Genomic DNA, 57671 nt, shown 5'->3' on the forward strand with positions numbered 1-57671 from the left:
TCGGCGGGGGCTGCCAAAAACGTTTGCTGCGGCTATTGCAGTCATCCTGTTTTTGCTCATTATTACAGGAATATTATTCGGCGCTGGGGCGCTAATTGTGACGCAATTCCTGCACCTGCAGGATAACCTTCCACACTACACACGTACTCTCCAAGAGCAGTTTGTGTCTCTCACAACCTATTTGCAGACAAAGCTAGATGCGCTTCCACCAGATATGACGCTCCGTTTGAATGATTACTTCCAAGAGATAACGAACTTCGCTCAAGCAGCGCTCGAAGGATTGCTTCATTACATCATTGGGTTTATGGGTTCATTTACTACCTTTATAACAAACTTCGGTATTGCCATTATTCTTGCCTTTTTCCTCAGTTCAGAAATAGGCAATTGGCGTAAAATCGCCAGAGAGAAGACACCTAAAACGATAAAGGAAGCCTTCTCCTTCTTAAGAAACCATGTATTTAAAGCGATTGGTTCATATTTAAAAGCCCAATTAAAGCTTGTTACCATAACATTTGTTCTTGTATACATAGGATTGCTTATTCTTGGAACAGGAAATTCCTTCACTCTGGCACTCATCAGTGCAGTATTTGATATTCTGCCGCTTCTGGGCGTTCCCGTAATCTTTATACCGTGGATTATTTATCTCTTTTTCATCGGCAATGCGAGCCTGGCAGTCGGTTTAATACTCCTGCTAGCTGTTGTCATGGTAACCCGTCAGCTGCTTGAGCCTAAAATCACTGGGGAATCCATAGGTGTTTCTTCGGCTTACCTGATGCTGTCATTCATGATCATCTCCATCTCCATTTTCGGGATGGCCGGACTGATTTTATCTCCGATTCTCCTGATTTTGCTCAAAGAGCTTTTGCAGCAAGGATATCTTCAAAAATGGATCAGGCTGCCCAAAGAGGAGTTTGAAGTGTCACCTTTTACGATGGATAAACAGCCGGGTCAGCCTTCAGCGGATTCAGAATAAGCCAGAAAATCCATGACTTGACCAAATAGCTGAGTCGCTTGGTGCCGGCTTCTTGGGTTCATATTCTCAACAAGCACTGATACCGCATAACGGGGTTTTGATACAGGGCCGTATCCTATGAACCATTGATTGGTTCTCGGGCGGCCCTTCACTATGGTCTCTGCAGTTCCTGATTTCCCTGCCACTTGCCAAACGGTATGCTTAAGTGATCTGCCGGTCCCCTGCTGAACTACGTCCTCCATCCAGGCAAGGAGCTTTCGCGCGCTCTCCTTGGATATTCCTCCTTCGCTCGTTAAACCTCGTAAAGGATGAAAGCTCTTCAAAATTTGACCATTGGCATAAGAAACATGACGCACAATTCTTGGCCGGGTTACCTCTCCCTTATGAAGCAGCGTTACTACTAAATTTGCGGCTTGAAGAGGTGTAACTAAGGCATCCCGCTGTCCGATTGCAGTCTGTACCCTGAGCCCCGGATCCAATAAATCGGAAGAATCAGCGAATACCGTCCCGCTCTCTTCATGGTCAAATGGTCTGAGTAAAGGAAATCCTAAAACATTTTGTGCCTGCCAGCCGATGTTCCGGCCTAAGCCGAGCTGCAGCGCTGCAGCTTGAAGCTGCCTTGAAGTTAATCGCTCGGCCAGTTCAGCAAACACCACATTACAAGATTCAGCAAATCCTTGATGCAGATTAATCGAACCATGTCCTCCTTCCTTCCAGCATGACAAGCCATACTTTCCATAACTCCCATCGCAATAAAAGGACTCCTTACTGGAGGTTAAGCCCATATCAAGTGCAGCGGCTGCTGTTACAATTTTAAAAATAGAGCCGGGTACTGCACCTTTAAGCGCTTTATTTCCCCATTCGCCCTGTTCAGGGTGGATTTTCTCCGGATTGTAAAAGGGACGTGAGACCATGGCAAGCACATCACTGTTCTGTGCATCCAAAACTACAATAGCGCCTTCTTCCATATTGGCTTGCTCAGCGAGCTTCTCAATTCCTCTCTGAAGCTTTACATCCACCGTTGTTGTTATCTTCAATGGATAATATGGATTGGCTTCTGCCTTTACCATGGACTTCATATCATCATTCACTTGGTTCCTTCCATCCACAGGAAAATAAACCACAGTAGGCCCTGTGCCTTGGAGAAGCGCATCCAAAGTTCGTTCAAGTCCGCTCGTCCCCTTAACTCCCTCGTATTCCCGGAAGAACATATTCTCTTTTCGTTGTCCGGATATAAAACCAAGCCACTGCATCCCTGACTCTCTATATTCATATCTCTGTTCATAGGGAAGCACCTGAACTGCCGGATGGTTGATTTCCGTAATTGCTTCAATTTGTGCTGAATGGAGTGCAAGGGGGATGGATGTGCCTTTGGCATGCCATATCATTGGCTCTTTTAAATCAGACCATCTCTCTGCTAATTCAGTCTCCTCTATATCCAATATATGAGCAAGTTCCTGCAAAAAATCATCTGATATACCGTTCCTTCCTCCCTTGGGAGGAAACAGAACCGCCGTCCAGATCAGCTTCCCAGTCAGTGGTTGCCCGTTTCGATCCAGAAAATGCCCTCTTCCGCTATCTAAAATAATTCCGCGTTCGCGCTGTAACAACGAGGTTTCCAGCAATGTATGCCGACTTCCCGGAGGCTTTTGGTTTTTCATGACCAGTTGAATCCATGCTAATCGACAGACCAATATAAGGATCAGTGCAGCCAGTATTATCCACCCTATAAACATACGTTTTTGCCGGTTAGCCTGCATTGTGAAGCCTCCTTCTCACACTCTTTCTTATAAATTATTCCCTCCATTCTTTTCTACAATCGTGTTCATCTTATCTGTAAATAAAAAAAAGAGCCGTCCCGCAAGATAATAAATCTTTGGGGACGTCCCTTTTAGGATGCTTACAAAGTGAATCGAGAAAGCGTTGCTTTCAATTCATTGGATACATTTTCAAGCTTGCTCGACAAGTTAACAAGCTGACTGCTTACGTTTTGCTGTTCATTACTCAAGGAAGCAACCTCTTCCGATGTAGCAGAAGATTCCTCAGCTACTGCGCTAACGTTACCCATCGCTTCAGACAGGACATTTTGAGATTGATTCAACCCCTGAATCGAATGGGTAACCGAGTCAAGCTTTTGAATAAACTCACCCATCTCCTTCTGGACTGAATCAAAAATATCATTCGTTTCCTTCACCGATTCCATTTGAGCTTTGAACAACGGATTAGCATCGACCAAAACACGGACCGTTTCGTTCATTTCGGTCATAATACGGTCTGTAATCTGACTAACCATATCGATCGATTGACGGGATTGATCGGCCAATTGGCGAATTTCATCGGCAACTACCATAAATCCGCGTCCTGCTGCCCCTGCACGAGCAGCTTCAATTGTTGCATTCAAAGATAGAATATTTGTCTGTTTCGTAATATTCTGCAGTACATCCAGCACTTTTACTACGGAAGAAGTTGTTTCCTTTAATCCATCCACTTTTTTCATCATGGAACGAGTCATATCTTCCGTCTGATGCGTTTTGTCCAGCAGATCGCTCAGATACTTTGTACCCTGTTCGCTTGAGCTTTCAACATGGCGGGCTGATTTACCCATCTCATCATTTGCCTTAACGACGATCTGCATCTGTTTTGAAATATTTCCTGTAAGATCACTGCCACGCTCAGCTTCCATCGCCAGGCTGCTTGCTCCATTAGCAATTTCTTCAGTCGCCACAGCAATTTCTTTCGCAGATAAAGCCGTCTTCTTGGAAGCATCGCTTAACTCTGCTGCAGTGTTTAATACTTCCTGAGCCGTATTGTTCGTCTGCTGAACCAGCTCCGTAATTTGTCCCATCATTTCATTAAAGCTTACTGATAACTGACCGATTTCATCCTTGGAATGATGAGAAGTGCGCACATTCAGATTTCCCTTGGCTCCTTCTTTCATAAGCAGGTTCAGTTTTCCGAGCGGACGGGCGATCATTCGCACCATCCAGATACCGATCAAGATCGCCACCACCGAATCGGCAATCGCCGCCCACAAGGTGATCGTTAGAATGCCTCCCGCGTCCTTGGTCAGCTCCTCCGTCTGGATGGTGCCAACCAATCTCCAATCATTAATAGATTGTGTGTTGTATACCGCGAGTATGTCTTTTCCGCGCGCATCTTTAGCTGGAAAGCTTCGGGTCTTGCTATCCTCTGCCTCGCTCTTCATAAATGTCATGTCTGACTCTTTGCTAACCAAGGCTTCATTATTAGCAGCTACAATTGCTCCTTCCTTGGTGATCAACTGAAGCTGCCCATCCTGACCCAAATTTATATTTCGTAAATGTGTATTGATGACTGAAGCATTAAGCTCAAGCACAAAGGTATACGAGTCATTCAAATTGTTCATTGAACTCATCGTACGGCCAATCGTGAAATAGGTTGATGCTCCATCAGTTTGTGTCGGTACCCAGACTGGCTTACCGCCTTTTTTAATACTGCTTAACCATGACTGAGAGAGTATTGATTCTAGATCCATCGACGAGTTGCCTGCTAGAATGATCTTATTCTTCTTAGGCGGAAGTATGTAAATCGCTTTTATATTCCCATCCGCTGTAATATGGCCTGTTAGCTTGTCACGGAGATCTTTTTCTGTTGCAAATCGTTCATAATCGCCAAGATTCGATTGTGTATATTGAGTTAACAGCTTCTGCAATTCTTTATCGTAAAAAATCTGTCTGCCCATTGCCTCATACTTCTCCAAAATAATATCTATTTTCTCAGAAGTTTGAATAATGGTCTGCTGATTGGCATTGGCCGCAATATCCTTAATCGTGTCTTTTGCCTTGCTATACGACATTAATCCTAAAATAAGAACAAATGTTACCAAGGCTGTAAAAAAGATTAGAAATAACCGCATTCCTACCGACTTTGCCGGGTTAATCCCCATCCGCTTAACGGATTCGATCCATTCAGCCCCCTTAGATACGCCGCTGTGCTCCCTCTTTGCCTCAGAAGTGATAACCTTCTTTTCTTTATTCTTATGATCTTTCATTCTCTTCTCTTTCTTAGGCCTTCTATCTTTACTCTCACTCATCGCTGTTCACCCACCAAAATCATAATTTAAACCCCTTTTAATTTATTTCGGCATTTGTCTTTAATTTCCTTTGGCTTTTCCCAAAAAAATAATACGAATGACCTAGTTTCATTATCATAAAAAAAGGAACCCATCCCCTACCGAGGGACTGGATTCCTGTTCTTACAAGGATTATATACCTAATTTCAATGGGTGAAGATACTTGTTATTTCCGTTTACGCATCATATCAAAATGTTTTACAGGCTGCTCCACCTTCATTCGAATGAGCTGAAGAGGGTGACGAGCAGCATCCAGCTCGTTCCCTTCTTCGTCCGTAATTGTACCGACCTTTTGCTTAAAGAATGTACCATCCGGACCGAAGAATTCAATTTCCTGTCCGGGAACAAAATGATTCCGCTGCTGAATCAGCGCTGTCCCGGTAGCAGCATCATAATCCATAACCAAGCCGGCAAAGTCATATGGAACTGCCTTATCTTCCGGCTCATATATATGATCCTCTTGGTCGGGGGTATCATAAAAGAAGCCGGTGTTGAGAGGTCGATTGGCTGCCTTGTTAAGTTCTTCAATCCATTCTGGCTTAAGAACATAATTGTCAGGGTCAGCCATGTAGGAATCAATTGCCTGCCGATAAACATTGACCACCGTTGCGACGTAATGAATGGATTTCATCCGTCCTTCAATTTTAAAACTGTCAATGCCCACCTCAATCAAATCAGGAATATGCTCAAGCATACACAAATCTTTAGACCCCATCGTAAAAGCATTATCATCAGGCTGGAATAATGGAATCTGTGTTACTCCAGGCTTGAATGGCGCTGGTGCTTCCGTATCTCTCTGTTCTTCGGATACCCACATTCCTTCCCGTGCATCCTCAAACAAATCGTATTTCCAGCGGCAGGACTGACAGCAGCCGCCCCGGTTGGAGTCACGGTCTGTAAAGTGATTGGACAGCACACAACGTCCGGAAAATGAAGAACACATCGCGCCATGAATAAACGCTTCGATTTCAATATCTACATGATCTTTAATCTGTGCAATTTCTTCGAGACTCGTCTCACGGCCCAGTACAACCCGCGGCAGCCCTTCTTCCTTCCAGAACTTCACAGCCTGCCAATTCAGGGTCGATTGCTGTGTACTCAGATGAACTTCAAGTTCTGGAACAGCACGCTGAGCGACTTCGATAATCGCCGGGTCCGCTGCGATAATAGCCGCAATACCTGCGTCCCTCAGGCTTCGCAAATATTCTTCGATTCCCTCGATATCTTCATTATGAACATAGATATTTGTAGCAACAAACACCTTTGCACCATATTTTTTGGCGAATTCAACGCCTTCTTTCATCTCTTCAAAGCTGAAATTATCCGCGTTGGATCGAAGGCCATATTTTTGTCCGCCGATATAAACTGCATCTGCGCCATAATGAACTGCAAACTTTAATTTCTCCAGATTCCCTGCCGGTGCAAGCAGCTCCGGTTTATCCAAACGATAACGCTTGCCCTTATAAGTTGGCTGTACCATAGCTGCCATCTTCTATTCACTCCTTGTTATTTACCAACTGAACTTAAAAAGTTCATTTCATGAATTTTAATTTTTTAGTCTTAATATACTTGTTCTTTATAAAAGAACCCGAAGGAAAGCTCTCTTTCCGGATCTTGAAGTTTACGGATTTCATCCATCCACTCTTCGTGAAACACATAAGCATCCGGATCAGCAGCATACAGGTCAATTGCTTTGCGATAAGCACGGATGACTGCTCCGTTATACTGACGCGGCTTAAGCAGTGTTTCTACCTTAAAGGAATCTATACCTGCTTGCATTAACAGATGCAGATCTTCAATAATACAAATATCATCCGAGCTCATAATATGCGTACCGTTTATATCTTCGTAAATAGGATACTTTTCATCAGCACGCTCGGCTTCAATAAGAAAAAGCCCCCGATTCTTACCCAGGCTGCTGCCCTCAGGCACAGGCCGTCCCTGATGTTTCATATAGCTGTCAACCAGACGGCGTTTAGAATGATATATATTGGTCATACCATGAACCTGAACCTGTGCTTCTATCTCCAGATTCGGCTTCATCTCCGTAATTTCATCCATGTTCAGTTCCCGAGCCAGGATAACACGCGCTGCTCCCTTACGACCCCAGTAATTCGATGTAGAGTAGTTCGTTGATGTCATTTCGGCATTCCAATGAAGCTTAATCTTTGGAGCTAATGACTTTACGGCGTATAAGACAGAAGGGTCATTAAATTCTACTGCATCCACACCGATTTCGCCGAGCGCTTTTACATAATCCGTTAGCTCTTCAAGCAAATCATTCGTCATTAAATTGTTTAAGCTTACATAGATTTTACCGCCCACACCATGTAACAGATCAGCCGCTTGTCGGATCTGATCCAGCGTCATGTTTCCCGGCAGTCTCATACCAAAGCGGTCATCTCCAACGAGGATGGCATCTGCGCCAGCTTTCATATATGCTTGTACATCCTCCAGATTTCCAGCTGGTGCAAGAAGCTCAGGTTTATTACCCATTACATTTTCCCCCTAAATGCTACTATTTCGCCATTTTCTTGCTTTTCTCAATATTCTCCAAGTGCTCTTTATAGGTCTTAGCAAACAGGTGCTCCTGAGTACCATCTTTCTTGGTTACATAAAACAAATAATCGGATTTTTCAGGCTCAAGTGCAGCTTTTATTGAAGCAAGGCTCGGACTTGAGATCGGCCCTGGCGGGAGCCCCTTATTCCGGTATGTGTTATAAGGACTATCCACCTCTAGATCTTTATAGAGCAAACGCTCCTTAGGCTTGTCCAAAAGGTACTGAACCGTTGCATCGATTTCAAGCTTCATGTCCTTATCTAAGCGGTTGTAGATAACTCCAGCTACCAAGGCACGTTCCTTATCGACCACAACCTCACGCTCTACCAGCGAGGCAACCGTGAGCAGCTCGTGAAGCGTCAGACCCCGCTGTTCAAGGAGTTTTTCCCAATCAGGTATTTCTCCCAGTCTCTTCTCCATTTGACTTAGCATCACTTGGATCACATCTTGTTCAGTACTGTCCTTTGGAAGTTCGTATGTCGCCGGGAATAGATAACCCTCCAGATGATGTCTCAATTCCTGATCCTTCGGAATTTCATTAATGATGGCCGCATTCCAGCCTGTAGATTCGTCTGCCAGCTTTACAAATTGTTTAGCATCCAGACCGCTCTCACCGGAGATTGTTTCTGACATTTGAAGAATCGTATAACCTTCCGGTATCGTAAAACGCATCATTTCCTCCGGTTTAACTTCCCCATTATTCAGCATGGATATTAGCTGATCATAGGTTACTCCCGGTTTGGCTTCATAAGTGCCAGCCATAAATCGGCTGCCTTCATTCTTCACTTTTAAGTAGCCTTTAAATAACAGGGCATTCTTAATAAGTCCCTTTTCTTCAAGCGTATCTGCAATTTGAACCGTTCTCGTACCGGGTTCAATAGTAAACTCAACAGGCGTATCAGAGCTTGCAACAGGCTTCATTCCGTTCCAAGCATAAAATATTGCCCCGCCAGCGATGAGGAGCAGCACCAATACCGCTATGGCCAGTTTTTTCACAAATTCAACTCCTTCACAACCAAAAAGGACGGACTAATCCGCCCTTTCCAGTTCTTCATATAAACCCCTTGATGGATGGTTAGTATTCGTCCTCTTCCGGGAACGTAAGTTCATCGTAAAGCTCAGATATGTTCTCCCATTCATCATCATCGTCAATAGTCGCAAGCTCCAAGCTTCCATCTTCTGCTGTCACAATGCGAAGCACTTCATACTCTTCATGCTTTCGATCCGGCTGTACCAATATCGCATAGCCTTGACCATTGACTTCAAATTCACCCGCAATATCGTAAACCGTATGATTTCCCTTGTCATCCTGAAGCTCTACACTTTCACCGAAAGCTTCTCTCAATACCCGGGTCCAAACTACTTCCTCAGCAGTGAAATCAGTCATTTTCATTACTCCCGTCAAGCTCATCTACGAGTGTATTGAATGTTTCCTCAACAATATTCCACTCTTCATCATCTTCAATCATATACAGCTTCAAATCATCCCCATCTTCTTCAAAACGGAACGCATAGACCTCATCAGTCTCTTCATCCGCTGTTTCAACGGGTACGACCATCATGTATTTTGCATCTGAGCCGTCAACCTCAAATTTCATGATAACTTCAAATTCCTCTTCGTTGCCTTCATCATCAGGAATATAAATAATTTCCGGTTCTTCTTCCATACCAATGTGTTCATTTGTCATCTGTTATCACCCTCACCTTTACCTTTTAGAATCCAAGTAGTTTTGCAAAATCAAGCTTGCGGCCATTTTATCCACGACCTGCTTGCGCTTCTTTCGGCTGACATCGGCCTCCACCAGTGTCCGCTCAGCGGATACGGTAGACAGCCGTTCATCCCAAAGGTGAACGGGTAAGCACAGGGAGGCTCGCAATACCTCTGCGAATTCCATGCAGATTTCACCCCGGGGACCGATCGTGCCGTTCATATTCTTGGGCAGACCTACTACGATTTCACTAACCTCATGCTCTTTCACCAGGGCAGTGATCCGCTCCAATTCAATGCCCTCCCGGCGACGGTCGATAACTTCCAGCCCTTGAGCCGTCCATCCGAACACATCGCTTAGAGCAACACCAATTCTGCGATCCCCGTAATCTAATCCCATGATCTTCATCCTTGCACTCCTAACGGTGACTGGCTAGGTAGAACCGGACCAGTTCTTCAATCAATTCATCGCGTTCTTTCTTCCTGATCAAACTTCTGGCATTGTTGTGCCGAGGTATATAAGCTGGATCCCCTGACAACAGATAACCGACAATTTGATTGATCGGATTATACTCTTTCTCAACCAACGAGTCGTATACCGATAATATTATGTCCCGGGCGGAAGCCTCCTTCTCATCACCTTTTACATTGAACTTTACAGTCTTATCCATGGAGTCCATGTGACACCTCACTTCTTCGAAGAACATGATTTGAAACATGCTTCGTCGAATAAATATTTACCAGCTTGATCTTCCTATATCATAACATATTCCTTAACCTGTAAGGAAATTTTGAAGTGAAATATTTATAGGTATTACGTTTATCTTAAACATTTTGTGAAACAAGCTCTTCAGCTCGCTTAAGTGCCTCCTTGATTTTGGAAGCGTCTTTTCCGCCTGCCTGCGCCATATCCGGACGACCTCCGCCGCCTCCGCCGCAAACAGCCGCTACTTCCTTAACCAATTTTCCTGCATGAAGTCCCTTCTTCACGAGCCCCTGTGGCACAGCAACTACAAAATTGACTTTGTCATCGTTCACAGCGCCAAGTACAATTACAGCTTCAGGAAGCTTTCCTTTAAGTTCATCGGCTACTGTACGAAGAGCATCCATGTTTCCTGCCTGGACCTCAGCAGCCAAGAGCTGTATATTACCTGCCGTAACCACCTGGTCAGTGAGTTGACCGGCTTCAATCGCACTTAGCTTGCCTTGAAGAGATTCATTGACACGTGACAATTCCTTAATCTGTTGACCCAGTGCCTCAATCCGCTTTGGAACATCGTTCAGGTTGCTCTTAAGCAGTCCGGCAGACTGTCTGAGCAGATCAAGCTGACTTTCCATGAATTCATATGCAAACCGACCGGTTACAGCTTCAATCCGGCGCACACCTGATCCTATTCCGCTCTCGCTCAGCAGTTTAAAAATACCAATCTGAGACGTGTTCTCCACATGGCAGCCTCCGCAGAGCTCCAAGCTGTAATTCCCCACTTGAACAACTCTTACGATATCGCCGTATTTCTCGCCGAACAGTGCCATTGCACCCATCGCTTTAGCCTCATCAATCGATTTATTCTCAATTACAACAGCTGTCCCTTTCCAGATCTGTTCATTTACACGCTGTTCTATCTGAGACAGCTCTTCTGGCGAAATGCTTCCAAAATGAGAGAAGTCGAAACGTAAACGCTGCGGTTCAACAAGGGAACCTGCCTGATTAACATGCTCGCCAAGCACTTCCTTCAGTGCTTTATGAAGCAGGTGTGTTGCTGTATGATTTTTAATGGTGTCAAGACGCTTCTCACGGTCAACTTCAGCCTTCACCGTATCATCCACTTTCAATTCACCCGACTCCACCGTTACCTGGTGAACATGCTGACCATGAGGTGCTTTGAACAGCCCTTCAACTCTTGCGCGCAGACGGTCACTCTCAAGCACACCCTGGTCGCTTACTTGGCCGCCGCTTTCTGCATAAAAAGGCGTGGAATCTAAAATAACCTGGCATGCCTGTCCTTCACCAACATGATCAACAAATTGTCCGTCGACAACGATTGCAAGCACTTTGGATTGTTGAACGATGTCATTATATCCAACAAATTCACTTTTAACCGTGTAATCAGAGAGTACACCACCCTGTACCTTCATACTCTCTGTATCCTGACGAGCTGCGCGAGCACGATCACGCTGCTCTTTCATCGCAGCATCGAAGCCTTCACGGTCTACTGTGAGCCCATGCTCAGCAGCGTAGTCCTCAGTCAAGTCCAACGGGAAGCCGTACGTGTCATACAATTTAAATGCATCGCTGCCGCTGATTTGCGTTTTTCCCTGTTCTTTTGCATGAGTACTCATATCCTCAAGAATATTCAGTCCGTCTGAAAGTGTCTTATGGAACTGCTCTTCCTCTGTAGCGATCACTTTCTCAATAAATTCACGCTTCTCCACGACTTCCGGATAATATACACCCATAATATCGCCAACGGTTTTAGTCAGGGAGTACATGAATGGCTTATCCAGGCCAAGCACCTTGCCATAACGAACAGCACGGCGGAGCAAACGGCGAATAACATAACCGCGTCCTTCGTTTGAAGGCAGTACGCCGTCTCCTACAGCAAAAACAACCGTACGAATATGGTCAGCAATAACTTTCAGTGCAACATCATATTCCGGTTTTTCATTATATTTAACTTTTGCCAGTGCAGCCGTTTCCTGAATCAAAGGCTGGAAAAGGTCTGTATCGAAGTTAGAATCTACATTCTGAAGAATGGAAGCGAAGCGCTCCAGACCAGCCCCTGTATCGATGTTCTTATTCGGAAGCGGCGTATAGCTGCCGTCTTTGTTGTGATTGAATTGGGAGAATACAAGGTTCCATACTTCGAGATAACGTTCGTTCTCTCCACCCGGGTATAGTTCAGGATCAGATGGATCATTCCCGTAAGCTTCACCGCGGTCATAGAAAATTTCGGTGCACGGTCCGCAAGGGCCTTCGCCAATATCCCAAAAGTTATCCTCCAGCTTGATGATGCGGCTTTCTGGCAGACCGATTTTTTCATGCCACAGCTTGAAAGCCTCTTCGTCCTCAGGATACACGGTAACCGATAAACGTTCCGGATCGAATCCGATCCACTTCTTGTCCGTCAGGAATTCCCATGCCCATGTAATGACTTCCTCTTTGAAGTAATCACCGATGGAGAAATTACCAAGCATCTCGAAAAAAGTATGATGACGGCGTGTTTTCCCGACATTTTCAATATCGTTCGTACGAATACATTTCTGAGAATTCGCAAGGCGCGGATTATCAGGACTTACACGTCCATCGAAATAAGGCTTAAGCGGCGCCATTCCGGCATTAATCCACAGCAGCGACGGATCATTATGCGGCACAAGTGAAGCACTCGGTTCAATCTTATGTCCTTTTTCTGCAAAAAACTCCAACCACTTGGAGCGAATTTCACTAGCTTTCATTATTCCAGCCTCCATTTTCAATATCGTTCAGTTCCATAAAATATTAGTCCCGAACATAAAAAAGCCCCTGAAAATATATCAGGGACGATTGTCTCGCGGTACCACCCTGGTTATCGCTCATCATCTGGTCAGCATTCTGACCCATTAAGCGATCGCCTTGTATCGGTTTCATAACGGGGACCACCCGGTGAGTTTAGCTCACACTCGGAAATCAGCTTTTCAGCTAAGCGGCACTTTCAGGTTCTCACAGCCGTCCGGATGTATTTCCGGAAGGAACCTGTTCTCTGGAAAAGGAGCAATAGCTTACTTTATTTCCTCATCGTTTTCAATCGTATAAACTTTAATATTTTCAAGTATATCTATGCCTAAACTTTCTGTCAATGCATGTCAGAGTCAAGCAAATCAACCGCTTTTGCGCCTTACGTAATATGCGAAAAAATGCTGCAGGAGAACTTTCATGACGGCGAACACAGGGACAGCCAGAATTAGACCGATTGTACCCGCTATCTGCCCTCCGACCAGCAGGGCAAAAATAATAAGCAGCGGATGTAAATGAAGCTTTCTTCCGACCACCTGCGGAGATATAACATTGCTCTCCAGCAGCTGACAGATCAAATTCACAATGCCGACAAACAGGACCATTTTCCAGGAAATCGTTGTGGCCATCAGCAATGCAGGTGCCGCTCCCAGGAAGGGTCCCAAATAGGGAACAATATTAAATACGGCAACAATGCTTGCCAGCAATAATGCGTACGGCATACCAATCACAATATATCCAATGTAAGCAAAAACGCCGATGATGAGGCAGACCAGAAATTGCCCGCGAATATAATTGCCAAGCGCAGTATCGATTTCTTTAAGCAGGGTCACAATGGCTTTTCTTCGGCTCCGGGGAAGATACGATACGGCTGTCCGCTGGAACACCTCGAAATCTTTTAATATGTAAAAAATCAGAAAAGGCACGATAAACACATTAAATAACATGTTAATCATATTTCCGATATTATCCATAAAACCTGATATTCCGTTTGCCAGCCGTGTTTCCAGGTGATACAGCCAGCTGTTCATACCTGTTCGAACACCAGGGGGAAGTAATTTACTGTCCAGATTCGTCATCAGGCTTTGCGCATTCATCGTGAATTCAGGAAGGTGTTCATTCAGCTCTTCAAGCTGCCGCATCAGCATCGGAATCATATTAATCAATATGACGGCTAGACAGGTTAAGAATACAGCATAGATCAGAAGGACAGCAACGCTCCTCGGAACCTTGCGGTCTGACAGCATGCATACAACAGGGTTTAGCACATAGGATATGATCATGGCCACCAGAAAGGGGGCCAGAATCGCTTTTAAGAAGCGATAGATGTCCAGAAATAACGGCCGCAGAAGCCACATAAAGTAGGCGGCGATGAGGCCGAGAATGAGCCAGATCAAGAACCGAAACCATTTGTTTGCCGTCATCTGCTCCATGGGAAACTCCTCCTTTCGGACTGGCTTTCCCTGTAAGTATATGTACGAGCTCAATAAATTAAACTTCTATATTTGGAAACGATGAGCTTATTAGTGTGAAAAATACAAAAAAACTCGCATTCACACCCATTTTTGCCTGGATGGAAAACGCGAGCCTTCGTCTACTTCTGCATTTTACAAAATACTCACATGCATATGTATATATGCAAATATTATGTTGATGCGTGGATATGGGGGAAATCCGGCTGAAATTCTTCACCGAAAAACAAATCATCCAGAGAGCTAAGAGTACCGTCTTCCTCAACCTGGTAGACAGACATTTTCTCTCCGTTGACCGTCAATTCAATAAAGCATCCCCAGCAGTAAAACTGATGGGAGCCGATCTTCCCGATATCTTTGGAACTACAATTTGGACATTTCATCCTATCTTCACCCTATCCGTTCACAGAATTAATGGCTTTTTCTAAACGCTGTTCGCTCATCGGAGGGACCATAACAGCACTTTCTCCGATCGCCATTTCCGTTGTACAAGGCAGCCATTTGCGACCATCTATCAAATCTGATACAAAACCGTCGGAAATTTCTAATCCTAGTATTGTATTGCCCTGTTCTTGCTCAAAATAAACATCCGAGATGCGTCCGAGCAAAATTCCGTCCTCCGTAAGTACTTGCATATCTTTCAATTTCCGTCGGCCTAAAAGGTACGTAAATGTGATATTGCTTGGGTCCGTTTTTTGTACAGCCTCTATACTCCGAATCATCACCGCGTCTTCGCCGTAGGCAGAGATATCTTCCCATGATACGGTTTTCACATGAGAGGAGAACAGAGCCCTGCCTTCGATTTCAAGAGCGGTGATTGACCAATTCTCATCTAGTATGAAATCGTGGATTTTGCCAATTTCCTTGCCATTCTCCACGTCGAATACAGCCAGTCCAATCATTTCTTGAAGTTTCATTATGCTTGGATACCTCCCCATCCTTCATAATTTGGAAACCGATCCGGTCTTAATAACGTGCCTGCCCATATGCTATGGTCCGGTTTCAAAGGATGAAATGGAAGAACTCATACCCCCTAGCCCACTAAAGAGAAATCCCTTAACTACTATTTACGCAAGCGATTAATGATGGTTCCAATTTTCTGGGCAGTATACTCCATTTCTTGACTAGTATTACCCAAACCAAAACTAAAACGAATCGCGGAGTGTAAAAGTTTTTCAGAAAGTTCCATCGCTTGGAGTACATGCGAAACCTCAAGAGATCCCGAGGTGCATGCAGAACCGCTGGCAGCTGCAATTCCCTCCATATCAAGATTCATCAGCATCGTCTCTGTGTTTACGCCCGGAAAGCTGATATTGATGATATGAGGCATGAAAAATTCAGGATGTCCGTTCACTGCAAAAGCGTCTTGTCCAATTTCCTGGTTCAGGGATTGAATGAAGGTGTTCCGAAGCATCATATAATGGGATCTGCGGTCTGCAAGACCATCAACAGCCAGCTCTACTGCTTTGGCAAAGCCTGCGATTCCGGCCAGGTTCTCTGTTCCAGCCCGCCGTTTCTTCTCCTGCAGTCCGCCATACAGCCGCGGTGACAAGGTATGCCCTCGTTTTACAACGAGCGCACCGATCCCCCCAGGGCCATTGATCTTATGGGCGGAGAAACTCCAAAGATCCACCGGATAATCCCTGCATACAATCGACTCTGTTCCTAATGCCTGCACAGCATCCGTATGAAACACAATACCTCGGCTTCGGGCAAGCTCGCCAATCTCCCGAATCGGCTGCAGGGTTCCTATCTCATTGTTGCCAAACATAATGGTAATCAGAACTGTGTTATCCTGAATAGCATTTGCAACCTGCTCGGCAGAGACTCGTCCTGTCTCATCTACAGGAACATAAGTAACCTCACAGCCTCTCTTCTCAAGCTCCTGACAGGTATGAAGCACCGCATGATGCTCGATTGCAGATGTAATAACATGCTTGCCCTCAAGCCCCATCGCTTCCAGCGTACCGAAGATAGCCAGATTATCACTTTCCGTTCCTCCAGCCGTAAATACAAGCTCGTCCGGCATGCAGCCCAAAAGGGCCGCCATTCGATCCCGCGACCCGCTCATCAGCTTCTTCGCTTCTCTTCCATAGGCATGGACACTTGAAGCATTGCCATACTGACTTGTCATAACACGCATCATCTCTTCCGCTACCTTCGGATGAATTGGCGTCGAAGCTGCGTGATCCAGATATATTGATTTCATTATTATCACCTATATATAGAACATATAATTGTCCACTGCGGACTGTTCGTGGTAGTTAATCAGATTGTCCAGTGTCGTGGAATCGAGGACTTCCGCGATGCTATCCCTGATTCGGAGCCATAAGTCGCGTTTAGCCGGATCATCTTCTTCTGTAAAATCAACTGGAGAGATCGGGCCCTCCAGAACACGAATCACATCTCCCGCTGTAATGCTTACAGGTTCGCGCGACAGAATATATCCGCCGTAAGCTCCGCGAATGCTCTTTACAAGACCGGCATTTCGAAGCGGAGCAATCAATTGTTCAAGATAATGCTCGGACAGCTGATTTTTCTCAGCAATGCTCTTCAATGAAGTCGGGCCTTCGCCAAAGCGGGAGGCAAGCTCCATCATGATAGTCAATCCATATCTTCCTTTAGTTGATATCTTCAAAAGGTGACACCTCTCTCAAAATTTTATATACAATATTACTCATCAGTTTTGTTGGTTTGAGACGAATACGAGGGCTCAATCTAAATTACGACAAGGCAAAGTAAGATAATCACCTTATTCCGATCAATCCCCTGCGTATATGGTAACATAACCAATGCTTTTATGGGTAATAATACAGACTTATATTTTTGAAAATGTTCACGAGGAGTGGACAAATCCGGACGTGTGAAAGTTTGACGGGTTGTGATAAAATACGTCCATGGGCATAAATCAATACGAAAATGGTGATAACGATGTCAAAAGATAAGCAAAACACCCGTATCGTTGTCGGCATGTCGGGAGGAGTCGATTCCTCCGTAACAGCACTGCTGCTTAAACAGCAGGGTTATGAAGTGATCGGGATCTTTATGAAGAACTGGGACGACACGGATGAACTTGGCTACTGCACGGCTGAAGCCGATGCGGAAGATGTTCGTCGTGTGTGCGAGCAGCTCGATATTCCCTACTATACCGTCAATTTTGAAAAAGAATACTACGATAAAGTATTTTCCTATTTTCTTGATGAATATAAGGCTGGAAGAACACCAAATCCGGATGTCATGTGCAACCGTGAAATTAAGTTTGGAGAATTTTTAAACAAGGCCCTCGATCTTGGCGCTGATTACGTCGCAACAGGACACTATGCCCGCGTTATTGAACAAGATGGGAAACTGCATCTCCTTCGCGGCGTGGACAATAACAAGGACCAGACCTATTTCCTGAATGCGCTGAATCAGGAGCAGCTGTCCAAAGCGATGTTTCCGATCGGTCATCTTCCGAAGCCGGAAGTACGCCGTATTGCTGAGGAAGCGGGCCTTTACACAGCCAAGAAGAAAGACAGCACCGGCGTATGCTTTATCGGTGAACGTAATTTCAAGGAATTCCTAAGCCATTATCTTCCTGCTAAAGGAGGAGATATGGTTGATGTGGTTACCGGCGAAATTAAAGGCCGCCACGACGGCTTAATGTATTATACCCTGGGACAGCGCCAAGGACTCGGGATCGGCGGCTCCGGCTCCGGCGAGCCCTGGTTTGTTGCAGATAAAGATTTGGCGAAGAATGTGCTCTATGTCGTTCAGGGAGATCATCCCAGCCTGTATTCTACCGGTCTGATCGCCTCCGGAATCAACTGGATTGCAGGTAAGGAAGCTATGCCCAATGGTTCCTTCACCTGCACTGCTAAATTCCGTTACCGTCAACCGGATCAGCAGGTTACTGTTACACCTAGAGAAGACGGCACGGTGCACATCGCATTTGACAAGCCTCAGAAGGCCATTACACCTGGACAAGCTGTAGTGTTCTACCAAGGTGAGGAATGTCTGGGCGGCGGAACGATTGAATATGCGGAGAAGGTTCCTTACTAAGCAGTGCAGGTACCTTATCACTTGGATAGAATAAAAAAAAGAGGCGTGTCCCTCAGGTTTTTTCAGACCTGAGAGTGACATGCCTCTTTTAGTTCTTCTAGTTATGTCCTAAGGCAGCGTAATTTCTACTACATAGCCCTGTTTAACGCTATTTGGAACATCGACCAGACGCTGATTCCGGCTTCCTCGGAAAGGAAGGGATACATCCTTCTCCTGTTCAAGAAATTTACCGTCTACGATGACATCGCACATCAGAGCCAGGCGCTCAAGCTTTGGCTGTCTCATTAATGCTTCAAACGTGTAGCCTGTGTAAGCCCATATATTTTTTTCAGGGCAGCGTTCCTTTAATTCCGACAAAAAGCAGATGCATTCCTCCGCCGAGAAAAAAGGGTCGCCTCCACATAAAGTAACTCCCTCAAGCAGCGGATTATCAGCAATTTCTTCTATGATTCGTGATTTCAGCTCCGCAGTGAAAGGCTCCCCCGCTTCAAAATCCCAAGCCTCCTGATTGAAGCATCCGGGACAAGCATGGCGGCAGCCGCTGATGAACAGAACGGCGCGCAGACCCTTGCCTTCATTGATGCTCTCCCGAACATAGCCGCACAGATTCATAAATGCTTAACCCGGTCCTCAACCTCGGCCTGTTTCGCTGAATTGAAACGCTCGGTATAACTTCCGGTCAAGTACCCTGTTACTCTGCGCAGACGGTGAAACAGCACTTGGTTCTCATCCGCTCCGCATGACGGACAACTTGATCCAATAATCCCTTCATAATTGCAGACAGGGCAGCGATCGAGCGGGTGGTTAACGGAAAAGTACCCTATGTCCTCCTTTAACGCGAACTGGACAATATTCCGGAACGCCGCTAAGTTCTGCCGGGCATTGCCGTCGAGCTCTACATACGATATTGCTCCAGCATTACACAGGTTATGGAATGGTGCTTCATACTTAATTTTTTGAAAAGCCGCTATAGGGTAATACACGGGAATATGGAAGGAATTCGTATAATATTCCCGATCTGTCACACCCGGAATACAACCATACTCACTCTTGTCCATCTTGGTGAATTTTCCTGATAAGCCTTCAGCCGGAGTAGCGAACAGCGAAAAATTCAGATTATACTGTTCGCTCATTTCATCGCAGTATGCACGCATGCGCTTAATGATATCCAGCCCGAGAGCTCTCGCTTGTTCATTCTCACCGTGATGGCTGCCTGTTAATGCTTTCAGGCATTCAGCAAGCCCGATAAAACCAAGTGCCAGAGATCCATGCTTCAGCAGACCCCCTACCTTATCATCTAAAGCTAATTGCTCTCCGCCTTCCCATACACCTTCCCGCATCATGAAATCAGAAGCCTTCGCGGGCTGATTGGCTTGAATATGATAACGGTGGATCAGGCCTTCTACAGCAATCTTCATATAATAATCCAAACTTTGAAAAAAACCTTCCATGTCCGGGTTATTACGTTGATGGGTTGCTATGCCGTGTTCAATGCCAAGTCTCACCAAATTAATCGTATTGAAAGACAGATTACCCTTGCCGCTTAGACGATTTCTGCCAAAGCGATCTGAGATCGTGCGTGTACGGCACCCCATCGTTGCAATAATGGTATCAGGGTCCTCAGGATTATAATAAGGAAGATTAAAGGAAGCATCTACGTTTACAAAATTGGGATATAAACGCTGGCTGGAGCACTCGATAGCTTTTAAGAACAAATCGTAATTGGGATCCCCCTCAGCCTGGTTGACTCCATGCTTGCACTGAAAAATATGCTGCGGGAAGATAGGCGTTTCCCCGCTTCCGAGCCCTTTAATTGTTGCTTCAAGCAGAGCATGTGAGACCAACCGGCCTTCGGTAGAGGTACACATGCCGTAATTTAATGAAGTGAACGGAATCTGTCCACCGGCCCGGCTGCTCATTGTATTCAAATTATGAATGAGGGATTCCGCGGCCTGCTTCGTTTCATTTACGGTTTCCTCATAAGCGAATGCATAAGTACGTGGATACCGCTCCTTTAGCAAGTGGTTATCCATTACCAGTTCTTCATCCGGCATGTCCAGTCCTTGCTTCGATTTGCCCTCACCTAAATACTTCAGTCCCTTTAGAAAATGCTTACGGAACGACTTCCCTACATAAGGCGCTAAATCCCAATCAATCTTATTTCCCGATACCCCGCCAAATTGACTGTTTTGCTGAGACTGAAAAATAATCGCAATGAGAGCCATAGCTGTCATAATACTCTGAGGCGGGCGTACAGAGCCATTTCCGGTATTAAATCCCTTCTCCAGCAGCCTGCCAAATGGAATAAAAATGCAGTTGGTTGTTCCTAGCGCATATTGGTCCAGATCATGCACATAAACATATCCTTCCTTGACCGCCTCATTCAGCAGCTCCGGCAGTACGAAAGAAGTCGCCATCCACTTGGCATATTCTGAACCGATCCGGCTCATCTTCCCACTGAAGGATTCTCCGTTCAGGTTTGCATTTTCCCGGAGCAGGTCCATATTCTTCACGCGAATAATATCATTGCTGATTTTGTAGAGCTCCCCGCGCTTTATGCGCGCCAGATCACGTGCTTGACGATATTGTGCATAGGCTTTAGCTGTATCCTCATAACCGGTTCTCTTTAAATATTGAATGACCAGATCCTGAATTTCTTCAACAGATATCTGCTCTTTAGAAACGGCTTCGCTCTCCACCATCTCACCGATCCGGGATGAGGCTTCAAGCTTAACGGTTCCTTCCACCGCTTTGAATGCTTTATTCACCGCACCCGTAACCCGATTCACATCGAAATCAACATACGTCCCGTCTCTTTTTATAACCTTCATCCGCTATCCCCTCCGCATTTTATATAAATAAAAAAAGCATGCAGCCGCTGATCTATACGGCATACATGCTTCATCAAAAACGGTATAATGACTTCAGTCAGTTAGACATAATACCCCTTCCACTTGAAACACAAACCTATCGACCGTAGGCAGCAGTGTCGTCAAAATGGCAGGTATCTGGCTTCAGTATTTTTTCGCAGAGAGGTATGGAGACAAGGTCTCGTTTACTCGTTTCTATTCTCAGCGATTTTCTGTTACAGTGGCGGGACCGCTCCGGATTCACACCGGATTCCCTTTTAAGATCGGTACCATCCGATCACCATTAAGCACTATATGTAGTTGTCTTATCAAAAGATAAAACAATATACAGACTTATACTGTAACAATGATCACAATTGGTTATTTTGCTTAAGTCGGCATTGGTGCAGGAGCGGATGCAGCATATCCGATCCAGGCAGCTAAAATCCCAAGCATGACCGACATCATGACATAAGTAAATGCCTTCATGTAGAGCTTTTGTCCTGCTAAGGTTACCGCCTCATACCCGAACGTCGAAAATGTTGTAAAAGCTCCGCAAAAGCCTGTTCCTAATAAAGTATAGGTTGCTTCAGGAAGTCGATCGGCAGAACCGGCTAATAGACCAAGCAGAAAAGAGCCCGCCATATTTACAAGAAAGGTTGCCCACGGAAAAGTACCACCTTTCTTTCCCAGCCATATCCCTATACTGTAACGGGAGACCGCTCCGGCTATACCCCCTAATCCAATCCATAAGCTCATAAGGTTTCACCTTCTTGCCTTGCATTCATTGCCCGTCCCAGCCAAACACCGAACAAAGACATGAGAATTCCTCCAAAAGTGCTAAGCAGTATATAGAGGAGGGCCACAAACCCTTGCCCGTTATGAATCAGCCTTATGGTGTCTACTGTAAAGGTAGAGAATGTTGTGAAGGACCCTGTAAATCCAGTTCCTATCAATAGTCTCGTCTCTGCCGAGATGCTCGTGGAAGATAAGCCGCATGTTAAGAACCAGCCGAGAAACAAGCATCCTGCCAGATTGATGAGCAGGATCATTAAAGGGAAACCGCCGGCGGGAGCAGGTACCGCCTCACTTAAACCGAAGCGGCATAAGGTCCCCATGAATCCTCCTGCACCGACGAAAACTATTTTTTTACCCATGCGTCCCTTCCTCCTGTACACTGAAACAACTGCTGCCATTACTCATTCCAACGCAAGCGCTGGTTGTGCGATATCTTGGCTTCATTCCCCTGCTCTGTTGCCTGGTAAAACACACGACGCGCCAGCTCTTTTGGCAAATAATCCTGCTTCACATAATGACCGGGATAATCATGCGGATACTTGTATCCAGCATGTCCAAGCTTAGCCGCTCCTTGATAATGCGTATCCCGCAAATGAAGCGGAACCTCAGCTGAAGAGAATTCTTCTATAGCAGACGTCGCGCGCGATATAGCCGTGTACACCGCATTTGACTTAGGACTTTCCACAGCAAACAGAATCGCCTGTGCAATGTTCAGCTTGGCTTCAGGCCAGCCGTTATGACGGTAAGCCTCTAACGCGCTTGTAGCTTGTATCATCGCCTGTGGATTCGCAAGACCGATGTCCTCACTGCTCGCAGCAATTAAGCGGCGAATAAACACCATCGGGTCCATGCCGAGCTTCTCTACGGCGTACAAGAACCAGAATAGAGCAGCATCACTCGAACCGCGAATGCTTTTATGAAAGGCAGATAACACATCATATTGAGTGGATTCATCCGCCTGAACCGTTGGACGTCGTATCGACTCCTCAGCGACCTCAAGTGTAATATGAATGGTTCCATCCGTATTCGGAGGTGTTGTCAGAGCTGCGAGTTCAAGAGCATTTAACGCTCTTCGGATATCACCGTTCGCCATAGAAGCGATGTGATCCAGCGCCTCGTCATCTACCTGAAGCTGCATAAATCCAAGTCCTTGGTCCTGATCCTGAAGTGCGCGCTTCATCGCAATGAGGGAATGCTCTTTCGTCAGCGGCTTTAACTGGAACAGCGTCGAGCGGCTCATAAGAGCCCCGTTCACGTAATGAAACGGATTCTCTGTTGTGGCACCGATAAAGATAATCGTGCCTTTTTCAACTGCCGGCAGAAGGGCATCCTGCCGTGAGCTGTTAAACCGGTGCACCTCGTCCAGAAAGAGAATCGTTTTGGTGCCATACAAGGATTTGTTGCTTTTTGCCTGTTCAATAACCTCTCGTACATCTTTTACCGAAGCATCCACCGCATTCAGCCGAACGAACTCCCCTTGTGTATGCTTTGAAATGATATGAGCGAGAGTTGTTTTGCCGCAGCCCGGTGGGCCATACAGCAGAATCGAAGATACCTGATCCGCTTCAATCGCACGCCGGAGCAGCTTGCCCGGCCCTACAATATGTTCTTGTCCAATATATTCATCGAGGTTCGAAGGACGCATACGATCTGCCAGAAGCCGGGAATCGCGATCCTCTTCACGACCGAGTGAGAATAAATCCATCTTTTACACATCCTTGCCTGGATCATAACAGAGGTTCCAAGGCTATGACCCTTATTCTGCACTCCCTATCATATCATAATCTGACATTCGCTTCGCGTGTGCTCGTGAAGCAGAACCTCAATATTTTCCAAACATTTTGATACAGGTAATCGTTCTATAAGCAGAAAGGAGAGTGAGCAGCTGCATGAATAGGCGAACAGTAATGATCATCATAACGATCATATTGCTCATTTTCATTGGTATTACACTCTATCGTTTTGCAGAAAATTTAGGTGAGTCCTACAGACAGCTGGGATAAAACAACTAACACATATCTCTCGAGAGTATTGCCGCACAAAGATAAGGAGATATAGAAAGAGGAGCTGCCCCAAAGCAGGAAATCACTTTCAGGGCAGCTCCTCTTTACAGCTAGAGCAGAAATATAATGTGTCAGCTTCACAGCTCACCAAGTCTGTCTTCTTGATGCTAAACGCCTTCCGGCCACCCCTCTGCCGCGATCTCAGCTTCATCTGAAACCAGATACGATGGGAGCTGATCTCCGTACAGCAGCCATAATTCATGCAGGGCGCGGGTACATCCGACGTACATAATCTTGGCGTCCCAAGCCTTTTCCGCATAATGCTGATGATCCGCGTCCGCTACGATGACAGCGTCGAACTCCAGACCTTTGGACAGATAGACCGGCAGGATTGATAAACCGCCTTGATACGTCTGTTTGCTCCCATCAATGAGATGAAGGTCCGGCCATTCTCCGAATAATAAATGATGCAGCTCCTCAGCTTCGCGAAGGGTACGAGTCAAGATGGACACCGTTCGGTAATTCCCCTTCGCGATTAGGTGACGAAGTGCACGGCGAAGATCCTGTACCCGATTATCCGGTTCTGTGTAAGGGATTAGCCTCACAGCATCCCCGCTCCGGAATACAGGTACAGCGAGCAGATCGCTGCCGACTCCCTTTTCCAATATCCCATTAGCGAACTCAATGATCTCCATTGTTGAACGGTAGCTTCGCGTCAAAGCGAAATATGCCCTGTTCTCTTCATCAAACAGCGAGCTCATTTCCTCCCAGGCATGAACCCCTCGATACGCATGGATTCCTTGTGATAAATCACCCAATATCGTAAAGGAATGTCCTTTGACAAACTTATCAAGCAGCGCAACCTGGAATGGAGAGAAATCCTGCGCTTCGTCAATAACGATATGGTCAAACCGCTGTTCACCTGTTATTTCATTCATAAGACAGTAGAAATATAGCAGCGGAGTAAGATCCTCTTCGCGAATGATGCTGCTCTTCAGATCCTTACGGGTCAGCTTTAATACTTCCGCCGGAATCTCGGACTCAAGCTCCTGCGGCCATAATCCGCTTGATTTCGAAGCTCCGAACAGCTGCTTATACAATACAAGAGGTTCAAACTTTGGCCATTTTCCTGCATAGGACTTTTCACGCTGAGAAGCCTTCTTCTTCCGTTCCTTTAGCAGATGGGACGGAGACTTCTTCAGTTCCATCTCCACCCACCGGTGCAGCCTCGCAAGCACACGCTCTTTCCGTTTCGCCAGAGGATACGGTTTATATTCCTCGTTGAACCATTGTTCTATCACTTTTCGTCTCAAGACGGATCCATCCCAAGGGGAAAAGTCCCCTTCCGGCAAGGCTGTTGTTTCGATCGATTGAACGCAGCGCTCAATCAATGTCATCAGTCTTAAAGAACCCTTGTAACGCCCGCGTACATCATCATTAATATCCCTTGTTCCCATACCAATCGGAGTCTCGAACCAGTAAGACAAGGTGTCTGAAGTATCGCTGTTCGTCATTTGTAAATCCAGCAGACCGGCCGCCCAATCGGCAAATGTACGCTGCTGAATATCCCCGACACCGAGTTCAGGGAGCACATCGGATATGTAATCGAGGAACATGTGGTTCGGCGCGAAAATAATCATTTTTTCCGCAGATACCTGCTCCTTGTATTGATACAATAAAAAGGCAAGACGGTGCAGTGCCACAGTTGTCTTTCCGCTACCTGCAACCCCCTGGATAATCAGGGCTGTATTCTTAGCCGCACGAATAATCTTATCCTGCTCGGCTTGAATTGTAGATACGATATCCCGAAGCCGGTTGTCTTTATTCTCACCAAGCCGGTAAACGAGGAACTCATCCGATACCGCAAGACCGCCGCCTTCACGGTTATATGCATCAGATACACGCTCGAGAATCTGCTTCCGGATCACCACGTTACGTTTCAAGTAAACCAGGCCCTCAACGGTACCTTCAGGTGCTTCATACGCAGCAGGATCTTCCCCTCCTGTAAAGGAATAGAACATGCTGGCTACCGGTGCCCGCCAATCAATCACCATCGGGTGCTCGCCGGCTTCTTCCCTGTCAAATCCAACCTTCCCAATATATAGCGGTGTAGGTCCTGCTTTACCGTTCTCCTGAAAATCCAATCGTCCGAAGTAAGGCTCCGGCTGACTTTTGGTTAAAGCCTGTCGTCTTTCTTCCCGGCCTGCCTCGAGTACTTGTTCCGTAAAATCATGACCCGTGTATACGGGAATATCCTGCAGTCGCTTCAACTGCTTGTTAATCTCTGTAATCGCTTCTTCTAATCTCTGTTTTTCTTCTTGATAGGCACTTTGAAAAGAATCCGTCAAATTCAGTTACCTCCTAAGAAATTTTTGAGTGTAAGCAATCTTTGTGCAAACAAAATTGATTTTCAGAAGCAAATGCGGAATGTAAACCAATTAATGTTATTGGCACAAAAGGAAACCAATTGTACCACAACTGGCCGCAATATACTACAAGCTTTAGCGGGGATCGCTATGAATAATCATTAGTACTCAATATTTCAACTTCTCGGACATAAAAAATGGGGCTGTCCCAAAAGTCATCGTAGATGACTGAGGGACGCCCCCTTTTTTCATTCAGATTAAACAAAAAGAAACCTCTCTTTGGTAAAATGGAAGTACCACCAACCATTCATAAAGGAGAGGTTTCTTTTGTACATTCAATATACCATGGATCAACTTTATCTGCCAATGGATTTGGAAGAAGATATCCCAGAGAATCACCTCGTTCGGGTCGTCAATGAAGCCGTCAACCGTTTGGATGACAGCATCTTTACAGCTGCCTACCCTGGCGGTGGTCGGAACAGCTATCACCCCAAGATGCTCACCAAGATTATTTACGCGTATACTCAGCGCATCTACTCCTCACGGCAAATTGCCAAAGCCGTCCGCGAGAACATTATGTTCATGTGGATTGCGGGTCGGCAGCGTCCAGACTTTCGCACCATCAATCGTTTTCGTTCCGAGCGAATGAAAGACGTGCTGGAATTCGTATTCACCGGCGTGCTTCAAATGCTCATAGACGCTAAATACGTGGAACTGGAGCATTACTTCATGGACGGCACCAAAATCGAAGCGAATGCCAACCGGTATACCTTCGTCTGGGGAAAAGCCGTCGTGAAGCACAAGGCAAAGCTGCAGGAAAAAGTACATACGCTGTTTGAGACTATCGAACAGGCCGAGCAACAGGAAGAGCAAGATCAACAAGGCAGAGATCTGCCAGAGTTGGGAGAAGCCAGCACCTTAACGAGTGAAAAGTTGGAACTGGCCACTCGAGAGCTGGAAGCCCGGCTGAAGGAAACACCTAAAGATAAACCACTCAAAAAAGCAGTGCGCACTTTACGTAGAGACTTGCTCCCCCGGTTGCAAAAATATGAACATCACCAAGAAATTCTCGGTGAGCGCAACAGCTATAGTAAAACAGATCCAGATGCCACATTTATGCGAATGAAAGAAGACCACATGAGAAACGGGCAGCTCAAGCCCGGATACAATGTGCAAATAGGGACAGAAAACCAATTCATTGTCGGCTACAGTTTGCATCAACGACCAACCGATACACGTACGCTTAAGCCACATCTGGAGCAGATAAAAGCACAACTGGGACGATTGCCCGGAACCGTCATCGCAGATGCCGGATATGGAAGCGAAGAAAATTACGCCTACCTTGAAAATGAGCAAGTGGAAGCTGTTGTTAAATACGGGACTTATCACAAAGAGAAGTCAAAAGCTTGGCAAAAGGATATCAGTAAAGTGGACAACTGGCAGTACGAAAAGGAGACGGATACGTGGACATGCGCTGCCGGACAGAAATTGACCTTCCTACGGGAAAGCTGTGAGAAGACGGAAAGCGGTTATGAAATCCACAAGCGGCACTATCGGAGTGCAAATTGTGCAGGCTGCCCTTTAAAGCCTTCTTGCACCAAGGCGGCCGGGAATCGAGAAATTCAAGTAAGTCTGAACTAAATGAAGTACAAGAAAAAAGTTCGAGAAAAACTGGACAGCGAGGAAGGATATAACCTGTCGGTTCGCCGAATGCACGAACCGGAAAGTGTATTTGGCCAGATTAAGAATAATCGAGGTTTTCGTCGTTTTCTGCTTCGGGGCTTATCCAAAGTGAGCCTAGAGGTCGGATGGCTTTACCTTGCCCATAACTTGCTAAAGCAGGCGGCATTAAGCCAGCAAAGAGAAATAACCAGCCAAGTATAATCCCCCTTGGTTGGTTATTTTGCTGTATAAATGTTCTTTTCTTAGAGACGAAACCATCCCTCCAATAGAATTATCTACTTTTGGGACAGCCCCATCCGACAAATCATCATTTCTTGTTATTGAAGCTCAGAACCATGTTGACCTGGAACTGCCATTAACACATATGAGGTTTAACTATACTCAAGAGACCGGAGAGCCGGACCGATTCAGACGCTCCATTACAGCCTTCAGAGTATCCGCTATTCCGCGGATATTCCCTTGGTCCTCACCCAGATCACCTTCTCCAAACAGCGCGGCCACCAAATTCTCGCCTGTAGCGTTCCAGCCGGTAACCAGCATGCCAGGCATACGATCCAGCGCCTTGTGTGTCTCTGCCTGTTTAACGGCATCCTCGAAGAAGTTGAGGGATGCCTGCGGATGATTCCAGCAGGACGGCCAAACTTCAAAGCCTTTATCCAGCAGATGCCCGACAGACGGATACTCTTCCAGCGGATCGTAGTGCCAATCGCACAAGATTATGTCCTTCGGAATCATGTCTACCGCCGGCCAGATCCCATAGACATCACCATCCCACTGCGAGTAGCCCATTCCCTTCGCATCAATCAGGCGGTCCGCCCACATAAGCATCTGCACCTTCTGTCGTCCGACAAGATGCTCATAATACTCGTTCACCGCCTTGGCAAACAGCTCCGCTTTATTCTTACCTGCACAGCGCGGACAGTGATCATCTGCGATTGCGAAGACCTCGTCCATGCCGACATGAAGAGCATCCGCTTCAAACGCATCGATCAGCTCATCCATTAAATCAAACACGAGCGGATTCACATCCGGATGGGAAGGACACCAGCTCGGGCAGTAAAAATCCGGCCACTTGGCATCGTCAGGCACATGCGGCGTCTCGTCAAACTCCGGATAGGCCCGCAGCAGCGAATTTCGTCCCCCTCCCCAGCCCTGGTGACCGAGGCATTCCAGGAGCGGAATCAGCCGGATACCGTGCTGCTTGCAGAGAGCTGACAATTCCCGCGCATCTGCTCTTGTTAGCGTCCCACCGGACACCTCCGGGTGTGAGCTAAACTGAAAGCCCGTGTTGCACTCAAGAATCAGCACATTTACCCCAAGCGGAACGAGCGCGTCCTGAATTACTCTTTTCAAATTGCCGACATCGTTATGATCGCTAAACCTCATGTGAAAACCGCGCAAAGCCCATGGTTTGCTCAAGATCTCAACTCCTTTAAGGAATATCACGTTATCCGACGATGCCGGTACGCTCCACGCTCTCCACGAAATAACGCTGCACAAACAGATACATAATAATCAGCGGTCCCATCAGCAGCAGAACACCGGTGTTAAGCAGCATGGATTGGTAGACCGGGTCCGGCTCCTTGCCAAGCGCCATGCCCATATCCATCAACTGGGTTGACAGCACCTTGACCTTGCTCAGAAACAGCGAGACATAATAGCTATCGTTCCACTGCCACACGAAGGAGAACAGCACGACCGTAACAATCGCCGGCACCGCGTTCGGCATCATGATGCGGTAAAAGGTTTTAAAAACGCCTGCCCCGTCAACCAGCGACGCCTCCTCGATCTCCTTCGGAATACCCCGGAAAAACTGTCTGAAAATATAAATATAAAGTCCATTCTTCAATCCCATCGCGGTTGACGAAGAGATCAGAAACGGCCAGAAGGTATCGATTAGATTCAGGCTGTTTCGCCCGGTAAACAAGCCGACGAGCCCGAACAGGTCAAAATACCGGTAAGTCAGGTACAGCGGAATCATAATGGTTTGCGGCGGCACGACAATCGTAAAAATGACCAGACCGAACAGCAGTCCGCTGCCTCTGAATTTCAGACGGGCGAAGGCGTAAGCTGCCAGAGCGCAGGAAGCCAGCTGGATAAGGGTCGTACCTGCTGAAATCAGTACCGTATTCAGCAGCGCCGGCCAATACTCGGTCGCTTGTATCGCTATTTTTATGTTGTCGAGCGTAAAGCTTTTCGGAATCCAGAGCACCGTCGGATCATAAATATCCGCTTTGCTCCGGAACGCCACAGAAATCCGCAGAAACAGCGGAAACAGGATAATAAAACAGAATCCGGTCACCAGAACCGTGCGCACCAACACCCACAGCCAGCGTTTGGCCCTTTCCTGGGGATTGAATTTGTACGAAATAAAGCTCCCGTATGCGGTTGGCGATTTCATGGCTTCTTCCTCCCCCTCAGTCGTAATAGAACACTTTTCTGGATATCAGGGCTGTTGAAACCCCAAGAATCAGCGCAACCACCAGGAAGTATACCCAGGACATAGCAGCACTTTGGCCAAATTCGAATGACGAGAACGCGGTTTTCGTGATCAGCGTATTTATTGAATTGTTGCTGAACGAATCGATGATCGAATACACAATGTTCGTCAGAATCAGCGGGGTCATCATCGGAAACGTTACCTTCCAGAAGATTTCATAGCCCGTAGCGCCCTCGATCCGCGATGACTCGTACAATGATGGCGATATTGACTGTAATCCCGCCAGGAATATCAGAATCTGAACGCCGGACGAGCTTATTATTTCATAGATACGGTCCACCGCTCCCGTAATATAGGTGACGATGACCGGTGCCAGGCCGGATTCCGTGAGCAGCTTTTTCAGCTCGAAGCTTTGGATCAGCCCGTCACCGCCTCCAGCTTCACCCCCGCCTCCTCCGATCGATGTCGCACTGCCGACAAAGCTGCTGATGTCCAGGTTCGCGATCGCGGCCGAGGCCAGAATAACCGGAAGAAAGAAGATTGCCCGTGCCAGTGCCCGTCCTTTGAACTTCTGGTTCAGCAGTACCGCTACAAACAGACTGAAGATGATAATAATTGGAACATTGACAACCATGTCCGTTACGGATTCCGTCAGCGTGCGCGGAAAATCAGGGTTCGTCGTGAACAGGCTGCTGTAATTGATTGTGCCCAGATAGTCAACAGCAAAGCCGCTCTCAACGAGACGGATATTGCTAAGACTGAAGCGGAACGACTGGATCAGCGGCAAAATAAACAACAGAATCAGCCCCAGCACGAGCGGTGTTACGAACAGCACGCCCCACCAGGCTTTTTTCTGAGCCAGCGTCAATGGTTTTCTGTTCATGCTACTCACCGCCTTCTTCTGCCTGCCAGCTGAGTGAAGCCAGCGTTTTGCCATCTACAACAATTTCGTACGGATTGTAATTGATCAGAATGGACATCCCACCGCTGAAGGTGGTGCGGACGACCCCTTCCTGCAAATTCTCATGATCTGTAATCGTCTGCGTCCGGACCTTACTCAGAACTTCATCCGCTTCCTTATACAATTCCGTCGCCTCATCCAGCCAATCCTTATAACTTGCGGCGTATAAGACATTGAATTCCGTATCTTTCACCACGGAGGCCGGACTGTAAAACCACTCATAATACAGGTTCGACCCGGTTTCAAGTGCCTTCAGCATGGACAGGCGCGGATTCTGGTCCTCGTCCATATTAAACGGCGCGCCTGCAAGATCGATATAGCCATGCAGGACAATCTGATAAAACGGTACATCCTCATCTGTCAGATTCAACCGGCTGCTCCGGGTCGGCGCGTTCACCACCACATCGGCATATGGCAGACTGTACGCATTGCCGCCGCTTACCATGATGTTACCGGCTGACTGCCGAAGCTTCTCCAGCTGTTCTACGATGATTTGCTGCGATTCCGGGCGAGTGATCATGCGGTCCGGATTAAAGTCAGAGTTTACCTCATCCCCCATATCACGCAGTGCTAAGCCATTCATCTGCAGCTTGGTGTAATCTTTCAGGAAACCATCCACTTGGGAGGAAAGCCTGGAGGGCGAGAGCACATAATGGGAGAATCGCGTCAAATCCTGATTATAAGTGACAGGATTGTAGGCATACTTCTTCGCCTTCTTGCGGTCGAGAAGCGTAGCCGCCCCCCCGTCTCCCTTATATTTTCTTAAAAACGCCGCATCCGGAAACAAGCCAATGCCGTTCTTTTCGGCATATGACGCCAGCTCTCCCAGATCTTTTTTGCCGCCAAGCACGCTTTCAACCGAAATGTCATTCGGTGAGGAATGGTTGATACCATCATTAAACCAGCCGACCAATCGGAGGTTGATATTTCCGACTCCCGCCTGCTTCAGCTTCTCCATCAGTTCCACCGCTTGATTGAAGGTTGTCAGCGGCTCCGTCGATTTGTACGGTATGCCCAGGAAGGACTGGTTTTTGCGGAAGGCACCTGCCAGCTCAAGAATAAACGGCGAATGCTCCTGCGGCTGAAGCGGTGTGAGTCCGTACATGCCGATCAGATAATTGCGGTAATGCTCCGCCATTCCTGTATAGCTAGCTTCCTGACCGGACAGAAAACCGAAGCGGAGCTGCAGGTTTCCGTCATAGATCCGCTGCTGAAACATCGGAACCGAGCTGCTCTTTGTACCTGACGTCAGCGTATACATATCCATTGCCGTCACTTGAAACTGGCTGCTGACCGTGTTGTAGGAATCATTTCGGCCGCTGACATCCGCCGTAACCGAAGCGGCTGCATCGCCTTCCTCAATCATCCCGATAAAAGCATGGTCATTACGTTTCATGCCGAATACCGGCAGACGGGTGATCTGGTTCTGCTGAATCTGCTCCTTCACCATGAATGTTCCGTCCCTGCCGTATACAGGAAGCCTGTATGGCTCAGCACCCGGCTTGCCGCTGTTGAGGCGGATGAGTGCGCCAGAACCGTCCGGAACCAAAATATAGCCTTTGTCATTCGTGCCTGCCGCTCCGAAGAACTTTAGCACCTGAAGCGAAGCCAGCGGATAGGCTTTGTTATACGTCAATTCCCTGCCGGGAACAGTCACAACAAGATTTTCCCCGTCGAGCGAGTACTCCAGAACCACGGTGAATTCAGCGCTTTCCTCGGCCGTTTCACCGGCCACGCCGTTCTCTTTATGGTCAGCTGCAGCGTCATCAGCCGTATAACCTGCCTGCTCCAGAATTTGCGACAGCTCCTCGGCGACATAATCCTGGAGCTTTCGGACCTCATACACCTGTCTTTCTTCTATTAGACGGTATTTGTAGGCTACGCCATCCCGGACTTCCTCGTCCTGAATCTTGGCGAGAATTTCGTTCTCAAACCGTTCTTTTCCGATCACCTTCGGAATGTTGGCGAAGCTTTTCGCAACGTTGCCGATCCGGTAAACGGCCCTCACCTTCCCATTCTCCGCCGTCATCTCGAACTGTTCCTTCGCGACGCTGTCATCATAGCTGTTGAATGTGTTGATTTGGCCTTTCTCGTTGTAATACTGGATCAGAACTTGCGCAGAAAGCTCGGATTTATACATCGGCGACGCTAGCGGATCCTCGTCCCTTCCAACCGGGTTCGAAAACCAGACATAGCCATCTCTTGTGTCCTTTACAGCGATTTCGGCGGTCTGACGGTTCATATACAGCTGAAGCGTTTCGTTATCTGCCACCTGCTCCATCGTTTCCAGCGCCTGCAGCTCGGCTGGCGTATTAGGAGACACTATCCTGTTCTCCTTCTCCGCCGCTGCACTAGTCTTTGCACTGGTCGATACTCCAACAGCAGACGTGCGTGGTTCCGCTTTCCCGGCTGTCGGCTTCACACCTTCCTGCAGCGCAGCATTTCCGGAATCCGCCCCGATGCCGCCTAGTCCCGCTACCACCACTGTGATGGTAAGCAGCAGACACAGAAGGCCGGCAGCCTTGCGTGATTTCCCTCTCATGCCTTATCCCTCCTTGTTGGCGGCTATAATCTGAACGAAATTTCCCTGTAGATCGACTGTACGAAGGCGATCATCTGCTGCAGCATACTGAAGAACAGCACACCGAGGAAAATGATGATTCCCATCATAACCAGCGTTAGCAGCATCGTGACTACTGTTTTTCCCGGCGTATATTGGTGAACCGTCATCGTTCCGGTAAACAGCAGCCACAGTGCCCATATCATTGCAATCGTCTCCAGCAGATAATAGAACGAGCCTTCATCTGCCGTAATCACATTGCTGTACAGCACCTGCGGATAATAAACCAGGACGAGCGGCAGCAGAGCGTAAGCCGTCGCCATGACAATTTCCTTGAATTTACCCTCTCCATCCATCAGCGTAGTAAGCGACCAGTTCGCTACACACCAGAGAACGAACGGGAGCACGATGAACTGAAGCTCGTTCAGGGTATTCAGCTGATCGGGATTATTAAAATTGATCACAAACCCGTTATACTGCCTTTTGACAATGGTCCCAATGACGAGCAGGAGCAAAATGCCGAGGGCGATTTTGACACGGCCCTTCTTCTCGTATTTCATTTCCCAGAATCCGTTGAACGGATGGATCATCGTATAGAACGGATTGCGGATAATGCCGAACTCCTGATAAAACTGGCCGTTTTTTTGTCTGCGGCTCAGCTTAACGGTTACCAAAATTGCTCCGATTAGCAGGATGATACCAAGCACAATGGTACCGAAATGTTCCATCACGAAGTCCTTGCGGAACCGCTTGAACGCTTCGGAATAATATTCCCGGCTGTTACCAAGCTTGAAATAGTCCATCGCCTCACGGTTGTTGTCCTCCTTGAGGAGCGACTTGCCGATTCCGATATAGGCGACATCCAGATTGGAGTTCAGCTGAAGCACCTTCCTCCAGGAGTTGGCAGCTTCTTCGCTCTTTCCCTCTTCAAGCGCTATAACCGCTTGGCGGATCAGGCTTCCGTACCGTGTTGGTTCAAACACTGAAAGCCGGTTATTATCCCGGTCCAGTATGAACATCCGGTCATCAAGCACCTCGATCGCTGACGGCGTGCGGAAATTGCCCTGCTGGCTGCCGAGCCCGCCGAAGGTGTACAGCAGATTACCGTCTTTATCGTATGTAAAGATACGGCCCCGCTTGGAATCCAGCGCGCTGAACATCCCCGCCTTGTCGGCAATTATGTCCACAAAAATAGAGCTGCCAGGCGGATTGCCCACCTCGAGGTTACCTGTATCCCCTTTTGCCGGGAAGTAGCCTCTGGTTCGAAGAATATCGACGCCTGACGGATTCAGCCTCTTCAGCGGCTTATCCGATTCTTCCTCCGAGGTTGACGTATAGATAAACCCGTCCCCATCAAGATCCAGGTTATTAAATTCCAGCGGAATGAACTGCATCATCTGCTGACGCTGGGCTTTCGTTGAGATCCGTTTCCAGAACAGATCGATCGGCCGAAATTTGACGCGGTTCGTCCCGATAAAGCCGGTGAAAGAACCACCGGAATCAAACTCCATAATACCTTCATAGGAGCCGCGGCTGATCACATACACCCGATCGGCCTTATCGACAACAACCTTGATCGGAACGTACTGAAAACCTTTTCGGAGCAGCGTCGATTCCGGTTGGCTGATTATGCGGGCAAGCTTCCCGGCTGTGTCCAGCACGACAATCCTCTTGTTTCCGGAGTCCGCAACATAGATATGTCCGTCCCTGGCGAAAAACACACCCTCCGGCTGATTTAAACTATCTTCCTTGCCATTGTTGTCAAACTCGCTGACCGTCAGCTCAACTTTAAGCTCACGGTTCAGAACGATAATACGGTTATTTCCCGTATCCGCCATATAGAGGCGGCCATCATCGCCGGCATGCAGATCCTGCGGAGAGGACAAAGGACCGAGGTTCCACTCGTCTCCGTAAATGACCCGATCCAGCGCATAAGGGTTCGGTGCAGGCACCGGATCTCCCCAAAAGGAGTAATTATATGATTCGTCCGCTGCCGCCTGCGGCGGTGCCACGACAGCAGCCAGAAGCAGCAGCATGAGAAAAGCAGTGACTGTTCTTTTCATCCGTAGGCCCCCCTGTTATTCCTTCAGTCCAGATGTAGACATGGTCTGGATAATGCTGCTCTGGGTGATGATAAATACCGTGATCGGTACCAGCATCATCAGGAAGGTGACAGCTGCTACGGGACCGGTTCGCACGATACCGCCGCTTGCGATTTGGCCAAAAACGTAATCGACCGTTTTTAACTGCTCGCTGTAGATGTATTTATGGCTGGTTACAGAGCCGTTGGTCCACAGGTTTTGAAGCGAAAAGATGATGAGCGTCAGCCACGCCGGCCTTACGATCGGCATGACGATTTGCCAGTAGATCCGGTATTCACTCGCCCCATCGATTTTCCCAGCTTCCAGCAGCGAATCAGGAATCTGCTCCATAAACTGCTTCATCAGGTACAGTCCGAGCGTCATGCTGAAAGCCGGCAGGAGAATCGCCCAATAGGTGTTGATGAGACCGAGGTACGAAATGATCATGTAGTTCGGCACCTGTGTAACATAGGCTGTAAACATCAGCGACAGCACGACGATGCTGAATAGAATTTTCCGGCCCGGAAAATTAATCTTGGCAAGCGGATAAGCCGCCATCGAAGCAAGCAACACATGGCCGGTCGTTCCGACGATTGCGATAAAGAAGGTATTGAACACATAGCGGCTGAAAGGCACCCATGAGTCGGTAAAGATGCCGACCAGATCCGTAAAGTTCTTCATTGTCGGGTTCCGGACGAAAAACTTCGGCGGAAAGGTGAATATCTCATCCAGCGGCTTGAACGCATTGCTAATTGTAAAGACGAGAGGCAGGGACATAAAGACGGCAACCCCGCCAAGCAGGATGAACAGCAGGATATCCACACCCCAGGAACGGTTCAGCCTTTTCGGCAATTTCATTACGAGTTTCATCGTCACTCACCCACTTTCCCGAGCAGCTTCTGTGTAATCAAATTCGTTCCGAGCATAATCGAGAACAGGACGGTGGCGATAGCCGAAGCATACCCCATTTCAAAACGGATCGTTCCGTAATCCACCAGATGTGTCACGATCGTATGTGCTGCATAATCCACACTCGGGAAGCCGATCAGATAAATCGAGATTTCTGCCACCGAAAATGCGGAAGCGATCTGAATGACCGCGCCGAACATCAGCTGCGGACGCATAGCCGGCAGAGTGATGAACCAGAGCTCCTGCCAGCGGTTGCGGATACCGTCAATGGCTCCTGCCTCGTACATCGTCCGATCCACATTCTGAAGCCCGGCGATAAAGGCGAGGAACGAGGTGCCTAAACTGAGCCAGAGCTGAACCAGAATGAGAATCATCAGGACATATTTCGGATCCTGCATCCACTGGATCGGTTCCATAATGAAGCCCCAATTGATCAGAAACGAGTTGGCAAAGCCATAAGAGTCGCTCGCAAACAGCAGATTCCAGATCAGATAGGTGTTGCCGGCAATGGACGGCGCATACAGCACGAGCGTCAACATGGCTCGCAGCTTCGGCGGCAGCTCGTTGATCAGCCATGCGAACAGGAAACAAGCAACATAGCTGATCGGACCGGTAATCGCGGCGAACAGAATCGTGTTCTTTAATGCGATCAGGAATACATCATCCTGCACAAACAACCTTGCATAGTTCTGCCAGCCGATCCATTTTGGCGGCTCCAGCAGATTAAAATTCGTAAAGCTTAGCACGAGTGACAGCAGTACGGGCACTACAGTAAATGTGATAAACAGGATGAAATAGGGCGCCATCAGCACATAGGCATGCTTGTTCTGCTTCATCAGGCCCCATGAGCGCGACAATTTGGCTCGTATGACGGGACCTTTTCTGCTTCGCACGGGTGTCCCCGTGACCGCAGCCGCTGACGGCTGCTCAGTGATTTGCGGTTTCATGGACAGATCCCTCATTTCTCATAGGGAAGATGAAATTCTTTGCGTTTCAGCGTAATTTCTTCATTCATAACGCGCACATAATTCTCCAGCGTCTCCCTTGGGTCATCCCCTTGAACGACCACTCTGCGGAAGGCGTTGTCGATATGCCGCCCAGTCAAATAGCCCCCAGGCACCTCAGGTACTCCGCGAGTCCATCCCATCTGTTCCTCCAGCATCCGGTAGTCCTGTGTCGGCCATGGCAGATTGGCGAGTGCCTCCTTGTTGGCGGTCGGATATCTCGCAGAGGTTCCCAGCCGGATTTCCATCTGCCGCCCGAAGGATGATTGCGTATCCTTACTGGTCCACCATTTCAGGAACTGCCAGGCAGCATCCTTATCCTCGGTATGCTCGAACATGACTGCACCTGATCCGCTTGAGCCGACCTCACGGTGAAGGATGCCATCCTCCCCTGGTGTGCCTGGAACCGGAGCAAAAGCCCACAAGCCCTTGATTTCCGGTGCAAAAGCATTCAGCTTGTTGTACATCGTATAATCGACAATGCCGATCGGCATTTCGCCTGTTCGGAATCGGTTCGCAAAATCTGCGACGATCGGGATTTTATAATTGACGAACAGGTCGGTCCACTGCTTGAACTGCTTCATCGCAACTTCCGACTCCAGATCGGTGGAAAGCCCGCCATCCTTGTAAATTTTCCCGTTTTGCTGATACAGCAGCATCGTGAACGAAGGGCTGATCGGCAGCGTGGCAATGTTCGTGTTCAACACCTCATTGCCCTGCGCGTCCAGCGGCTTTTGCGGCATGCCGAACTGGAGATTATTCTTCTGCAGCACCGGCAGGATTTCATAGACATCATCCCACGTCTGCGGCACTTTGAGCTTCAGCTCATCCTCGATAATATCCTTCCGGTAAAAGAGCATCGGAAATGTTTGAGTTTCCGGGAGAGCATATGTTTTTCCGTTATATTGGAAGGGCACCAGCGCGCTCTCGTTAAACTGCTGCCTCACATCTTGATAATCCGGAAAAGATGATAATTCCTGAAGCGCGTTCCGCATGGCATAGTTGACCGGGAGGTCGCTTCCGATCTGAATGGCCACATCCGGTCCCTTACCAGCCACCGTTGAAGGCAGAAGCACATCCGCGGCAACCAGCTTGAGATTGACCCCAATACCGGTTTCCGGTGTGAAGCGGTCATCCACCAGCTTTTTAATAATTTGGGCCTGGTCGCGTGCCGAGGTTACCCATACCGTAACGCTTCGGTTGCCTTCCCCGCCGCCCGAGAAATCATCATAATTTTCATAAAAAGATGCCGCAAACGCTTCCACGTTGCTGACCGTCCTGTCCCATCCATCCGACATCGGCTCAGGCAGCTTCGCGCCGGGCGAGCTGACAATGAGATAGTCCAGACCGAGCGGCTGCTCGTTGACCGTCAGCATCCAGGAGCTCAGGGCACCAACATTGCCCTTGTAGGCCTCAATCCTTGATGGCACGGTTTCGGGATTGTCAGCCATGTCCTTCAACTGGTAAGCAACCGTATTGATAATGGCCGTCCGGTCATCCTTCGATCCAGAGGAGCCCTCAAGAATTGAAGCGATGCGATACAGATGCTCGCTGTTCTCCCGGAACGTTTTCGTCATCTCCGGAATCCGCTGTTCCAGATTGTAGTCACGGAACGGGTCGGGAACGGTGCCGGTGTAGCTGATGATTTTGCGGTACATGGAGTTTAGTTCAAGAATATGGGATTCCATAGCTCGAAGAATTGGCGCCATATCTCCCAAAGTCACTTCCATCCGGACCGTATGCTTGCCTTTCGTCAGATGAAAGAGATACGGCTTGTCGCTGCTCTCTCCCACCACCTTCATCTGCCAGTCTGTGCTATAAGGAAACGGGACGGCCTGTAGTTCCTGGAACGGGATTTTACCGTCAATATACATCTGCCTCAATGCGGACATGCTCCGCAAATAATTCTGCCTGTTCTTGATCGCAATCTGATATAAACCGTCCTTCGGAACCTCGAATTCCCACTCGATCCATTGTCCAGGAAGCCTCCAGGCCCAGCCTCCCATCGCGTTGTTTCGCAGCTTGGATACATGGTACGGCTCTACTGCAGGGTCGGATCGGTCATTGTACGGAAACAGGCTTGGTGTGGATTTATACAGTGGCTTCTCAGCCTGCAGCTTAATCATAATGTCATCGGCCGGCTTGAGCCCGTCCTTGCTGTAGGACTCCTCCATCTCCGCATAGGAAGGGATATCCTCCTGCGGCGACAGAATCAGCTTGTCGATGAGCAGTGGTTCCTTGACCGAGTTCAGGGTGATGCTGTGCATTCCGCGGGTCAGATGAAACTTGAAGGGTTCCTCGTAAAAGCCCCCCGCATCAGTGAACGCCTCCTCGCGCCACAGATGCTCCTCAATTTGATTCGGCGCCAGATCGTTACCACGGCCATCGCGGTCAAATTCATGCTTTTCGTCCTTCCAGATCCGGTGGAAAACAAAGCTTCTCGCTTCGTTGAAAGGCACTTCTCCGTCAATCAGCAGTTCCCGTTCGATGTCAGAGTCCTTGCCCTTCTCGCTGTACATGCGAATACGGAGCTCATACATGCCCGTCTCCGGGACATTGAATTTCCATGTGATGGAACCGGTATCCTCCGTCAGCACCGACTTGCCCTGGCTGCCCTTGTAGTCCGACAGAATTTCCGCTTTCATGCCGTCCAGTGCAGTATAATCTTCCCCTTCAATGACAATGGGCCGGACCGATGAGGAATCTGCCGTATTCAGATCCAATAAATACTCGTCGTAGCTGCCTTCCTTCACTGTTTTTTTCAGTCCGGACAGGTCCAGAGATGCGGTATTCATCCCGGCGCTTTCAGCCTCGCGGGTGTCCTCTTTTCCGATAAAAATGATGAATGCTGCGGCCAGAACTAACAGCAGGGCGGCTAAAGCTGCTTTCTTGATCGCTTTCTGCATGGGTCCACCTCTCTTTTGAGCAGTACCCCTCATCCGCCAGGGGCGAATGAAGGGTACCTTCCAGCGTTACTATTCAGCTATTTATTTATCAGCCAAGTTTATTTGCTATCACTCAGCATCTTGTTAATGCCGGCTTCGAACTGCGGCTTCACCTTCTCAACCGCTGTTGCAGGAGAACCCTTACCTTTGGTAATTTCCTCGACTACGCCCGCAAAGAGCTTCTCGCCATCCGGAATAGCGTAGTACGAAATATAATCGATGCTGTCCGCCATTTGAGCCCGGGTATTCAGCGATTCCTTGTTCGGATAGGAAGATTCCCAGGCTTGTTTGGAAAGCTTACGGCCTTCTTCATGCAAACTGATCTCGTCATAAATCTTTACCGCAGCTTCGGCATTCTTGGAATACTTCGCCACCATGAACATGTTGCCGAACGGTGTGTAGGATACATACTTGTCGGCTTTAGGACCTTTCGGGAAGAACACGTAGCCGAGCTCCTGGTTCTTCATATTTTCCAACAGGCCGCCCAGCTCCCAGCTGAAGCCGCCGTACAATACACCCTTGCCTGCGATAAATTCCTTGCTCGCATCCTCCGGAACCGGCTGCATAATAGATTTATCCTTATTGTAGAGATCCGAGACGAACTGAAGCGCCTCAATCGCATTTTCGCTATCCAGCGAGAATTTAATCTGGCCGTTTTCGTCCTTGTCCACAGATCCCTTGTTGGTGTATACGAACTGCTCTGTCAGGAAGTTGAGGGTGCCATAACCCCCAGCGATACCAAATACGTCGGTTTTGCCGTCGCCATTCGTGTCCTTGGTTGCTTTTTTAGCGAAATCGCGCAGCTTATCCCAAGTCCACTCTCCCTTTTCCTGAAGCTCGTATGGATCTTCAAGACCTAGCTTCTGTACAAGCGTCTTGTTATAGAAGAAGCCGTAAGGAGAAGGAGAACCATCGTACATACCGTACTGTTTACCGTTAAAGCTGCCTCCGTTCTTCATCCATCCGTTATATTTCGGATCATTCAGATCCAGGAAGTCATCCACAGGCTGGATAAAATCCTTGTTCACCAGCTGCGGGAATGCCCAGAACAGCTCTAGAAGGACAATATCCGCAAACGGCTCGCCGGAAAGCGAGGTTGTCGTAAAGTTCTCAACATATTTGCCGTAATCACCAAACTTCACGAATTCAATCTTGGCGTTGTATTTTTTCTCCGCCTCTTCGATCAGCTTGATCTGCATCTCGTCGGCAGGTCCCTTCTCAGCCAACTGTCTTGGATCTGCGTCATCGTACCAGACTCCGATCCGAACCGTCTCGCCCTTAAGATCATACTTTGGTTCTTCAGCAGCCGGCGGTTCGGTTTTTTCAGGTTCCTTCTCCGTATTCGGCGCAGGTTGTGCGGTCTCGGGTTTGTCGCTGGCGCTTTCCGGTGATTTCGTTCCGGAGCATCCAACTACGGTAAATGCCAACAGAAAAACGATCAGCAGCATAGAAATGACTCTTAGCTTTTTCATGTTTAAACCCCCATCTTCCCTCAGGAATTAATTAGTGAAAGACCATTGCTTTTCAACCTTCATACTCCAGCGGACGTGCAGATTTGCGTTCAGCTGATCCCTCCTTTGACTCCATATCGGAAAGAATGCGCTTACAAAAGGAACTTGAAATCACGGCGCCACAGGTATGTGGTTCACGCCGACACTCCATTCTTGCCTAGCGGTATCATACTCAGATGTCTTATGTATTAGATATATCTTTTAACACCGCTTTCTGACGTTATTATAATTCTGAAGGCGCCTTTTGTAAATAATAGATATACCCTATTATCATAAAATATTAAATAACTATATGTTTTGGTATAAAAGATATATAGGTTATGCGGTACAAAGAGAATGAATTGCTGTATTTCCACAAAAAAACCGACCCTATGGTCGGTTCCTTGATTCGGCCTATTTGCTTTGTACAAAAGAAGCTGTAGATTCCCGCTCAACCAGACGTACAGGGACAAACTCCAGTTCCGGCTTTCCCCGGCCCTTTTCGATTTGGCGGACAATTTGTTCTGCAGCGCGTTTTCCAATTTCACTGTAATTCTGAGACACTGTCGTAATCGGCACTTCCACCAGACGGGAAATGATATGGTCGTCAAAACCGACAATCGACAGTTCCTCCGGCACAGAAATGCCAAGCTCCCGCGCTCCCCGCAGCAGGTCAACCGCCAGATGGTCATGCTCCACCTGAATGGCAGTAACGCCGAGCTCTGAAATGCGTGATACGAGATCCTTATAAAACTCCGCCTGATTACTTTCATCTGCTTCCCTGTAGAAATCCGTGATCACCAATTCAGGATCAATAGGTATCTGGTTTTCACGAAGTGCCATGCAGTACCCCTGATAACGGTCCCGAACGGAACTGCGATATTCAATGCTGATACTTGATACAAACGCGATCCGCTCATGTCCCATTTCAATCAGTTTACTCGCTGCCAAATACCCGCCTGCCTGATTGTCCGAAACAACACTTGTCAAGGGAAGACTCTCCACATATTGGTCTATCAGCACGACCGGATAGTTGTTCCAATACAATGCGTGAAGTACATCGATGTTGATCGTTGTACTCATGGGATAAAGGATGATACCGCTGGATCCGTATTTCGGGATCCGGAGGAGCAGCTCTTTTTCCTTGGTCTTATCCCAGTTACTGCTGTGTATGCTCAAATAATAGCCTTTGGAATCCAGATAATTCGAAGCCCCCTGGATAAAATCAGCCTCATGGGTAGCCAGATACGGGAGGATCATCGAGATGATCGGGTTCGGGCTTGAATTCATTGCGCCAAAGCCGCCCTCGGATATTGTCCCCGGGCTGTCCTGCTTTTTCACAAAGCTGCCGCTACCTCGCCTGCGGTAAATGAGGCCTTCGCGCTCCAGCTCAATCAACGCCCGCTTGGACGTGATCCGGCTGACGCCCGACTGCTCGGCCAGTTCCACCTCCGTAGGCAGCTGCTCGTCCGCTTTGTATTCTCCGCTTAATATCCGGGCTTTTAAATCCTCCATGATGACGAGATAAAGCGGCTTGCTTTTGGATTGCATAGTTGCTGTCACTTCCAATCTGGAACGATATTGGATTTAGTTATTAATTATATCAAATATACCTAATCACTTTCAATGTATATACTTAATATATACTTAATTTTGGTGAACTGGATCCTCTTAAGTTAGCAATAATATATCCCCAGTCGACAACGAATCCCGCTTACAGGCAATAGAAAAAGAAATACAAAAAAAACGCAGAGCTCGTCTTCATACGAACTCTGCATCATTCTCTGCAACACCGAATGATCCAGGACATGCCCCTGAAACTAAGATCGCTTTCTGCAGGAATAAATTAATTTACCGTTTATAAAGAAATGCCCGCTCTTTCAAGCAATTCTTTCACTGCAACACTGACCATAATCAAGCCGGCAACCGGTGGTACAAAAGCATTACTTGCTGGCGGCTGTTTCGCCTTTCGAATCTCCGGTGCGTTCTCAGGCACGATTTTGTCCGTTACATCCTGACGGGGTTTCATCGGTTCTTCTGTAGAGAAGACAACTTTAACCCCTTTCTTGATCCCTTCCTTGCGCAGCTTTGTGCGAATCACACGTGCGATTGGGTCCATCGATGTTTTCGAAATATCTGCCACCTGAAACTTGGACGGGTCCATCTTATTCGCGGCACCCATGCTGGAGATCATCGGAATCCCGCGTTTCAGGCACTCCTTGATCAGATGAACCTTGTATATGATCGTATCGGAAGCATCAAGCACATAGTCCAGATCATATTTGAACAATTCTTCATACGTCTCATCGGTGTAGAACATATTAAGTGCGATGGCTTCGCATTCGGGATTAATCAGCTTTACACGCTCCACCATCAGATCTGCCTTCTTCTGACCAATGGTAGTCGTCAAAGCATGAATCTGACGATTAATGTTTGTGATATCCACAACGTCTTTATCGATTAATATAATTCGGCCAACTCCTGTACGGGCAAGAGCTTCCACCGCCATAGATCCTACGCCGCCGATTCCAAGCACAGCTACCGTGCTGTTTTTCATCACACCCAGCCCCTCAGGTCCGATCGCCAGCTCCGTACGGGAAAACTGATGCAGCATCTTAAATACCTCCTAACAGGCAAGAAACGGCTGAAAAACAGCCGTTTCCCCCATTCATCTGAAATTTACTACTTCTTGTCGTCACCTGGTTTTTTGGCAAGCTTGATATGAAGCTGTTCAAGCTGTCCTCCATCCACCATTGAAGGTGAATCCATAAGAAGATCTGTTGCGCTTGCTGTTTTCGGGAATGCAATCGTCTCACGCAGGTTGTTGCGTCCTGCAAGCAGCATAACCAGTCGGTCCAGACCGAAGGCGATTCCGCCATGCGGTGGAGTACCGTATTCGAACGCATCCAGCAAGTAGCCGAACTTCTCGTTAGCTGTCTCTGGAGATAAGCCCAGCGCAGCGAACATTTTTTCCTGAATATCACGTTTGTATATACGCATTGAGCCGCCGCCCACTTCATAACCGTTCAATACAATGTCATAAGCCTGCGCTCGTACAGCAAGAGGATCTGTATCAAGCAGTTCAAGATCATCGTCGTTCGGACGAGTGAACGGATGATGCTCTGCCACATAGCGCTTCTGCTCTTCATCATAGCTTAAGAGCGGGAAGTCCAGTACCCAAGCGAACTTGAATTCATTATCATTGATCAAGCCCAGCTGACGGCCGATCTTGAGACGAAGTGCGCCAAGCACATCAGCTACAACTTTTTTGGTATCCGCTGAGAATAACAGCAAGTCGCCGTCTTCTGCACCAGTGCGTTCTCTAATCGCTTCAATTTCCTGCTCGGTAAAGAATTTCACGATAGGTCCCTTGAACTCTCCCTCTTTCACCTGAATCCAAGCGAGTCCTTTCGCTCCGTAACGGGCAGCGTATGGTCCAAGATCATCGATCTCTTTACGCGTCCAGGTACCGCAGCCTTTAGCGTTCAGACATTTCACTTCGCCGCCTTTTTCGATGACAGAAGCGAACACTTTAACACCACTCGAAGCCACAATATCGTTCATTTCGATCAGTTCAAGGCCAAAACGAAGGTCCGGCTTATCGGAACCGTATTTGCCCATTGCATCCGCATAGCTGATCCGCTGGAATGGAGTCGCCAATTCAACACCAATCGTTTCTTTAAACAAGCGAACCATCAGCTTCTCCATCATGCCCAGCAGGTCGTCGCGGTCCATAAATGAAGTCTCAATATCGACCTGAGTGAATTCAGGTTGACGGTCTGCACGAAGGTCCTCGTCACGGAAGCAGCGAGCAATCTGGTAATAACGCTCAACCCCACTGACCATTAACAGCTGCTTGTAAAGCTGTGGAGATTGCGGCAATGCGAAGAATTCGCCTGGATGAACCCGGCTTGGTACCAGATAATCACGCGCACCTTCCGGAGAGCTCTTGGTCAGGATCGGTGTTTCAACATCTACAAAGCCTTCTCCGTCCAAGAAGTCACGGAACACTTTAGAAGCTTTGGAGCGAAGCATAAGCGTCTGCTGCATTTCCGGACGACGCAAGTCAAGGTAACGGTACTTCAGACGAAGCTGCTCGTCCACTTCCACTCCATCTTCAATGAAGAACGGAGGAGTCTTAGCTGTGTTTAATACTTCGATTTCTGTAACCTGAACCTCAATTTCACCTGTAGGAAGGTTAGGATTAATCGTTTCAGCATCCCGCTTGACCACTTTACCGGACACCGCTATTACGTACTCCGAACGAACTTTATCTGCAATTGCCAAGGCATCGCCTGAAAAATCCGGATTGAATACAACCTGCATAATTCCGCTGCGGTCGCGAAGATCGATGAAGAGCACGCCTCCCAAGTCGCGGCGAGTCTGCACCCAGCCGTTTAATGTTACGGTATCTCCAATGTTGGCGGTCGTTAATTGACCGCAATGATGCGTCCTTTTCATGATTCCATCATACCCCTTTTATAAGTAATTAAGCCGAATACGGCAGGCTAAACGATTTCTTTGTGCAAATCTTCCAACTTCACGGTGCGCTGCTCGCCGGTCTCCATTGACTTCAGCGCGATTTCTCCACGAGCCAGCTCATCCTCTCCGAGGATCGCAGTATAACGAGCTTGCAGACGGTCAGCTGATTTCATCTGGGCTTTCATTTTGCGGCCAAGATAGTCACGTTCTGCGGAGAAACCTGCACTGCGCAGATTGTAGATCAGCTTTGTAATTTCCTCTTCAGCTGCTTCACCGAGTGCCACAAGATATACATCCAGCGGCTTGACTGCGTTCAATTCGATGTTCTGATGTTCAAGAATCAACATAATCCGTTCGAGTCCAAATGCAAAACCAATCCCCGGTTGATCAGGCCCGCCGAATTGACCTACCAAGCCATTAAAGCGGCCACCGCCACCCACGGTGTCAATCGCTCCGATGCCCTGAGCCTTAAATTCAAAAGCTGTGTGGGTATAATAATCGAGACCACGAACGAGACGCGGGTTGATTTCATATTCCACACCCATGCCTTCCAGATATCCCTTTACCTTTTCAAAATGGGTACTGCACTCTTCATCCAGACTATCCAGAATGGAAGGCGCCCCGTCGAACTTGTCCTGGTCCTTCTTGCAATCCAGTACACGCAGCGGATTCCGCTCCATCCGGGACTGGCAATCTGAACACAGGTTATCTCTCATCGGCATAAGGAAGGATAATAATCGGTCACGATATGCTGCCCGCACCTCTGGAGTTCCAACGGAATTGATCTCTACCTTCACGCCTTGAAGTCCGAGCTCTTTCGTAAACGTATAACCTAGCGAAATCACTTCCGCATCTACCGCCGGACTAGCGGCTCCAAACACTTCAACACCAAACTGGTGGAATTGACGATAGCGGCCTGCCTGTGGACGCTCATAGCGGAACATGGGAGCGATGTAATACAGTTTGGTTACATCAGGCTCACCGTACAATTTATTTTGAACATAAGCTCTCACCACTCCGGCTGTTCCCTCCGGGCGAAGCGTCATGCTGCGGTCACCTTTATCCGTAAAGGTGTACATTTCTTTCTCAACGATATCCGTCGTTTCCCCAACGCCGCGTTCAAACAGAGATGTCTGCTCAAACAGCGGTGTGCGGATTTCCCGGTAGTTGTAGCGACGGCACAGATCCCTTGCCTTCTCTTCAACAGACTGCCATTTCTCAACCGTACCCGGCAAAAAATCCTGTGTACCAGTAGGTTTCTCAAACTTGATATTCGCCATCGTTCATCCCTCCATCAGTCCTGCCAATCTACTTCAGCAGAGGACTGTGATCTCTATGTTTCTCTTCAGAAAAACCAAAAAAACCCTCATCCCCGCGTTGTTCATACAACAACAGGGACGAGAGATTATAGTCAACAGATATCTCCCGTGGTGCCACCCACATTCCGGAACATCCAAGCATGATCGTTTTAAGGATCATGTTACACGAGGATTACTCCGCTTCAACCCGGATAACGCCCGGCAGCGCAGAATCGGCTACTTCATTCCTATACCAATACATCTGATACATCGTTTCGCCGTCTGTTCTCGGGGAAGTCATTCGTCCACTCATCAAGAGAATCCTTACAGCCTAAGTGGGATTCCTCTCTGTTCTTGTGGGGATGGAGTACTTGGTCCCGTCATCAAATCAGTATCAATATTTATTGTACCCAAAACATTATATTTCTTGATTGTAATGAACCGCCGCACTAAAGTCAAGAAACTTCCGCTGAATTGTCCATAAAAAAGAAAAAAACCTACAAACCGATGTTGTAGGTCCAAACCATTATATAAAAAAGGGGGTCATGCTATTATTATAAACAGCTTATATTAAGGAATCATAATACTAATATTACAGTTATATTACAAGCTTGAAGGCGGTCTCTTAGAAATAGCTGTTCATAGATCAATGCAGGTATTATTCAAAACGCTCAACATAAGCATGTTTTCTTCGCAATACTTGAACGATTTCCTCATATTCCGCATCACTTACTTTACATGATAAAACATATTTCAGATCATCGTAGTCTGAATCCGATAAAGCATCTCCATCTACCCAATCATCACGATCTGCCTCTGGAACATCATCAGGACGAGGGACCACAGGTACAACTGCCCCTGGTCCGTTTCCTATTGTACCCGTAGCCGTTCCAGTCCCCATTGCACCACCGCCAGTGCCAGTAAGGCTCCATGGAACGAGTGGTACAATAAGATTGGGTCTTTGACCTAATGACTCCTGAAGCTGCCCTACTTCTAATTGATCAACATGATACGTCTGAAGCGATGTTCTTGCTCCTTCAGCTTCACTCTCTGTCCTGAAATAAGCTTGAATTTGTTTAGACATGTCCATTCCTCCTTTTTTATAAAAAATATGTTGAAAATCCGGTGTTGCCTGAACAAGCCCAACCAGAAATTTATTGTTACAGCACTTTCAGCAGCTCACGCACGAACGCCGGCTCATCCTTAGGTGTACGTGAAGTAATAAAGTTGCGGTCAACAATAACTTCCTCATCCTTAAACTCGGCACCCGCATTTACCATATCATCTTGAAGCGGAGGATATGATGTGATGGTACGCCCCTTCAAGAGGTTAGCACTGGCCAAAATTTGCGGACCATGACAGATGGAGGCAATCGGCTTGTTCGCTTTGTCAGCCTCCGTGACAAATTTTAAAATATGGGAATCCAGACGCAAATTTTCCGGAGAAGATCCGCCTGGAATAACCACTGCATCATAATCCTGAGCATTTACATCAGCAATTGCTTTATCAATGGTGTAAGTAACCTTACCCTGTTTTCCTTTTACCTCCTGGCCTTGTTTCAGACCTATAATATCAGCCTGATGACCGGCTTTCTTCACTTCCTCGTAAGGAGTTTGCATCTCGGAATCTTCAAATTGATCAGCTAGCAAAAATGCTACTCTACTCATTATGTTAAGTCTCCTTTCGCTTTTGTCCTCGTTTTCTTATTACCCTACTGAGCTTTTTTTATAACAGGGGTTTTTAGCATATAATGAAGAAACAGCACGATTTAGACAAGAAAAAAAGCCGCCATATTGGCAGCTTCCTGGATTTATCCTCTCGGTAGTAACACCAGGCCACTAGCTTTCACATCCATCTTCCATAACGGATCAGGAGGATGCAGCACAGACCGACTCAGATCTTCCGTTTCTCTAACTCCACTAGACTCAAGCAGTGGAACTTCACGAAAGCGGGCAGATTTAGGAGATTGTCGCATTTATGATTACTCCTTAACATTGTGATTCAGCTGATTCCCCTGTTTCACAGCATGTCCAGGTTATACATAAACTATGCGTCTGTTCCTCACTCCACCCTGATATCAATTATGAATTACGACTATCTACAATGATGGTTACAGGCCCCCAGTTCGTGAGAGACACATCCATCATGGCTCCAAACACGCCTGTTTCCACATGTAACCCATTTGCAGCCAGTTCACGGTTAAATACATCATACAGCTTTTCTGCCTGTTCTGGTCTGGCCGCTGCCATAAAGCTAGGACGTTTTCCCTTACGGCAATCACCATAAAGCGTAAATTGGGATACGGAAAGAACCGCCCCGCCAACATCAAGGACACTGAGATTCATTTTATCCTGCTCGTCCTCAAATATTCTCAGACCAGCAACCTTGTCCGCTAAAAATTTGGCGTCCTTCTCCTCATCCTCATGGGTTACACCAACCAGTACCATAAGCCCCTGACCAATGCTTCCTACAATTTCTTCATTAACCGAAACTTGAGCGTTCTTGCATCGTTGAATAACAACCTTCATAAATGATTAACCCCCTCACTGGATGATTCGATGAACGGTGTAGACATCCTTCACACGCTTAATTCGCTCAACAACCGAATGAAGGTGATCCGTATTGCGAATCAGAATCGTCATGTGAATCATGGCCATCTTATTTTTGTCGGATCGACCTGTTACAGCTGAAATATTCGTTTTACTCTCCGATACAGCTTGAAGCACCTCATTAAGAAGCCCGTTACGGTCATGTCCGGTCACTTCAATATCCACACTGTAATTCGCTTCAACAGAAGATTCCCATTCCACCTCAATTACACGTGCTGACTCCTCATCATCTCCCGTTGCCGGAAGATTCGGACAGTCTGCCCGATGCACAGAAACACCGCGCCCTCTCGTTACATAACCAACAATTTCATCTCCAGGAACCGGGTTACAGCATCTTGCAAACCGGACAAGCAGATTGTCTATCCCCTTGACGCGAACCCCGTTTGTTGGACGGCTCCGTTTCTCAGGTGGTGCTTTGATTTCTTTCACTTCACTGGTTAACTCAAGCAAGCTGGCTTCTTCTTGCTCTTTACGAAGCTTCTCCGTTAACTTAGTGCAAATCTGGGCAGCTGTTATGCCTCCGAAACCAATCGCTGACAGCATATCCTCGATATCATTAAATGCAAATTTCTTCGCAGCCTCAATTAACTTATCATCAGACATCCAGGCAGATGGATCAACACCGAGACGCTTTAATTCACGTTCCAGCATGTCCCGGCCCTTCTCGACATTCTCTTCACGCTTCTCTTTCTTGAACCACTGCTTGATCTTGCTTCTGGCATGAGAGGATTGAGCAATTTTAAGCCAGTCCTGGCTCGGTCCATATGAATGTTTTGACGTCAGGATTTCAATAATATCGCCGGTTTTCAATTGATGGTCTAGAGGAACAATTCTTCCGTTAACCTTGGCCCCGATTGTACGGTTGCCGACTTCCGTATGAATACGATACGCAAAATCGAGCGGAACCGATCCCGCAGGGAGCTCAATAACCTCACCTTTTGGTGTAAACACAAACACCAGATCGGAGAAAAAGTCCATTTTAAGTGATTCTACAAACTCCGAAGCATCCTTCGCTTCATGTTGAAGCTCAAGAATCTCACGGAAAAAGGTCATTTTGTTGTCAAAATCACCCGTCCCGTTTCCTTCTTTATATGCCCAGTGGGCTGCAATACCAAACTCGGCAGTGCGATGCATTTCAACCGTTCGAATCTGCACCTCGGTCGGTTCACCATTCGGTCCAACTACCGTGGTATGAAGAGACTGGTACATATTTGCCTTAGGCATAGCGATGTAATCCTTAAACCGCCCCGGCATCGGCTTCCATAAAGTATGAATAATACCCAGGGTTGCGTAACAATCCTTAATATTATCCACAATGATGCGAATCGCCAAAAGGTCGTAAATTTCGTTAAACTGTTTATTCTTGACAGACATTTTGTTGTAAACACTGTAAATATGCTTCGGTCTGCCAGACAATTCAGCCCGAATTCCCATTTCGTCCAGCTTCTCTTGAATCCGGTTGATTACATTGTCGATGAACTGCTCCCGCTCTGCGCGTTTCTTGTGCATCAGGTTCGCAATCCGGTAATACTGCTGCGGATTTAAGTAACGGAGCGCAATATCCTCCATCTCCCATTTGATAGCTGAAATACCGAGACGGTGCGCAATCGGACAAAAAATCTCCAGTGTTTCATGGGAAATACGGCGCTGACTCTCTTCCGACTGGTACTTTAATGTACGCATATTATGAAGACGGTCTGCCAGCTTAATAACAATCACACGGATGTCCCTGGCCATTGCAATAAACATTTTACGGTAGTTCTCATTTTGCTGTTCTTCCTTAGAACCAAACTTTATCCGTTCCAGTTTGGTAAGCCCATCTACCAACATAGCGCACGTATCGCCGAACTTCGCACGGATTTGCTCCAGGGATACCGTGGTATCCTCAACAACATCATGCAATAGCGCAGCAATAATAGACTCCGTGTCCATTTGCATATTGACAACGATGTCAGCCACAGCAAGCGGATGGAGAATATAAGGTTCTCCCGATTTCCGCACCTGTCCATGATGAGCCTGCTCCGCAAATTCATAAGCTTCCTGAATACGAAGAAGATCGGGTTCTTTTATATAGGCGCCAGCCTTTTCGAGTAATCGCTCTATGCCCATTCTTAGTCCTTCTCTTCCCTTTCTATATAAAATAGAACCCGCCCTTTGTCTAAACGTGCAGGTTCCCTTATCGTATGTTTTCTTTTCATTATGACGCTTACGGTTGTTCACGTCAACACTACACGCCAGGTAAATGGGCTTAACGTCAGGCTTTCTCGTAATTCAATTTCGATTTCTCGAGCATTTCCGTTAATATTTTACAAGAGTGTATTTTTTGGCGAATTATTAAAAATTGCTATTGAAAAAGAAACCGTTTGTATTTAATCTATTAAAGATCATGAATGAACGGCTTATGTGATTAAAAAATCCTTAAGGAGTGAATTGGTTTGCAACGCGAAATTCAAGTAAATGAAAAGCTTCCGTTTGGCCCTGGTTTCCTGCTGAGCCTTCAGCATTTGTTCGCCATGTTTGGAAGCACCGTACTCGTACCGAATATTTTCGGTGTGGATCCTGGTATGATCCTGCTGATGAACGGAATCGGTACTTTGCTTTATATTTTTTTATGTAAAGGAAAGATTCCAGCTTATTTGGGTTCGAGCTTTGCATTTATTGCACCCGTAAGTATTGTAATCGCTGGTAATCCGGCCGAGAACTACGGCAAAGCGCTAGGAGCCTTTATTGTAACAGGTATCATCTTTTGTCTTATTGCTCTTATCATAAAGTATGCAGGCACCCGCTGGATTGATTTTGCATTCCCTCCGGCCGTCATGGGCGCAGTTATTGCGATGATCGGATTGGAATTGGTTCCGGTCGCAGCTGACATGTCAGGCTTCCTTCCTCCAAGCGATCCTGCAGAAGCCGCCAATTGGTCGATGGATCCTACAACCATAACCATTTCATTAGTTACTCTTGGCGTTACAGTTTTCGGTTCGATTTTATTCCGCGGTTTCCCCAAAATCATACATATCCTGATCGGTATCGTAACCGGTTATGCATTATCTTTTGCTATGGGTATCGTGGATACTGAAAAAATCACCTCGGCCAGCTTCTTCTCCAGTCCCCAGATAACTACACCCGAATGGGATTTGGCAGCTGTTTTCACCATTATCCCCGTAGCTATTGTCGTAATTGTAGAGCATATCGGACACCTTCTCGTAACCAGTAATATTGTTGGTAAAGATCTTTCGAAAGATCCTGGCCTTCATCGTTCACTCCTCGGTAACGGTATTTCGACAATCCTGTCTGGCTTTGTAGGCTCAACACCAAATACAACTTACGGTGAGAATATCGGCGTTATGGCACTAACCAAGGTTTACTCTGTACGGGTCATTGGCGGGGCAGCTGTTATTGCTATCCTGCTTTCATTCTCAGGTACGTTCTCTGCCATCGTCGCTAATATACCTAGGCCTGTCATGGGCGGCGTATCAATGCTTCTGTTCGGTGTAATTGCTGCTTCAGGTCTACGGATCTTTGTTGAGCAGCGTGTTGATTTCTCTAAGGCAAGTAATATGATTCTTGCTACCCTCGTGCTTGTTGTTGGTATCAGCGGAATTTCGATCAAGATCGGCAATACAGAACTTAAGGGAATGGCATTAGCTACAATCGTTGGCGTGCTGCTTGCAATCCTGTTTAAACTTTTCGACATATTGGGGATATCAAATGAAAAAGCGGATGAGCAAACCGCAGCTGAGAAGACTGCGAATTAATCTCATCTTATCCCTGACATCATAAAAGCCTTTCGGTAGTTTAGCTACCGAAAGGCTTTTATTTATTATTTCCCGGGAAAAATCGCTATGATTTAGCCCGATTATTCATATTTCATAAGTGAAAAGACATCAATTCCATCAAGCTTCTCGCGGCCATTAAGCTCTGTAAGCTCAATCATAAACGCTGCTCCTACAACATTTCCGCCTAGCTGGCGAACCAAATTCACGGAAGTAGCAATCGTTCCGCCTGTAGCCAGCAGATCATCTGCAATCAAAACGTTCTGGCCCTTTTCAATCGCATCAATATGCATTGCCAATTGGTCTTTACCGTATTCCAAATCGTAACCCACTTCAATCGTTTCATATGGCAGCTTACCGCTCTTACGAATTGGTGTAAAACCAACGCCCAAAGCATATGCTAAGGGGGCTCCTACTACAAATCCACGAGCCTCAGGACCCGCAATAACATCAATTTTGAGATGCTCAACCATATTTTTTAAATCATTGATTGAACTGCGGTACATTTCACCATTCTTAAGCAGCGTAGTAATGTCCTTAAAGCTAATTCCTGGCTGTGGAAAATCAGGAATGACACGAATATAATCTTTATAATCCACTAATATCTCCTCCTAGGTCAGATCACTGACGTTGTTACGATGCACCTTGTGACCGGATTTTCATCCAATCGGTTAGTTGTGCGGTACTTGCATACAGCAAATGCTGTTCCATATCTGCTAACTCATTCAGCTCCCTGAAATGACGGGAAGCATCAAGCGGTTTTTTATCCGGCTTCGTTATAAAGGTTATCATTCCTTCAGACCGCTCGATGAACACCAGTTCCTCGAACACATCAAGCACTTTTTTCAGCATTCTCGGTGAAAGGGAAGACTGCCTGTTCATCTGCGCAATCACTTTTTCCTCGGACACTGGCTGAGTACCTATACCGGCAAGCATAATATAGAGCTTTTTAAACTGATCCCGAGTCGGTATTTGCAATACATCTCGCTTGCTGCGGACCGGATGCAGCAAAAATATATTGGGCACGGAGCGAAACGATGACAGCAATGTGTCAAGCTGTCCCGGTGTCTCCGGAGCGTCCAGCACAAACAACACGGAGATCGACTCACAGCCGCCTTTTTCAGCAACTGGATTCATCGGCAAAATGCCAGCATTCCTATCATATACCCAAAGGGACATATCATACAAATGACTTTTTATTGTATCTTGTGAATTTTGTGCAAATACGATCGCAGAGCGAGAAGCAGAGCAATGTATATGCGGCACAAGCGCCTCTCTCCACCGTTTTACTTCCCGCAAAGGCTCCTCTAAACCACGGTAATCAAACACCTGCTGGTAAGGGACAGATAAATCCTGAATCATCAGCTGCGGTTTCCGATTTCCGTTCCATTCATTCACAGACAGCTCACCCAGTACATCCACCCTTGTACCTTCCGGCAGCACGTCGGCCAGATAGCCCAAACCAAAAGCAACGGCCTCAAGCTGGTTACCGTTTTGTTGAAAACGCAGCCTTAAGTGCTTGTTTTCTTTGCCCATTTTACGGGTTTCTTTCACTTCAAGACTTCGAAAGACCATTTTCGGAACCGGATTAGACATCCCAAAAGGCCCCATCATCTCCAGCTCATCAATGACCTTAAGTGGAACATCGGCAATATGGCACTCAAGATCAGCCTGATGTACAGGAATAAAATGTTCTTCACTCAATACATGATCAGCAAACCTGCATAATCCCTGTTCAAACTCCTCTAATTGATCCCTGTGAAGACTCATTCCTGCTGCTGCAGGATGCCCTCCAAAGTGATGCATCAAATCCTTGCAGGAATGAAGGGCTGCATAGATATCGAACCCTGCAATAGAGCGAGCAGACCCCTTGCAATTCCCGGTCTCCGGATCGATCCCAAGTACCACAACCGGTCTGTAAAACCGCTCCAGTATTTTGGAGGCTACGATTCCTACGACACCTACATTCCAACCCTCACCTGCAAGAACGATAACAGGCGGAAGCTCATCATATCCAAAGCGATTATGAATCATATCCATGGACTCTTGAACAATTTCCTCCACAACCTGCTGCCGTTTCTTATTCAATGCATCCAGCTCCCATGCCAGCTCTTCAGCTTTTTTCTGGTCATGTGTTGTCAACAAGGTCACAGCTCTGCCGGCATGATCCAAGCGTCCGCTGGCATTAATTCGGGGTGCCATGGCAAAAGCTACATTGAGTGCAGTTACCTGATCTACTTTCACACCGCCCACCTCAAGAAGGGCCCTTATCCCGACAAATGAAGTTTGCTGCATGGAGAGCAGGCCATTCTTCACCAAAATTCGATTCTCACCCGTCAGCGGCATCAGATCCGCAATGGTACCGATGGCAACAATCTCGAGCCATTCTTGAGGTGGAGTTCCTATAAGAGCTTGAGCTAATTTGTAGGCTACCCCAACCCCAGCCAATCCCTTAAAAGGATAAGGGCAAGAAGGAATTTTAGGATTAATCAGCGCATACGCATCAGGAAGCTGTTCTGGAGGTTCATGATGGTCAGTTACAATTACATCAATTCCAAGCTCGCTGGCATAAGCGATTTGTTCAACGGCACTTATTCCTGTATCAACAGTAATGACAAGGCTCACGCCTTGCTGATGAGCCCAGTCAAGCGCATGATTATGGAGTCCGTAACCTTCGTTAGAGCGATGCGGTATATAAATATCATAGGAAGCGCCAAGATAGCGCATCAGATAGATCATGAGTGAAGTACTGGACACACCGTCAGCATCGTAATCTCCATAGATCAGAATATGCTCTTGCTCCTCTAATGCCTTACGGATTCGAGGAACTGCTTTATTCATACCGGACATTAAGAAGGGATCATGTGTCAGTTCGAAGCCCCCGTTCAAGAACAACTCCCCCTCCTCCGGAGAAGTAATTCCTCTAGTTGTCATAAGAGAGGCTATCAGAGGAGACACTGAGAGCTTCTGTTCCAGCAGTGTGGACATCTCTTCATCAGGAGATAGCATTTGCCATTTGTACTTGGAATATAGCACAGTCGTTCACCTTTCTTCTCACTTCAGCA

The 57671-nt window shown here is 47.3% G+C and carries 45 protein-coding genes, 1 pseudogene and 1 riboswitch; of the genes and pseudogenes, 4 read left to right on the forward strand and 42 right to left on the reverse strand.

The window, feature by feature from the left end; all coding sequences use genetic code 11:
• On the forward strand, window positions 1-973 hold a 973-nt coding region (locus BN1234_RS18330), incomplete at its 5' end, for an AI-2E family transporter (protein WP_054958097.1).
• Here BN1234_RS18330 and BN1234_RS18335 read toward each other — a convergent pair.
• From BN1234_RS18335 to cymR, 16 genes are all read right to left on the reverse strand, one after another.
• Window positions 949-2733 (reverse strand): peptidoglycan D,D-transpeptidase FtsI family protein, encoded by a 1785-nt coding sequence (locus BN1234_RS18335; protein ID WP_054958098.1) that lies wholly within the window; start codon window positions 2731-2733, stop codon window positions 949-951. The genes BN1234_RS18330 and BN1234_RS18335 overlap by 25 nt on opposite strands.
• A 140-nt stretch (window positions 2734-2873) precedes the next feature.
• On the reverse strand, window positions 2874-5045 hold the full coding sequence (locus tag BN1234_RS18340; RefSeq protein ID WP_054958099.1) for a methyl-accepting chemotaxis protein: 2172 nt from the start codon (window positions 5043-5045) through the stop codon (window positions 2874-2876).
• 205 nt (window positions 5046-5250) lie between these two features.
• A complete protein-coding gene (locus BN1234_RS18345; RefSeq protein WP_054958100.1) occupies window positions 5251-6573 on the reverse strand; it encodes a peptidase U32 family protein in 1323 nt (440 codons plus the stop codon).
• A 71-nt stretch (window positions 6574-6644) separates the two neighbouring features.
• Window positions 6645-7580, reverse strand: a complete 936-nt coding sequence (locus BN1234_RS18350) for a peptidase U32 family protein (protein WP_054958101.1) — start codon at window positions 7578-7580, stop codon at window positions 6645-6647.
• A gap of 22 nt (window positions 7581-7602) precedes the next feature.
• A complete protein-coding gene (gene mltG, locus BN1234_RS18355) occupies window positions 7603-8640 on the reverse strand; it encodes an endolytic transglycosylase MltG (protein ID WP_054958102.1) in 1038 nt (345 codons plus the stop codon).
• 79 nt (window positions 8641-8719) lie between these two features.
• A complete protein-coding gene (locus tag BN1234_RS18360; RefSeq protein WP_054958103.1) occupies window positions 8720-9031 on the reverse strand; it encodes a DUF1292 domain-containing protein in 312 nt (103 codons plus the stop codon).
• Complete coding sequence (locus BN1234_RS18365; RefSeq protein WP_054958104.1) at window positions 9024-9332, reverse strand: DUF1292 domain-containing protein; 309 nt, start codon at window positions 9330-9332, stop codon at window positions 9024-9026. Before BN1234_RS18365 ends, BN1234_RS18360 begins: the two co-directional genes overlap by 8 nt.
• Before the next feature lie 18 nt (window positions 9333-9350).
• Window positions 9351-9761, reverse strand: coding sequence for a Holliday junction resolvase RuvX (ruvX, locus tag BN1234_RS18370; RefSeq protein WP_054958105.1), 411 nt, complete (start codon window positions 9759-9761; stop codon window positions 9351-9353).
• Between the two features lie 10 nt (window positions 9762-9771).
• Entirely contained in the window at window positions 9772-10032 is a 261-nt protein-coding gene (locus BN1234_RS18375) for an IreB family regulatory phosphoprotein (protein WP_054958106.1), read from the reverse strand.
• Window positions 10033-10177: 145 nt separating this feature from the next.
• A complete protein-coding gene (gene alaS / locus BN1234_RS18380; RefSeq protein ID WP_054958107.1) occupies window positions 10178-12805 on the reverse strand; it encodes an alanine--tRNA ligase in 2628 nt (875 codons plus the stop codon).
• A 43-nt stretch (window positions 12806-12848) separates the two neighbouring features.
• Window positions 12849-12977: a hypothetical protein gene (locus BN1234_RS22960; RefSeq protein ID WP_281177659.1), complete on the reverse strand. Its 129-nt coding sequence runs from the start codon at window positions 12975-12977 to the stop codon at window positions 12849-12851.
• Between the two features lie 230 nt (window positions 12978-13207).
• Complete coding sequence (locus tag BN1234_RS18385) at window positions 13208-14275, reverse strand: AI-2E family transporter (protein ID WP_054958108.1); 1068 nt, start codon at window positions 14273-14275, stop codon at window positions 13208-13210.
• 212 nt (window positions 14276-14487) lie between these two features.
• Window positions 14488-14697: a YrzR-like zinc ribbon domain gene (locus BN1234_RS18390; RefSeq protein ID WP_054958109.1), complete on the reverse strand. Its 210-nt coding sequence runs from the start codon at window positions 14695-14697 to the stop codon at window positions 14488-14490.
• A 12-nt stretch (window positions 14698-14709) separates the two neighbouring features.
• Window positions 14710-15231, reverse strand: a complete 522-nt coding sequence (locus BN1234_RS18395) for a PRC-barrel domain-containing protein (protein WP_054958110.1) — start codon at window positions 15229-15231, stop codon at window positions 14710-14712.
• A gap of 146 nt (window positions 15232-15377) precedes the next feature.
• Window positions 15378-16523, reverse strand: coding sequence for a cysteine desulfurase family protein (locus BN1234_RS18400; protein WP_054958111.1), 1146 nt, complete (start codon window positions 16521-16523; stop codon window positions 15378-15380).
• Between the two features lie 9 nt (window positions 16524-16532).
• Window positions 16533-16952 (reverse strand): cysteine metabolism transcriptional regulator CymR, encoded by a 420-nt coding sequence (gene cymR, locus BN1234_RS18405; RefSeq protein ID WP_054958112.1) that lies wholly within the window; start codon window positions 16950-16952, stop codon window positions 16533-16535.
• A 293-nt stretch (window positions 16953-17245) separates the two neighbouring features.
• Here cymR and mnmA point away from each other — a divergent pair, with 293 nt between their 5' ends.
• Window positions 17246-18355 carry a tRNA 2-thiouridine(34) synthase MnmA gene (gene mnmA, locus BN1234_RS18410; RefSeq protein ID WP_170308083.1) on the forward strand — a complete coding sequence of 370 codons (1110 nt, stop codon included), beginning with the start codon at window positions 17246-17248 and terminating at the stop codon, window positions 18353-18355.
• Between the two features lie 108 nt (window positions 18356-18463).
• On the opposite strand, the gene nrdG is transcribed toward mnmA, so the two are convergent.
• The 6 genes from nrdG to BN1234_RS18440 form a co-directional block, all read right to left on the reverse strand.
• Window positions 18464-18967 (reverse strand): anaerobic ribonucleoside-triphosphate reductase activating protein, encoded by a 504-nt coding sequence (gene nrdG / locus BN1234_RS18415; protein WP_054958113.1) that lies wholly within the window; start codon window positions 18965-18967, stop codon window positions 18464-18466.
• The gene (locus tag BN1234_RS18420; RefSeq protein ID WP_082423282.1) at window positions 18964-21186 is read right to left on the reverse strand and encodes an anaerobic ribonucleoside triphosphate reductase; all 2223 of its coding nucleotides are present in this window, start codon (window positions 21184-21186) and stop codon (window positions 18964-18966) included. Before BN1234_RS18420 ends, nrdG begins: the two co-directional genes overlap by 4 nt.
• Before the next feature lie 151 nt (window positions 21187-21337).
• Window positions 21338-21523, reverse strand: a riboswitch (cobalamin riboswitch).
• A gap of 71 nt (window positions 21524-21594) precedes the next feature.
• A complete protein-coding gene (gene crcB / locus BN1234_RS18425; protein WP_054958114.1) occupies window positions 21595-21963 on the reverse strand; it encodes a fluoride efflux transporter CrcB in 369 nt (122 codons plus the stop codon).
• Window positions 21960-22361, reverse strand: a complete 402-nt coding sequence (gene crcB, locus BN1234_RS18430) for a fluoride efflux transporter CrcB (RefSeq protein WP_054958115.1) — start codon at window positions 22359-22361, stop codon at window positions 21960-21962. Before crcB (BN1234_RS18430) ends, crcB (BN1234_RS18425) begins: the two co-directional genes overlap by 4 nt.
• 38 nt (window positions 22362-22399) lie before the next feature.
• On the reverse strand, window positions 22400-23707 hold the full coding sequence (locus tag BN1234_RS18435; RefSeq protein WP_054958116.1) for a replication-associated recombination protein A: 1308 nt from the start codon (window positions 23705-23707) through the stop codon (window positions 22400-22402).
• Window positions 23708-24172: 465 nt separating this feature from the next.
• Window positions 24173-26353 (reverse strand): HelD family protein, encoded by a 2181-nt coding sequence (locus BN1234_RS18440; protein WP_054958117.1) that lies wholly within the window; start codon window positions 26351-26353, stop codon window positions 24173-24175.
• A 345-nt stretch (window positions 26354-26698) separates the two neighbouring features.
• Here BN1234_RS18440 and BN1234_RS18445 point away from each other — a divergent pair.
• Window positions 26699-28255 (forward strand): annotated as a pseudogene (locus BN1234_RS18445) (IS1182 family transposase).
• Window positions 28256-28435: 180 nt separating this feature from the next.
• Here the strand turns inward: BN1234_RS18445 and BN1234_RS18450 are convergent.
• From BN1234_RS18450 to BN1234_RS18530, 18 genes are all read right to left on the reverse strand, one after another.
• Window positions 28436-29473 carry a family 20 glycosylhydrolase gene (locus BN1234_RS18450; RefSeq protein WP_054958118.1) on the reverse strand — a complete coding sequence of 346 codons (1038 nt, stop codon included), beginning with the start codon at window positions 29471-29473 and terminating at the stop codon, window positions 28436-28438.
• Window positions 29474-29501: 28 nt separating this feature from the next.
• Complete coding sequence (locus tag BN1234_RS18455) at window positions 29502-30455, reverse strand: carbohydrate ABC transporter permease (protein ID WP_082423283.1); 954 nt, start codon at window positions 30453-30455, stop codon at window positions 29502-29504.
• Between the two features lie 16 nt (window positions 30456-30471).
• Window positions 30472-31377 (reverse strand): carbohydrate ABC transporter permease, encoded by a 906-nt coding sequence (locus BN1234_RS18460; RefSeq protein WP_054958119.1) that lies wholly within the window; start codon window positions 31375-31377, stop codon window positions 30472-30474.
• A 1-nt stretch (window position 31378) separates the two neighbouring features.
• Entirely contained in the window at window positions 31379-33997 is a 2619-nt protein-coding gene (locus tag BN1234_RS18465; protein WP_054958120.1) for a DUF5696 domain-containing protein, read from the reverse strand.
• 23 nt (window positions 33998-34020) lie between these two features.
• Complete coding sequence (locus BN1234_RS18470; RefSeq protein ID WP_054958121.1) at window positions 34021-36078, reverse strand: YIP1 family protein; 2058 nt, start codon at window positions 36076-36078, stop codon at window positions 34021-34023.
• A gap of 15 nt (window positions 36079-36093) precedes the next feature.
• The gene (locus tag BN1234_RS18475) at window positions 36094-36966 is read right to left on the reverse strand and encodes a carbohydrate ABC transporter permease (protein ID WP_054958122.1); all 873 of its coding nucleotides are present in this window, start codon (window positions 36964-36966) and stop codon (window positions 36094-36096) included.
• 2 nt (window positions 36967-36968) lie between these two features.
• The gene (locus BN1234_RS18480) at window positions 36969-37841 is read right to left on the reverse strand and encodes a carbohydrate ABC transporter permease (protein ID WP_245640222.1); all 873 of its coding nucleotides are present in this window, start codon (window positions 37839-37841) and stop codon (window positions 36969-36971) included.
• Window positions 37842-37963: 122 nt separating this feature from the next.
• The gene (locus BN1234_RS18485; RefSeq protein ID WP_054958123.1) at window positions 37964-40915 is read right to left on the reverse strand and encodes an extracellular solute-binding protein; all 2952 of its coding nucleotides are present in this window, start codon (window positions 40913-40915) and stop codon (window positions 37964-37966) included.
• Window positions 40916-41013: 98 nt separating this feature from the next.
• Window positions 41014-42426: an ABC transporter substrate-binding protein gene (locus BN1234_RS18490; RefSeq protein WP_054958124.1), complete on the reverse strand. Its 1413-nt coding sequence runs from the start codon at window positions 42424-42426 to the stop codon at window positions 41014-41016.
• A gap of 432 nt (window positions 42427-42858) precedes the next feature.
• A complete protein-coding gene (locus tag BN1234_RS18495; protein WP_054958125.1) occupies window positions 42859-43995 on the reverse strand; it encodes a GntR family transcriptional regulator in 1137 nt (378 codons plus the stop codon).
• Window positions 43996-44302: 307 nt separating this feature from the next.
• Complete coding sequence (locus BN1234_RS18500) at window positions 44303-45058, reverse strand: tRNA threonylcarbamoyladenosine dehydratase (protein WP_054958126.1); 756 nt, start codon at window positions 45056-45058, stop codon at window positions 44303-44305.
• Between the two features lie 68 nt (window positions 45059-45126).
• Window positions 45127-46905 (reverse strand): aspartate--tRNA ligase, encoded by a 1779-nt coding sequence (gene aspS, locus BN1234_RS18505; protein WP_054958127.1) that lies wholly within the window; start codon window positions 46903-46905, stop codon window positions 45127-45129.
• Between the two features lie 47 nt (window positions 46906-46952).
• Complete coding sequence (gene hisS / locus BN1234_RS18510; RefSeq protein ID WP_170308084.1) at window positions 46953-48197, reverse strand: histidine--tRNA ligase; 1245 nt, start codon at window positions 48195-48197, stop codon at window positions 46953-46955.
• A gap of 685 nt (window positions 48198-48882) precedes the next feature.
• On the reverse strand, window positions 48883-49308 hold the full coding sequence (locus tag BN1234_RS18515; protein WP_054958129.1) for a hypothetical protein: 426 nt from the start codon (window positions 49306-49308) through the stop codon (window positions 48883-48885).
• A 76-nt stretch (window positions 49309-49384) separates the two neighbouring features.
• The gene (locus BN1234_RS18520) at window positions 49385-49891 is read right to left on the reverse strand and encodes a type 1 glutamine amidotransferase domain-containing protein (RefSeq protein WP_054958130.1); all 507 of its coding nucleotides are present in this window, start codon (window positions 49889-49891) and stop codon (window positions 49385-49387) included.
• Window positions 49892-50034: 143 nt separating this feature from the next.
• The gene (locus BN1234_RS22330) at window positions 50035-50199 is read right to left on the reverse strand and encodes a hypothetical protein (RefSeq protein ID WP_156337271.1); all 165 of its coding nucleotides are present in this window, start codon (window positions 50197-50199) and stop codon (window positions 50035-50037) included.
• A gap of 106 nt (window positions 50200-50305) precedes the next feature.
• Entirely contained in the window at window positions 50306-50752 is a 447-nt protein-coding gene (gene dtd, locus BN1234_RS18525; RefSeq protein ID WP_054958131.1) for a D-aminoacyl-tRNA deacylase, read from the reverse strand.
• A 15-nt stretch (window positions 50753-50767) separates the two neighbouring features.
• Window positions 50768-52942, reverse strand: coding sequence for a RelA/SpoT family protein (locus tag BN1234_RS18530; RefSeq protein ID WP_054958132.1), 2175 nt, complete (start codon window positions 52940-52942; stop codon window positions 50768-50770).
• A gap of 326 nt (window positions 52943-53268) precedes the next feature.
• Between BN1234_RS18530 and uraA the strand changes: the two genes are divergently transcribed.
• Complete coding sequence (gene uraA / locus BN1234_RS18535) at window positions 53269-54588, forward strand: uracil permease (protein ID WP_054958133.1); 1320 nt, start codon at window positions 53269-53271, stop codon at window positions 54586-54588.
• Window positions 54589-54689: 101 nt separating this feature from the next.
• Here the strand turns inward: uraA and BN1234_RS18540 are convergent, their stop codons facing one another.
• On the reverse strand, window positions 54690-55205 hold the full coding sequence (locus BN1234_RS18540) for an adenine phosphoribosyltransferase (RefSeq protein ID WP_054958134.1): 516 nt from the start codon (window positions 55203-55205) through the stop codon (window positions 54690-54692).
• 34 nt (window positions 55206-55239) lie between these two features.
• Window positions 55240-57642: a single-stranded-DNA-specific exonuclease RecJ gene (recJ, locus tag BN1234_RS18545; protein WP_054958135.1), complete on the reverse strand. Its 2403-nt coding sequence runs from the start codon at window positions 57640-57642 to the stop codon at window positions 55240-55242.
• Window positions 57643-57671 lie beyond the last annotated feature (29 nt).

It is taken from the genome of Paenibacillus dakarensis (assembly GCF_001373415.1).
GTDB classification, from domain to species: domain Bacteria; phylum Bacillota; class Bacilli; order Paenibacillales; family Paenibacillaceae; genus Paenibacillus_AQ; species Paenibacillus_AQ dakarensis.

Bases quoted from the DNA above. Each gene is read 5' to 3' on its own strand.
- BN1234_RS18335 (WP_054958098.1), bottom strand. From the start codon at position 2,733: ATGCAGGCTAACCGGCAAAAACGTATGTTTATAGGGTGGATAATACTG.
- BN1234_RS18340 (WP_054958099.1), bottom strand. From the start codon at position 5,045: ATGAGTGAGAGTAAAGATAGAAGGCCTAAGAAAGAGAAGAGAATGAAA.
- BN1234_RS18345 (WP_054958100.1), bottom strand. From the start codon at position 6,573: ATGGCAGCTATGGTACAGCCAACTTATAAGGGCAAGCGTTATCGTTTG.
- BN1234_RS18350 (WP_054958101.1), bottom strand. From the start codon at position 7,580: ATGGGTAATAAACCTGAGCTTCTTGCACCAGCTGGAAATCTGGAGGAT.
- BN1234_RS18360 (WP_054958103.1), bottom strand. From the start codon at position 9,031: ATGACTGATTTCACTGCTGAGGAAGTAGTTTGGACCCGGGTATTGAGA.
- BN1234_RS18365 (WP_054958104.1), bottom strand. From the start codon at position 9,332: ATGACAAATGAACACATTGGTATGGAAGAAGAACCGGAAATTATTTAT.
- ruvX (WP_054958105.1), bottom strand. From the start codon at position 9,761: ATGAAGATCATGGGATTAGATTACGGGGATCGCAGAATTGGTGTTGCT.
- BN1234_RS18375 (WP_054958106.1), bottom strand. From the start codon at position 10,032: ATGGACTCCATGGATAAGACTGTAAAGTTCAATGTAAAAGGTGATGAG.
- alaS (WP_054958107.1), bottom strand. From the start codon at position 12,805: ATGAAAGCTAGTGAAATTCGCTCCAAGTGGTTGGAGTTTTTTGCAGAA.
- BN1234_RS22960 (WP_281177659.1), bottom strand. From the start codon at position 12,977: ATGAAACCGATACAAGGCGATCGCTTAATGGGTCAGAATGCTGACCAG.
- BN1234_RS18385 (WP_054958108.1), bottom strand. From the start codon at position 14,275: ATGGAGCAGATGACGGCAAACAAATGGTTTCGGTTCTTGATCTGGCTC.
- BN1234_RS18390 (WP_054958109.1), bottom strand. From the start codon at position 14,697: ATGAAATGTCCAAATTGTAGTTCCAAAGATATCGGGAAGATCGGCTCC.
- BN1234_RS18395 (WP_054958110.1), bottom strand. From the start codon at position 15,231: ATGAAACTTCAAGAAATGATTGGACTGGCTGTATTCGACGTGGAGAAT.
- BN1234_RS18400 (WP_054958111.1), bottom strand. From the start codon at position 16,523: ATGAAATCAATATATCTGGATCACGCAGCTTCGACGCCAATTCATCCG.
- mnmA (WP_170308083.1), top strand. From the start codon at position 17,246: ATGTCAAAAGATAAGCAAAACACCCGTATCGTTGTCGGCATGTCGGGA.
- nrdG (WP_054958113.1), bottom strand. From the start codon at position 18,967: ATGAATCTGTGCGGCTATGTTCGGGAGAGCATCAATGAAGGCAAGGGT.
- BN1234_RS18420 (WP_082423282.1), bottom strand. From the start codon at position 21,186: ATGAAGGTTATAAAAAGAGACGGGACGTATGTTGATTTCGATGTGAAT.
- crcB (WP_054958114.1), bottom strand. From the start codon at position 21,963: ATGAGCTTATGGATTGGATTAGGGGGTATAGCCGGAGCGGTCTCCCGT.
- crcB (WP_054958115.1), bottom strand. From the start codon at position 22,361: ATGGGTAAAAAAATAGTTTTCGTCGGTGCAGGAGGATTCATGGGGACC.
- BN1234_RS18435 (WP_054958116.1), bottom strand. From the start codon at position 23,707: ATGGATTTATTCTCACTCGGTCGTGAAGAGGATCGCGATTCCCGGCTT.
- BN1234_RS18455 (WP_082423283.1), bottom strand. From the start codon at position 30,455: ATGAAATCGCCAACCGCATACGGGAGCTTTATTTCGTACAAATTCAAT.
- BN1234_RS18460 (WP_054958119.1), bottom strand. From the start codon at position 31,377: ATGAACAGAAAACCATTGACGCTGGCTCAGAAAAAAGCCTGGTGGGGC.
- BN1234_RS18465 (WP_054958120.1), bottom strand. From the start codon at position 33,997: ATGAGAGGGAAATCACGCAAGGCTGCCGGCCTTCTGTGTCTGCTGCTT.
- BN1234_RS18470 (WP_054958121.1), bottom strand. From the start codon at position 36,078: ATGAAAAGAACAGTCACTGCTTTTCTCATGCTGCTGCTTCTGGCTGCT.
- BN1234_RS18475 (WP_054958122.1), bottom strand. From the start codon at position 36,966: ATGAAACTCGTAATGAAATTGCCGAAAAGGCTGAACCGTTCCTGGGGT.
- BN1234_RS18480 (WP_245640222.1), bottom strand. From the start codon at position 37,841: ATGAAGCAGAACAAGCATGCCTATGTGCTGATGGCGCCCTATTTCATC.
- BN1234_RS18485 (WP_054958123.1), bottom strand. From the start codon at position 40,915: ATGCAGAAAGCGATCAAGAAAGCAGCTTTAGCCGCCCTGCTGTTAGTT.
- BN1234_RS18490 (WP_054958124.1), bottom strand. From the start codon at position 42,426: ATGAAAAAGCTAAGAGTCATTTCTATGCTGCTGATCGTTTTTCTGTTG.
- BN1234_RS18495 (WP_054958125.1), bottom strand. From the start codon at position 43,995: ATGCAATCCAAAAGCAAGCCGCTTTATCTCGTCATCATGGAGGATTTA.
- BN1234_RS18500 (WP_054958126.1), bottom strand. From the start codon at position 45,058: ATGCTGCATCAGTTTTCCCGTACGGAGCTGGCGATCGGACCTGAGGGG.
- aspS (WP_054958127.1), bottom strand. From the start codon at position 46,905: ATGAAAAGGACGCATCATTGCGGTCAATTAACGACCGCCAACATTGGA.
- BN1234_RS18515 (WP_054958129.1), bottom strand. From the start codon at position 49,308: ATGTCTAAACAAATTCAAGCTTATTTCAGGACAGAGAGTGAAGCTGAA.
- BN1234_RS18520 (WP_054958130.1), bottom strand. From the start codon at position 49,891: ATGAGTAGAGTAGCATTTTTGCTAGCTGATCAATTTGAAGATTCCGAG.
- BN1234_RS22330 (WP_156337271.1), bottom strand. From the start codon at position 50,199: ATGCGACAATCTCCTAAATCTGCCCGCTTTCGTGAAGTTCCACTGCTT.
- dtd (WP_054958131.1), bottom strand. From the start codon at position 50,752: ATGAAGGTTGTTATTCAACGATGCAAGAACGCTCAAGTTTCGGTTAAT.
- BN1234_RS18530 (WP_054958132.1), bottom strand. From the start codon at position 52,942: ATGGGCATAGAGCGATTACTCGAAAAGGCTGGCGCCTATATAAAAGAA.